48 protein-coding genes and 1 pseudogene (2 of these 49 cut by a window edge) are annotated in these 57,671 nt (G+C 50.7%); 23 read left to right on the top strand and 26 right to left on the bottom strand.

Annotated elements, in window-relative coordinates; genetic code table 11:
• The 3 genes from SH451x_RS14130 to SH451x_RS14120 all read left to right on the top strand — a co-directional run.
• Positions 1-449 carry the 3' end of a choice-of-anchor M domain-containing protein gene (locus tag SH451x_RS14130; protein WP_479357627.1) on the top strand. The gene continues 7,945 nt to the left of window position 1, outside the view, so only the last 449 of its 8,394 coding nucleotides appear in the window; its start codon lies off the left edge, out of view; the stop codon is at positions 447-449.
• 143 nt (positions 450-592) lie between these two features.
• On the top strand, positions 593-1,243 hold the full coding sequence (locus SH451x_RS14125) for a PEP-CTERM sorting domain-containing protein (RefSeq protein WP_479357626.1): 651 nt from the start codon (positions 593-595) through the stop codon (positions 1,241-1,243).
• A gap of 42 nt (positions 1,244-1,285) precedes the next feature.
• Complete coding sequence (locus SH451x_RS14120) at positions 1,286-1,966, top strand: PEP-CTERM sorting domain-containing protein (protein WP_479357625.1); 681 nt, start codon at positions 1,286-1,288, stop codon at positions 1,964-1,966.
• 350 nt (positions 1,967-2,316) lie between these two features.
• Here SH451x_RS14120 and SH451x_RS14115 read toward each other — a convergent pair whose 3' ends face one another.
• Positions 2,317-4,074, bottom strand: coding sequence for a family 43 glycosylhydrolase (locus tag SH451x_RS14115; RefSeq protein ID WP_479357624.1), 1,758 nt, complete (start codon positions 4,072-4,074; stop codon positions 2,317-2,319).
• 273 nt (positions 4,075-4,347) lie between these two features.
• Between SH451x_RS14115 and SH451x_RS14110 the strand changes: the two genes are divergently transcribed.
• From SH451x_RS14110 to SH451x_RS14100, 3 genes are all read left to right on the top strand, one after another.
• On the top strand, positions 4,348-4,773 hold the full coding sequence (locus SH451x_RS14110) for a DUF2946 family protein (RefSeq protein WP_479357623.1): 426 nt from the start codon (positions 4,348-4,350) through the stop codon (positions 4,771-4,773).
• Between the two features lie 273 nt (positions 4,774-5,046).
• Positions 5,047-6,162, top strand: coding sequence for a DUF1559 family PulG-like putative transporter (locus SH451x_RS14105; RefSeq protein ID WP_479357622.1), 1,116 nt, complete (start codon positions 5,047-5,049; stop codon positions 6,160-6,162).
• 36 nt (positions 6,163-6,198) lie between these two features.
• Positions 6,199-6,912 carry a choice-of-anchor M domain-containing protein gene (locus SH451x_RS14100; RefSeq protein ID WP_479357621.1) on the top strand — a complete coding sequence of 238 codons (714 nt, stop codon included), beginning with the start codon at positions 6,199-6,201 and terminating at the stop codon, positions 6,910-6,912.
• Positions 6,913-7,006: 94 nt separating this feature from the next.
• Here SH451x_RS14100 and SH451x_RS14095 read toward each other — a convergent pair whose 3' ends face one another.
• From SH451x_RS14095 to SH451x_RS14065, 7 genes are all read right to left on the bottom strand, one after another.
• Complete coding sequence (locus SH451x_RS14095) at positions 7,007-7,927, bottom strand: cation diffusion facilitator family transporter (protein ID WP_479357620.1); 921 nt, start codon at positions 7,925-7,927, stop codon at positions 7,007-7,009.
• A gap of 11 nt (positions 7,928-7,938) precedes the next feature.
• The gene (locus SH451x_RS14090) at positions 7,939-9,033 is read right to left on the bottom strand and encodes a hypothetical protein (RefSeq protein WP_479357619.1); all 1,095 of its coding nucleotides are present in this window, start codon (positions 9,031-9,033) and stop codon (positions 7,939-7,941) included.
• 31 nt (positions 9,034-9,064) lie between these two features.
• The gene (locus SH451x_RS14085) at positions 9,065-11,218 is read right to left on the bottom strand and encodes a Tex family protein (RefSeq protein WP_479357618.1); all 2,154 of its coding nucleotides are present in this window, start codon (positions 11,216-11,218) and stop codon (positions 9,065-9,067) included.
• A gap of 4 nt (positions 11,219-11,222) precedes the next feature.
• The gene (locus SH451x_RS14080) at positions 11,223-11,759 is read right to left on the bottom strand and encodes an ATP-dependent metallopeptidase FtsH/Yme1/Tma family protein (protein ID WP_479357617.1); all 537 of its coding nucleotides are present in this window, start codon (positions 11,757-11,759) and stop codon (positions 11,223-11,225) included.
• 81 nt (positions 11,760-11,840) lie between these two features.
• On the bottom strand, positions 11,841-12,218 hold the full coding sequence (locus tag SH451x_RS14075; protein WP_479357616.1) for a hypothetical protein: 378 nt from the start codon (positions 12,216-12,218) through the stop codon (positions 11,841-11,843).
• Positions 12,219-12,386: 168 nt separating this feature from the next.
• Positions 12,387-13,778 (bottom strand): DUF1501 domain-containing protein, encoded by a 1,392-nt coding sequence (locus SH451x_RS14070; RefSeq protein WP_479357615.1) that lies wholly within the window; start codon positions 13,776-13,778, stop codon positions 12,387-12,389.
• A gap of 15 nt (positions 13,779-13,793) precedes the next feature.
• Positions 13,794-16,724, bottom strand: coding sequence for a PSD1 and planctomycete cytochrome C domain-containing protein (locus SH451x_RS14065; protein ID WP_479357614.1), 2,931 nt, complete (start codon positions 16,722-16,724; stop codon positions 13,794-13,796).
• 227 nt (positions 16,725-16,951) lie between these two features.
• Between SH451x_RS14065 and SH451x_RS14060 the strand changes: the two genes are divergently transcribed.
• Positions 16,952-17,080: a hypothetical protein gene (locus tag SH451x_RS14060; RefSeq protein WP_479357613.1), complete on the top strand. Its 129-nt coding sequence runs from the start codon at positions 16,952-16,954 to the stop codon at positions 17,078-17,080.
• Between the two features lie 49 nt (positions 17,081-17,129).
• On the opposite strand, the gene SH451x_RS14055 is transcribed toward SH451x_RS14060, so the two are convergent.
• From SH451x_RS14055 to SH451x_RS14010, 10 genes are all read right to left on the bottom strand, one after another.
• Entirely contained in the window at positions 17,130-17,657 is a 528-nt protein-coding gene (locus SH451x_RS14055; RefSeq protein ID WP_479357612.1) for a hypothetical protein, read from the bottom strand.
• A gap of 280 nt (positions 17,658-17,937) precedes the next feature.
• Complete coding sequence (locus SH451x_RS14050; RefSeq protein ID WP_479357611.1) at positions 17,938-18,576, bottom strand: NUDIX hydrolase; 639 nt, start codon at positions 18,574-18,576, stop codon at positions 17,938-17,940.
• A 4-nt stretch (positions 18,577-18,580) separates the two neighbouring features.
• Entirely contained in the window at positions 18,581-20,302 is a 1,722-nt protein-coding gene (locus tag SH451x_RS14045; RefSeq protein ID WP_479357610.1) for a DUF6798 domain-containing protein, read from the bottom strand.
• Complete coding sequence (locus SH451x_RS14040; protein WP_479357609.1) at positions 20,303-21,634, bottom strand: replication-associated recombination protein A; 1,332 nt, start codon at positions 21,632-21,634, stop codon at positions 20,303-20,305. It abuts the gene before it with no gap.
• A complete protein-coding gene (locus SH451x_RS14035; RefSeq protein WP_479357608.1) occupies positions 21,631-23,334 on the bottom strand; it encodes an outer membrane protein assembly factor BamB family protein in 1,704 nt (567 codons plus the stop codon). Before SH451x_RS14035 ends, SH451x_RS14040 begins: the two co-directional genes overlap by 4 nt.
• A 138-nt stretch (positions 23,335-23,472) precedes the next feature.
• On the bottom strand, positions 23,473-24,807 hold the full coding sequence (locus SH451x_RS14030) for an outer membrane protein assembly factor BamB family protein (RefSeq protein ID WP_479357607.1): 1,335 nt from the start codon (positions 24,805-24,807) through the stop codon (positions 23,473-23,475).
• 274 nt (positions 24,808-25,081) lie between these two features.
• Positions 25,082-25,936, bottom strand: a complete 855-nt coding sequence (locus tag SH451x_RS14025) for a ParA family protein (RefSeq protein ID WP_479357606.1) — start codon at positions 25,934-25,936, stop codon at positions 25,082-25,084.
• A gap of 53 nt (positions 25,937-25,989) precedes the next feature.
• Complete coding sequence (locus SH451x_RS14020; RefSeq protein ID WP_479357605.1) at positions 25,990-26,595, bottom strand: DUF4254 domain-containing protein; 606 nt, start codon at positions 26,593-26,595, stop codon at positions 25,990-25,992.
• A gap of 434 nt (positions 26,596-27,029) precedes the next feature.
• Positions 27,030-30,428 (bottom strand): hypothetical protein, encoded by a 3,399-nt coding sequence (locus tag SH451x_RS14015; protein ID WP_479357604.1) that lies wholly within the window; start codon positions 30,426-30,428, stop codon positions 27,030-27,032.
• A 319-nt stretch (positions 30,429-30,747) separates the two neighbouring features.
• A complete protein-coding gene (locus SH451x_RS14010) occupies positions 30,748-32,337 on the bottom strand; it encodes an AMP-binding protein (protein WP_479357603.1) in 1,590 nt (529 codons plus the stop codon).
• Positions 32,338-32,884: 547 nt separating this feature from the next.
• On the opposite strand from SH451x_RS14010, the gene rsmH reads away from it, so the two are divergent.
• The 3 genes and pseudogenes from rsmH to SH451x_RS13995 all read left to right on the top strand — a co-directional run bounded on the left by rsmH (position 32,885) and on the right by SH451x_RS13995 (position 37,191).
• Positions 32,885-33,907, top strand: a complete 1,023-nt coding sequence (gene rsmH / locus SH451x_RS14005; protein ID WP_479357602.1) for a 16S rRNA (cytosine(1402)-N(4))-methyltransferase RsmH — start codon at positions 32,885-32,887, stop codon at positions 33,905-33,907.
• Between the two features lie 292 nt (positions 33,908-34,199).
• Positions 34,200-36,536: a catalase/peroxidase HPI gene (katG, locus tag SH451x_RS14000; RefSeq protein WP_479357601.1), complete on the top strand. Its 2,337-nt coding sequence runs from the start codon at positions 34,200-34,202 to the stop codon at positions 36,534-36,536.
• A 256-nt stretch (positions 36,537-36,792) separates the two neighbouring features.
• Positions 36,793-37,191: pseudogene (locus tag SH451x_RS13995) on the top strand (GxxExxY protein).
• An 815-nt stretch (positions 37,192-38,006) separates the two neighbouring features.
• On the opposite strand, the gene SH451x_RS13990 reads toward SH451x_RS13995, so the two are convergent.
• Both SH451x_RS13990 and SH451x_RS13985 read right to left on the bottom strand, forming a co-directional pair.
• The gene (locus SH451x_RS13990) at positions 38,007-38,861 is read right to left on the bottom strand and encodes a YciI family protein (protein ID WP_479357600.1); all 855 of its coding nucleotides are present in this window, start codon (positions 38,859-38,861) and stop codon (positions 38,007-38,009) included.
• Positions 38,862-38,908: 47 nt separating this feature from the next.
• Positions 38,909-39,388 carry a DUF1579 domain-containing protein gene (locus SH451x_RS13985; RefSeq protein WP_479357599.1) on the bottom strand — a complete coding sequence of 160 codons (480 nt, stop codon included), beginning with the start codon at positions 39,386-39,388 and terminating at the stop codon, positions 38,909-38,911.
• A 238-nt stretch (positions 39,389-39,626) separates the two neighbouring features.
• Here SH451x_RS13985 and SH451x_RS13980 point away from each other — a divergent pair, with 238 nt between their 5' ends.
• The 3 genes from SH451x_RS13980 to SH451x_RS13970 all read left to right on the top strand — a co-directional run bounded on the left by SH451x_RS13980 (position 39,627) and on the right by SH451x_RS13970 (position 42,046).
• A complete protein-coding gene (locus SH451x_RS13980) occupies positions 39,627-40,604 on the top strand; it encodes a methyl-accepting chemotaxis protein (protein ID WP_479357598.1) in 978 nt (325 codons plus the stop codon).
• 240 nt (positions 40,605-40,844) lie between these two features.
• Positions 40,845-41,630 carry a Crp/Fnr family transcriptional regulator gene (locus SH451x_RS13975; protein ID WP_479357597.1) on the top strand — a complete coding sequence of 262 codons (786 nt, stop codon included), beginning with the start codon at positions 40,845-40,847 and terminating at the stop codon, positions 41,628-41,630.
• Positions 41,631-41,659: 29 nt separating this feature from the next.
• A complete protein-coding gene (locus tag SH451x_RS13970; protein ID WP_479357596.1) occupies positions 41,660-42,046 on the top strand; it encodes a zf-HC2 domain-containing protein in 387 nt (128 codons plus the stop codon).
• 75 nt (positions 42,047-42,121) lie between these two features.
• Here the strand turns inward: SH451x_RS13970 and SH451x_RS13965 are convergent, their stop codons facing one another.
• A complete protein-coding gene (locus tag SH451x_RS13965) occupies positions 42,122-44,566 on the bottom strand; it encodes a TonB-dependent receptor (protein WP_479357595.1) in 2,445 nt (814 codons plus the stop codon).
• A 284-nt stretch (positions 44,567-44,850) separates the two neighbouring features.
• On the opposite strand from SH451x_RS13965, the gene SH451x_RS13960 reads away from it, so the two are divergent.
• The 9 genes from SH451x_RS13960 to SH451x_RS13920 all read left to right on the top strand — a co-directional run bounded on the left by SH451x_RS13960 (position 44,851) and on the right by SH451x_RS13920 (position 52,165).
• Positions 44,851-45,012, top strand: a complete 162-nt coding sequence (locus tag SH451x_RS13960) for a hypothetical protein (protein ID WP_479357594.1) — start codon at positions 44,851-44,853, stop codon at positions 45,010-45,012.
• On the top strand, positions 44,996-45,205 hold the full coding sequence (locus tag SH451x_RS13955) for a hemin uptake protein HemP (RefSeq protein WP_479357593.1): 210 nt from the start codon (positions 44,996-44,998) through the stop codon (positions 45,203-45,205). The genes SH451x_RS13960 and SH451x_RS13955 overlap by 17 nt, the downstream gene beginning before the upstream one ends.
• Positions 45,206-45,421: 216 nt before the next feature.
• Positions 45,422-46,048, top strand: coding sequence for an energy transducer TonB (locus SH451x_RS13950; protein WP_479357592.1), 627 nt, complete (start codon positions 45,422-45,424; stop codon positions 46,046-46,048).
• Between the two features lie 169 nt (positions 46,049-46,217).
• A complete protein-coding gene (locus tag SH451x_RS13945; protein WP_479357591.1) occupies positions 46,218-47,615 on the top strand; it encodes a UTP--glucose-1-phosphate uridylyltransferase in 1,398 nt (465 codons plus the stop codon).
• Positions 47,616-47,649: 34 nt separating this feature from the next.
• Positions 47,650-48,729 (top strand): mannose-1-phosphate guanylyltransferase, encoded by a 1,080-nt coding sequence (locus SH451x_RS13940; protein ID WP_479357590.1) that lies wholly within the window; start codon positions 47,650-47,652, stop codon positions 48,727-48,729.
• Between the two features lie 39 nt (positions 48,730-48,768).
• The gene (gene ruvX, locus SH451x_RS13935) at positions 48,769-49,314 is read left to right on the top strand and encodes a Holliday junction resolvase RuvX (RefSeq protein ID WP_479357589.1); all 546 of its coding nucleotides are present in this window, start codon (positions 48,769-48,771) and stop codon (positions 49,312-49,314) included.
• Between the two features lie 36 nt (positions 49,315-49,350).
• Positions 49,351-50,103, top strand: a complete 753-nt coding sequence (locus SH451x_RS13930) for a (Fe-S)-binding protein (RefSeq protein ID WP_479357588.1) — start codon at positions 49,351-49,353, stop codon at positions 50,101-50,103.
• Between the two features lie 2 nt (positions 50,104-50,105).
• On the top strand, positions 50,106-51,557 hold the full coding sequence (locus SH451x_RS13925; protein ID WP_479357587.1) for a lactate utilization protein B: 1,452 nt from the start codon (positions 50,106-50,108) through the stop codon (positions 51,555-51,557).
• A gap of 35 nt (positions 51,558-51,592) precedes the next feature.
• Entirely contained in the window at positions 51,593-52,165 is a 573-nt protein-coding gene (locus tag SH451x_RS13920) for a LutC/YkgG family protein (RefSeq protein ID WP_479357586.1), read from the top strand.
• Between the two features lie 16 nt (positions 52,166-52,181).
• On the opposite strand, the gene SH451x_RS13915 is transcribed toward SH451x_RS13920, so the two are convergent.
• Both SH451x_RS13915 and SH451x_RS13910 read right to left on the bottom strand, forming a co-directional pair.
• Entirely contained in the window at positions 52,182-54,026 is a 1,845-nt protein-coding gene (locus SH451x_RS13915) for a sensor histidine kinase (RefSeq protein ID WP_479357585.1), read from the bottom strand.
• A gap of 52 nt (positions 54,027-54,078) precedes the next feature.
• Positions 54,079-54,237, bottom strand: a complete 159-nt coding sequence (locus SH451x_RS13910) for a hypothetical protein (protein WP_479357583.1) — start codon at positions 54,235-54,237, stop codon at positions 54,079-54,081.
• Positions 54,238-54,557: 320 nt separating this feature from the next.
• Between SH451x_RS13910 and SH451x_RS13905 the strand changes: the two genes are divergently transcribed.
• On the top strand, positions 54,558-56,174 hold the full coding sequence (locus SH451x_RS13905) for an SHD1 domain-containing protein (RefSeq protein WP_479357581.1): 1,617 nt from the start codon (positions 54,558-54,560) through the stop codon (positions 56,172-56,174).
• Positions 56,175-56,329: 155 nt separating this feature from the next.
• Here the strand turns inward: SH451x_RS13905 and SH451x_RS13900 are convergent, their stop codons facing one another.
• From SH451x_RS13900 to SH451x_RS13890, 3 genes are all read right to left on the bottom strand, one after another.
• Positions 56,330-56,710 (bottom strand): hypothetical protein, encoded by a 381-nt coding sequence (locus SH451x_RS13900; RefSeq protein ID WP_479357579.1) that lies wholly within the window; start codon positions 56,708-56,710, stop codon positions 56,330-56,332.
• Positions 56,711-56,765: 55 nt separating this feature from the next.
• The gene (locus SH451x_RS13895; protein WP_479357578.1) at positions 56,766-57,056 is read right to left on the bottom strand and encodes a hypothetical protein; all 291 of its coding nucleotides are present in this window, start codon (positions 57,054-57,056) and stop codon (positions 56,766-56,768) included.
• A 305-nt stretch (positions 57,057-57,361) separates the two neighbouring features.
• Positions 57,362-57,671: the end of an NfeD family protein gene (locus SH451x_RS13890; RefSeq protein ID WP_479357576.1), read on the bottom strand. Its footprint extends 2,030 nt past the window's final position; the window shows 310 of its 2,340 coding nt (coding positions 2,031-2,340); the start codon falls outside the window, past its right edge; it ends in the stop codon at positions 57,362-57,364.

Below are 57,671 nucleotides of genomic sequence, written 5' to 3'. Positions count from 1 at the left end.
TCGGCCAAGAGGACGGATTAGCAGATCTGCTGCATGCAGGCCGCGTGCAGGTCACCAAGTTTAATCTGAATGGTGAAAACGGCGTTGCTTTGGCCTCGTCTGAGTACTCCGCAATTGTTGACGGCGATCGCTTGCGACTGGATTTCGGCATCCAGGGCATCGGTGGCAACCGGAACACCGTCGCCGGAGACGGGTATTACCGCATCGGCGTCGACATTGACGGTGACGGAACTATCGACACGTACAAGCACTTCTATCGATTGCTTGGCGATATGGATGGAAACCGTCGCGTCGATGGTCTTGATCGTTTGCGAGTCATGCGAGCTCAAGCAACCCAATCGCTTGACGGAGACGTCAACGGCGACGGAGTTGTCAATAGCGTGGACTTTGTGCTTTCATCAAGATCGCTCAATCGTCAGCTCGGAAGTAGCCTCTGGTTAGATGACTAACGCAGTGCCGCACAATGGTTCCTCTGGGCGTTGATTGAGCTCGCTCAGAACAACCGGGGAATTGGCCTCCCGATAAGTTTAGCTCAATTCGAACTCAATCTTCAAAAATAATTAATTCACAACATAGCAAAGGTAAATTTTATATGAGAACTCAAGTGTTCACAAAAATGGTAGCATCGTTCGCCGCGTTCGTATTCTTAGTTAGCGGAGCCGGTGAGATTCGAGCTGATCTCGTACTGAGTTTCGACGGCCCGCAAACTTTAGTGGCAGGGCAAAGTGCGACCTATAGTATTTATGGCTCCAGCGCTAGCGATCAATTGGATGGATTCTCACTGGTAATCGACACCGTTGGTTCGAGTGCTACTTTTGCAAACTCGCAAAGTAGTTCGTTTCTCTCTAATCCAGATTATATGTTCTTCGGTCGTAGCGGTAACGTCGCGACAAATCTGCCTGCAGTCACGTTTTCAGGCGCATCGTTAGTACTAGGAGATTTTTCGGACGATCAAAGCGGAATTCCGAATCCTGGTTTGAGCAATCCATTTCCATTTACGGGCACCCAACGCTTGCTTGGCCAGTTTGTGGTGGACGCTATTGCCGAAGGCGATTTTACGCTGCTCATTACACCATCGTTCACCAACGCAAACCTTGAAACGATCGCTGCTAGCCCGCTTTCCATCAGCGTTTCTGCCGTGCCCGAACCGTCAGCAATGTGCCTGATGGCAACTTGTGCAGGCGTCGTCGCGTGGAGAAGACGTCGAGCTCTTGGACGCTGTTGCAAAACGGTGGACGCCTAATTAATGTGATAACTCTGAATTTTATTCCCCAGGGATTTTATTGTGTGCATTTATTTGTTCTCACGATTGCAAAAGTCAATTGCATGCATGGTCTTCGCTTATTCACTATGTGGAGTTGTTCAGGGCGGAATAATCACATCGATCGAACCGTCGAGTGCAACGCTGCAAAGCGGATCATCGGCGACGTTAGATATCTTCATTTCGTCCAATGCGAATGACGCATTGGATTCGTTCTCGATTGTTCTTCGGATTGATGGTGGCGCTGGGCTGCGATTCTCCGCAAATCAGCAAGAGTCGCATCTGCTCGACAGCCGCTACGTATTCGCGAATCGAAGTTTTGCGACGTCGGTGTCGAACCCCACATCGACCGTCATAAATTCAAGCGAGCTTTTCTTATTCGATCTCACCGACAATGGGGCGGGGGGCCCGAACCCTCGAGATCTTGGGAGCAACACTTGGTTGTTGGGGACCGTTGACATCGACGCGGTTGGTGAAGGGTTTTTCCAAGTTTCCTTAGATGCCTTAACGCCTTCCTTTTTTGATGCGAGTACAGTCCCGATTTCGTTCTCGGGGGCATCAGCTTCAATTTCCGTTGCGGCCGTACCAGAGCCTGCCAGCGTCATGGTCCTAGGCGTCGGAGCTTTAGGAGTTGCAATAGTGCGACGGCGAAGAATGAAGCTCACGCGCTCTTCCCGTAGCTGCGTTCGCCTAGAACGCGGGTGAAGTTAAGACGACTTCCTGTAAAGGTGGTACGACTTCCTGAAAAGGTGGTACGACTTCCTGAAAAGGGTGCCACTGCTGGCTTGTCCAGCAGTGCTCGTGGCGCAACAGCAATGCTTTCAAACACGCCCCCGGCTTCTAGGCGAAGCCAGCTACGATGCGCTTGGTTGCGCGTGCTTCCGCCTGAAGGCGGTACTACGAACCGGTCCCTGAAAAGGGTGCCACTGCTGGCTTGTCCAGCAGTGCTCGTGGCGAAATGGCAAAGCTCTCAAACACGCTACCGGCTTCTAGGCGAAGCCAGCTACGACGCGCTTGTGCGTTGCGTCTGGATAGCTTTGCGCACGTCCCTACCTCTACCGGGCTTCGATCGGCCTATCCAATAACGGACCGATGCCTGCTTCGTTAAATGCTTCAATCTGAAAATAGTACGTCTCATCACGATCCAAAGTGCGGATGTACGTCTCGGACGCACCATAGATCATTTGGCTGCTGTATAACTTATCCGGCAAGACTCCCCAACGAACGGTATAGCCAGTAGCGTTAGGATCGACGGACCACTTTAGCCACGCATTGCGCTTCTCCGAATCGCCTCGCAGCACTACAAACCGCTCAACTTGCTTTGGCTTCGGCTTGTCGGCCAAACCGAAGATGCGTAGACCGCTGATAGCAAACTTACCGGTCGGCACATGTTCGTTTACCAATCGCACGAATCGCGCTTGCACCGGAGCTTCGAGCACTATCAGTGCATGCGGAGTGTCCTTGCGCCGAGTTGATTGGTCGCTGAGTACAGTCCAGGTGTGACCATCAATGGAGCTCATCAAACGAAACGCGTGGTAAAGTCCTGGCTGCTTGCCCATAATTTCAGCATCTTGGTCAGCATAGTTGATCTGCACTGCATAGACGTTTGAAATTTCGCCAAGATCACTTTCCAGCCATTCGTCGGACGCGTCTGATTCGGCAGACCAATACGTTTTGATGTCTTCATCGACTGCGAAATTCGCTTGAAATGCGCCGTACGTAGAAGATGCCTTTACCGGCTTGGCGTAGTTGAGCAACATCCAGCCAGTGCGACGAGTGTTCGGTAAAAGGCTGTCGACTCCTGTGAGCTTAGTGGGATAGTCGCCATACGCCGTGTCACTGTACATCGTTCCGTCGGAATCGAAGTAGGTCGGGAACAACGAAAGCCGGCGTTCAAAGTTGTTCTTGACGCAGATCGTTGACGTGGCAACATGCCACCAGTTCATGCTGTTATCTTGAAAAGTTGAACCATGGCCAGCCCCGTTGATAAAGCCACCTTGTTTGAGGCTGAATGGATTGTGCTGCTGATACTCAAAAGGGCCAGTCGGAGAACTACTTACGTAAACCCCATCGGCGTAGCCGCTAAACTCGGTCCCGGGCGCAGAATATTGTAAGTAATACTTGCCCGAATTCTTAGTCATCCAGGCGCCCTCGAGAAATGGCTTTAGGAAGGTATTATCGTGAGCTTCGCCAAAGCGTTCCCAGCCATGTCGATTATCTTGCAGCGTAAAGAGTTCGCGGAACCGCGTGTTTGGCAGAAGTGAGCTCGCGTCAATCTCTTGGCAATACAGCGGGAAAGTATTACTTGACCCGTGGTATAAGTATAACTTTCCATCGTCGTCGTGGAAGAAAGCTGGATCCCACGCGCCAACGGGAAATTCCGAAATCGCTTCAGTCCAATCATCAATTCGTGGATTCGTGCTTTTCCAAATCGGAAAGTCGGTTGTATAAGTGGAACCCAAAACGTACAGCGTATCATTCATGACCCAAGCCGCCGGAGCACACAATTCATCGTAGACTTTGTGGTGCGGCTTCAAGAATTTTCTAGGCACGAAGTTCCATTCGACTAAGTTTTCGCTCCACCAATATCCCCATTGGTTGGTAGAAAAAAGGTAGTAATCACCCCGAAAACTCACGATCACTGGATCTGCTGTCGTTCGATGCTTCCCTTGCAAAACGAAGTCCGGGATCGGACAGTAGCCATAATCAAGATCCATCGGGTTGCAGTAGATCTGATTTTGTCCATGCACGCTACAAGTTAAAGTGGCGAGCGTGCAAGCGGCAATCGCCAGGGACTTTATTATGGAATTCATCGTGCTGAGTACTAGTTCCGGGTGAAGTGGACATTTGGACGCGCGGGGTAATGCTTATGGGAAATTCTATTCTCGGGCTTCGACGCCGTTACGTCCGGCAGGTCAAAGTATGCGGAATTGCTTGAAAAACGACCTGGTGTTTACTTGTTTAACCAGCAGAATTGCATATTTTTTGCGATGGCAGTTGACATGAGCCCCTTAAATGCACAACATATGCAGAGAGTCCTTGGTCGGGCCAATTGTCATTTTTGAACGTCTTTGTACGAAACGGCTATGTTTCGCGTGGTTCGACCTGCAATCGTTTTGGTGCTAAGCGCTGTCCTGCTAACGGGACAGATGCCAGCGATGTTGCACGTCGCAACCTGCCATCAAGATGCTGAGGCGGAAGCGACCCAATCCACTCACGCGTGTTGTCACTGCGAACATACTGTCGGTGATACGTCGGATGGAGCGAAGAGCGATTCACGAGACGATTCGACACGTCCTCAACCGGAGCATGGCTCGCACGATGATTGTGCGGTATGCCATTCACTGGCGGCACCGAATGGCGTTGTAATAACGCTCGTTGTCATCCCGTCTGCGATACTTCGGACGTATGGTACTGCCGAAGTTCAAATCGACTTGCTCTCCGATGAGCGTTTTATTCTTCCGCATCTGCGCGGACCGCCATCTTCAAATTCTTCGTGCGGCGTTTCGTAGTTAACGAATCGCAGTTAACGAATCACAGGTTGCATTGGGCAGTCTAGATGATTCTGCGACTGCTAATGCCGCCTCTGTTGGAAAAGTTTAACGGTTGAGCTCTCCGGGTGAGTTGCTCTACCAATGCTTGCAGATTATTTGAGGATATGCTCCGCCATGCGCGGCGCTCCGGTTGAAGGTCCGACCAAACTGAATCGGTTCTTTCGAGTATGGCGGGGCTCCTCAATTTAATCCCCACTGACCAGTAATGTTTGCCATAAGGGATTTGTTCAGATGCGAACCACGATTATCAATCGACGAGCGTTCACTCTGGTGGAATTGTTGGTATGTATCGCCATTATTGGAATGCTCGCAGCACTGTTGCTTCCGGCAATCCAGCAAGCGCGTGAGGCGGCTCGCCGTGCAAATTGCACTAGCAATCTTCGCCAGATGGGCGTCGCGCTGCAAACATATCACGAAGCGTACAAATCGTTTCCCACTAACTATACAGGTTGCGGAGACGCGGAAGGAAATTCCGGAAGCGGTTTCTACAGCTGGATGGCTTTGCTACTTCCGTTTGTTGATCAGCGACCTCTGCACGACCAGATCGACTTTGATCTACCGTTAGCTGCAAAGGGACACTACTCGGCGACCGATGACTATTCGATTTATAGCCTTCCTCCGACGCATCCGAATGCGGCCGCAGCAAAGACATTAGTGCCAGTTTACCTTTGCCCTTCGGAGCCTGCGAAAAAGGTGCAACGTAATGGAGCCGAGCGATATGCACCGGCTAGTTATGTGGCAAACGTTGGATGGCCAAAGAATGCGTCGCTGCCTGGAAAGCGTGTTGCCCGCCAACAAAACGGGGCAATTGGCTTGAGCAATCCTGCTGTACAAAGTCAGTGGCAAACGCCGCTGGTAGGCTTTGAGGATTTCTTGGACGGTGCATCAAACACAGCGATTCTTTCCGAACGAGTGATTAATTCGGCCAAGCCAGTTACCACTTATTGGGGTGGAGAACTGATGCCCGAGGGAGTCCCGGAAAGTATGCAATCGTTTTGCGGTGGCTCCGTTACGACTCGTCCGCTTGATCGTTGGGTAGATGCATGCGCAGGAGTAACTCATGGTGATCCAAAGTATAGCATCAGGCAGGGGCATTCCTGGATTTCTGGGTGGACGTTCGTCAGCAACACTTACATGCACGTTATGCCGCCAGGAGCTCGAAGTTGCCATATTTATGGTGGCGAATTTGATGGAAACAATATCGTAACACCAAGCAGCCATCACATTGATGGTTTGAACGTTGCGATGGCCGACGGAAGCATTCGCTTTATTGCGAACTCTATTGACCTTCCAACGTGGTGGTCGATGGGAAGCCGAAACGATGGCGATGACGAAATTAGACAATAACTTTCCACGTACTCGTATTTAAATAAAGGTAATAGAATGAATAGACGGCTCTACTTTTTACTCGTGTGCTTCCTACTTACAGGTGTTACACAGTCGCCAGCTCTCTATGCGGACATTTTCGAATACACGTCCGGGCATGGTGATATTGGCCTCGAATTTCACGAGGGAGAATTTGAAATCCATTATCATTTTGGTGAAGATACGCATTTTGAACCTGACGAAGCCTACGTTCGCGTTTCCGACGCAGCAATCAACTCCTTTAACTTTGCACTGCCATTTTTAGGGCTGGGGGCGGATGAACAGTTTTGGCATCTGCCTCAGACCGGCGCTGACAGCCTAGGGATCCCAGATCTGGGTTTATCTCGAGCCGATTTGGTCGGTGCCAGCAACGTACGTTTCGCATTAAATGGATTTAGTGGGCCAGGAGAATTTTCGTTGTGGGAATGGGGAGCTACTCCAATCGCACGTTGGTCTACCGTTGACCCAAGTGTTTCTAACGAGTTTCAGCTTGTTGGCTCCCATTCACACTTTAACTGGGGCTTTACCGAAGCAGGGGTTTACGATCTGACAATTCAAGGGATGGCGACTATCGGTGGATTTGACTATAGCAGCGAAGGAACCTTCAGGTTCGCTGTCGGCTCTGCTACTGCGGTTCCGGAACCAGGCTCGATGGCCGTACTGAGCTTGGTTGCTGCATGTGGCTACGCTGTTAAACGCCGACGAGCTAAGCGAACGTTGCAGCAGCAATAGTTTTACTTTGCGAGTCAAATTTCAAGGGGGTGCGTGTCTACGCTCCCCTTTATTTTGCGCAGATAATTCTGAATTAGTCGGATGGCACGTGCTTCTATTCCGATGCGTTAAACGGTTCGAGATGCGTTAAGACGTCTCGCACCGTTGGGAATTGATGAACTAAGCGATTCCGGACTTCGTGTGCGATTACATGGCCTTCTTCGACACTGCTATGGCCGTCGACTTGAACATGAATATCGACAAAATACTCAATACCAGTCTTTCGTACCCAAAGCTTCTCAACTGCCCGGACCCCTTCTGTTTCCTCGGCGACCTTTCGCAATTGGCTAACATATTCAGGGTCAGCTTGTGGATCCAATAGTTCACTTGCACTGTTGCGGAAGAGCAGACTGCCTGACCAAAGTATCACGCCCGCTACTACGATTGCTGCGGCTTCGTCAGCCCAAATGAAGCTCGGACCAGCATAGCGAACGACTGCGAGACCTATGACAACGGCCATCGAACAAAGCGCGTCGCTCCGGTGATCCCATGCGTTCGCAATAATTACTGACGAACCTGTCTGCAATCCTATTCGTCGCGTGTAGTAGTAGAGCGACTCTTTGATAATGACATTGGCACCAGCGAGCCACAAAGTCCAAACAGGAGGTATTCCATGTGCGTTTTTGATATTCGAAATCGCTTCCCAGCCGACATACAATGCGGTCAATATAATCACGAGGGAAACGTGTGACGCAGCGACCGATTCAGCTCGAGTATGACCGTAAGGATGCAATTCATCAGGCGGACGCTGCGAATAAACCAATGCGACTAGTGTTGCGATCGATGTGAGGGCATCGCCCAGCGAGTTAACAGCGTCGGATATCAGCGCGATCGATCCACCAAGGATTCCGCCAACGAATTTGGCCGCACCAAGCGTCACATTGGTAACTAGACCAACAATGGTCGCCCGAATGGCGCTCCGGTAGATCGAATGAGGGGAGGTCGGCTGAATTGTTTGGTAGCGTCGTTCCGTCATTGCCAACTTTCCTATTCCACCGTCTCCATACTTGCGCCGCAGTGTTCACAAGATGGTAATAGTGAGTGACGGATCTTACCACACGTTGCGCAAGCCTGAAACAACGACGTGCTGCAAGCAGGGCACGTGTATGGCTCATCAGATGCGGCGGTAGTCGATGCAGCGATTGCACCCAAGTGTTTCCGCAAACTTCGACGTGTCCACGATCCAAACTTCAGTGGTCCCCGTTGAATTGGAAAATCACACTGGGGGCAAAGTAAGCTGGCATACGACTCTCGATATTGACTCTCTAGCGAACTGCGGTTCGGATGTGCCATCAGTCGAAGTAATTTAATCAAAACGGCAAGGCACACAGCAAGTGAGAGTAAAATCAGAACGTAGCGAAAGAATATCGCAGGAAAGTGGTCGTGCATCACCAAAATCACACGAAGCGAAACAGCGGCGCCGATAGCGTAGACTAGGGTCGCATAGCTACTGCGAGCTTTCTTTGCGAAAAGCCAGCCACAAGCGAGCAACAATGGTACTAAAATAGCCAGCTTGTAAGCAGCCAACCGCCACTGATGCGCGGCGTATTGACGGGAGTACAGTTGTAAGGTCGGTTCACTTGCAACGTTGATCCTACTTTCTAAATCGACTTGACCTTCTCTCAATGCAATTAATTGGTCATTCAGAATGCTAAGCTTCGAATTCAACTCTTGGGCATTGCGTTGCGTCTCTAAAAAAATTTGGAGATTCTCAGTCATCGCTTGTTGCTGTTCGTCGCTGAGCGGTTGCTTCGTCTCTGTTGCCACTCGCTGCAGTTCCAGTAACTGAGTGATCATCTGCTGCGAGTCGCTCACCGTTTGCATCAAGAGTCTTCGCTGTTCACCTACGGATGCAATTTGCTTTTGCAGATCGCTTTCGAGTTTGTAGTTCGCCGTACGCTGCGATTGAAGTTCAGCAGGTATCGCGAGTTGAAGCATCGTAGCGAGGTTGGGCCCTTCAATTCGGTCAACATCACGTAGAACGTAGCCTAACAACCAGAAGCTAAGAATCGAAACGGCAACACCAAATCCCCAGACCGTCAGACGAAGGAAGAACGAACCCTTGAGCTTTTTGGCTTGCATGGCAATTTCTCTGGTTAGTTTTGCGACGACTTTAGAAGCGGCGAGTTACGGAAATTCGCTTTCGGGCTACGTCGACTTCTAATACTTTGACTTTCACAATGTCGCCAACCGAAACTACCTCGCTCGCATCTTTAACAAACTGATTAGAAAGTTGCGAGATGTGCATGAGCGCGTCTTGATGAACCCCAATATCGACGAACGCTCCGAAGTGAGTCACATTGGTAATGACACCTTCCAGTATCATACCCGTTTTCACGTGCTCCATTTCGTTCACGTTTTCATCGAACTTTACAAAACGAAATTCGCTGCGAGGATCTCGCCCGGGTTTGGATAGTTCACTAATGATGTCAAGCAAAGTAAGCTTTCCGACGCTCGAATCGACGAAATCATCGGCGTTTAACTTGCTCGTCAAGGCGGCATTCCCGATTAGACCAGAAGCGTCACAATTCAGTTTTTCGGCCATTCGCTTAACCACGACGTAGCTCTCAGGATGCACCGCCGAATTGTCCAACGGCTGCCGTCCGCCTCGTATTCGCAAAAAGCCTGCGCTCTGCTCGAAGGCTTTTTTACCCAGCTTTGGAACTTTCAATAGTTCGCTACGATCAGTAAAACGCCCGTGTTCGTCTCGGAAAGCGACAATATTTTCAGCCAGTTTCGGACCGATACCTGCGACATGCGATAGCAACGGTACACTGGCCATATTCACGTCGACGCCCACACTGTTGACGCAGGATTCGACGATTCTATCTAAACACTTGCGCAGGAGTGTTTGATTCACGTCGTGTTGATACTGTCCAACTCCAATCGATTTAGGATCGGTCTTAACAAGCTCCGCAAGCGGATCCTGAAGTCTTCGAGCAATACTGATCGCACCTCGCACAGTGATATCAAGGTCAGGAAATTCTTTCACTGCAATTTCGCTGGCGGAATAGATTGACGCCCCTGATTCACTGACCGTGACTTTAATGACTTTGAGCTGATGCTTTTTCAGTACCATGCTCACAAACTCGTCCGTCTCCCGCGACGCGGTACCATTGCCAATCGCAATCATCTCGACGGCATATTTTTGGATTAGAGCCAACAACTCCTTTTCCGCAGAAGCAACATCGCTCTTCGGGGGAGTCGGATAGATGGCGGTGCTATGAAGGAATTTGCCGGTGCCGTCAACGACCGCTATTTTACAGCCTGTCCTAAATCCTGGATCGATTCCCAAAGTGACGCGTGGGCCTGCCGGTGCAGCCATTAGGAGTTCGTAAAGATTCTTGCCGAATACGGCGATCGCTTCTTCGTCGGCTTTTTCTTTCAACGATTGGAGAACCGTAGATTGAGCATGAGGCATCAGCAGCCGATCAAAACAGTCTCCAACCGTGTCGCTTAATGCCGTAAAAAACTCGAACCGGCGGTTGTGAAGCAGTTTTGCCTTCAAGTCAGCAACGCAAGCGTCACGATCTGGCTCAACGGCGACGCGCAGAATGCCCAAGGCTTCTCCACGCAAGATTGCGAGGACTCGGTGCGAGGGGATTCGACGCACTGGCTCTTTAAAATCCAAGTACTGTTCAAATTTCTCGGCTTCTTCTTTTTTGCCACGTTTGACTTGTGACGAGAGCATTCCTGAATCAAATGTTCGTTTGATCAGATGTTGCCGATTCTGAAGATCATCGGACCAGCTTTCTGCAACGATGTCCAATGCACCTTGCAGCACTGCATCGGTACTGACTAGCTCTTTGTTAGGATCAACATACCGCTGCAATAACGCGAGCTTGTCACAATTCAACGGTTGCTGCGCAAGTAAGATGTCTGCCAGCGGTTGTAAACCGCGCTCACGGGCGGCCATAGCTCGCGTTTTGCGCTTTGGCTTATACGGCAAGTAGATCGCTTCGAGTTCTTCGATGGTAGAACAAAGTTCGATCTGATTCTTGAGTTCCGTAGTTAACAGGTTCTGCTCTTCGATCGACTTGAGCACCGTTACTCGCCGCGCAGCCAGCGTTCGGGCCTTTTCCAATGCATCTTCGATAGCACGCAACTGAGTTTCATCCAGAGCCTGAGTTGCTTCCTTTCGGTATCGAGCGATAAACGGCACGGTGTTCCCCGCTTCGAACAGTTCGATCGCGACTTGGACTCGCTTCACATCGATCTTGAGGTCATGTGCAATCTGGTGAGATACCGTTTCGAAAAGTTTGGCCATCTTATTATTTCTTGCGCGATGCTTGTTCGATGAAATGTCGTACTGCTCTTCCACTGACAGTCGACTTAGCATACAGCTCTTGAGCAATCATTTGAATAGCCGTCGCAAGCGTTTCCTCGGCCAGTAGGTGAGTCGTTTTGTCTAAAAGCCGTTGTTCAAGGCGTTCAAGCTGCCGTTCAGAGCCGGCGCGATCGAGCATCAAACGCCGCACATTACGAAGGTCTTGCGCAGCGCCTTGCTCGCACAGATGGCCTGTTAATTGTGATTCTGCTACTAAGCCAGCCAGCAGAATCAATGCTTCATCTTCCAACCAATCTTTGGTCGCTTTTGATCGCCCCTTTTTGACTTCGCATTGCCCCAATCGCCGGCCTCCTGTAGCGAGGTAGCCCGCGTTGATAGTCACTTTGTGAACTGGTCGACCCAGAGTCACTGCCATCACCGCATGTCCAGCCTCGTGGTAGGCTGTCGCCATGCGTTCAGCGTCTATTTTTTCTGTTTCCAACGTACCGGAAAGTTGGACATTGGGTTTTTCGGATGACATAAGTTCTCGGAGGAGCAACGAAGTAGCTGGTTGCGGGCGTTGTTGCAACCAGCCTGAACTTAATATCATACCGCGAATCGATCAGCGAGGTAGCTTAGGATCGCTACAGTCATCTGTAAATTCAGGCAGGACTCGCCGATGTGCCAGACCTACATCGCTAAACATCTTGCTTAACCCTGTCATCAACTTGTGCCATTGGTCGATCAGCTCCGGTACTTCAAAGGTTCCTGCATCGGTTCGACCATGGCCACGTTCGCTAACAGAAACCGATGTTCCAAGATGAAGAAGTGCCTCCAGCACGAGATGATCACGTCGTTCCTGTTCCGTAAGTTGTTCGTCTTCGTAGATCCACACATGTGTACCAAACGCTTCGTCAATCAACCGCATGGCAGCATGTTGTGCGCACGAAGCAGTCGTCACGAGTGATTGAGACCCACATTCGACATAATACTTTGACATCGTATGACTTCCTTGATCTAACGGACTCGATAAGTGGCTAAAAGGCAGGCTTTTAAGCCGCACTGCCTTTCGATACCCATATCATCGCGAGCCCAGTGACACGTCTGGTCACTCATCGGTCGAATATTGTTTTTCTAGCAGAATTCTTCCGGCACGATCTTCAAAGCGTCAGCTCAGAATGTCTCGAACGATGTTGCCATGCACATCCGTCAAGCGATAATCGCGACCGGCATGCCGATAGGTTAATCGCGTGTGGTCCATACCCATCAAGTGCAGAATCGTTGCATGAAAATCGTGAACGTGAACTCGATTTTCCGCCACAGTCGCGGCCAATTCATCCGTCGCGCCAAAAGACATTCCGCCTCGCACGCCAGCTCCAGCCATCCACGATGAAAAACATGCGCTGTGGTGGCCGCGTCCATCCTTGCCATCAACGCCAGGGGTACGACCGAACTCCGTCGTCCACACGACCAAGGTATCTTCAAGCATTCCACGTTGCTTTAGGTCGGCAATCAGCGCGGCGATAGGCTGATCGATCGCCTTGGCATGTTGAGCATGTTCGCCCATATTGCTGTGCTGGTCCCAGTTGTGACTTGAGCTACCATCGATCAGCTCAATAAATCGAACTCCCCGCTCCGCCAGTCGCCTCGCCACCAAGCACTTCCAGGCGAAGGTCTCCGTCTCTTTTTGGTTAATGCCATACAAGTCCTGAGTAGCTTGCGTTTCTTGCTGAATATCGAACGCCTCCTGCGCTTCTGTTTGCATATGAAATGCTGTTTCGAAGGTTCGAATGCGGGCAGCAAGCTCTTGATCATTCTCGCGAGTTACCAAATGTTGCTTGTTCAAGGAATTGACCAAGCTCAACTCAAGCCGTTGGATCTCCTCCTCCGGCGTACGGCGTTCGAGGTCGACGATCGGCTCTTTGCCAGGAACAACTCGGACACCTTGATGATATGCCGGAAGAAAGTCATTGGCATACACTTGAGTACCCGCGTAAGGCATCTGTGCTGCCAGCACCACAAATGACGGCAAGTTGCTGTTCACTGTTCCTAAACCGTAGCTTACCCAAGAACCAATGCTTGGACGCGAGAAGAAGAATGACCCCGTGTGCATTGCCAAGGTCGCTTGGTAGTGTTCGTTGTCATCTGACTTCATCGATTTTATCAAGCAGATGTCGTCCATGCGGTCGCGGATGTGCGGAAACAAGTCGCTGACGAGGGTGCCGCATTTCCCTCCAGGCCGAAATTCCCACAGCGGTTTCAACAAGGTCCGCTGCTGGTTTGAGAGCCCGCCCCCAATTCCCGTCGTCTTACCATCAGCCTTGAAAAGTTCAGGCTTGTGGTCAAATGCATCCATATGCGAAACGCCTCCATTTGAAAAAATGAAGATGATGCGTTTTGCTTTTGCCCGAAAATGTGGCTCTTTCGGAGACAGGGGGTCGTTAGCGTTCTCTGAGTTCGAAATGCCGTCCGCCATCAACTGCGATAGCAGGCCAGGCATGAGCATTGAGCCTGCGACCATGCTATGAATCAAGTGTCGTCGATTTGGGACGATTGCCATATTTCAACTCTAGTGTTAATCGATGTAAACGAATTCGTTCGTACGAAAGAGGGATCGGATAACCGCTTCCCAGGCCAGTAGGTCAAGCTGATCTGACGCAACGTTCTGACCTTCGTAGACATGCCGGATATTGGCAAGATAATTTTGTGATTCGGTCTGTTCTTCGCTGTTGACGGTCCGGCAAAAGATGAGCTCCCAAGCCTTCTTGATACGAGCTTCGTCCGTCGCTTGGGTTTCCAATAACTGTTTCGCGAGGCCTGTCGCCTGCTCGTGGACGAATTTGTCGTTCAGCAAATAGAGCGCTTGCAATGGAGTTGTGCTGATTCCCCGCAGCGCCGTACTCGTAGCAGGATCAGGACCATCGAAAATCGCGAGATACGGATGCCGCTGGATTCGCTGCGTCATCAAATATACGCTTCGCCGATTAGACTCATAAACCGCCTTGAATGGATTATGTTGCGTAAATTTCCATTCCGATTGCGGTGGAAATGGATGCGCTTCGCCAGGAGTCAAGTCTAAGTTCCCACCTAACATTAGAAGCGTATCACGAATCGATTCCGCATCTAAACGATGGCGTGGATACGAGCTAAGCAGCGTGTTCGCAGGATCGATGTCGGCGAGCTTCGGATGTTTGATCGAACTAAGTCGGTAGGTTCGCGATAGCATGATAACGCGATGGAGGTGCTTTAATGACCAACCATGTTCCATTAGTTCGCTTGCGAGCAAATCAAGCAATTCTGGATGAGTCGCAGGTTTACCTTGCCTGCCAAAGTCGTTGGGGGTAGGCACAATACCACTTCCAAAATGGTACTGCCAAACGCGATTGGCGATGACTCTCGCTGTGAGCGGATTTTTACGATCAACAATCCATTCGGCAAGCTGCAAACGCCCACTCGACGTGTCTGCGACTGGCAGTTCTTCGCCACCGAGTACCGATAAGAATCGGCGTTGTACGATGTCGCCCGGTTTGCCTGGATCGCCTTTCAACTGAACAGCCACGTCTTCGATCGATTGACTTTCCGCAACAGCATAAATCGTTTGAAAAGGTAATGGTTTGGACTGGTGCTGGTTCAGCAATTCTTTCGCAGTCGTCAGCGCTTTTTCCAGTTCCTCTTTTACAACATCAGTGCTTGCATCATTCACATCCTTTTCAGCTTTCTTTACGGCCGATTTCAATCGCTCCGTTTCAGCTTTGTGTTGCTCTTCATAAGCGTTTAGTTCGTTCTCCGCGGCCAGAACGACAAAATTTCGCTGTTTCTGATCGAGTTCGATACCTGGCCATGGATACCGGGTACTGTGAAAGATTCCGTACAAGGCGTAGTAGTCTTCCGCGGTGACTGGGTCAAACTTGTGGTTATGACATCGCGCACAGTTGATGGTTGTCGCAAGAAAAGTCTTGCCTAGGTTGTCGAGCGTATCTTCTATGGTCAAGTGCTGGGGATAATCGTCGACTCGAGAACCAAATCGCCGCGCATTGGAAATATAACCGGTCGCGATTAAACGTTCGCGCCGCTGAGTTTCACTGTCGCTTTCAAGCAAATCACCGGCAAGTTGCTCACGTACGAACTGATCGTAAGGCAGGTCTCTATTGAAGGCATCGATTACCCAATTTCGATAGAGGTGCATTTGCGGTATCGGGAAATCGGAATTGTCTCCCGCCGTGTCACTGTAGCGAACTATATCTAACCAGTGACGTCCCCATCGTTCACCATAATGTTTCGAAGACAGTAACCGATCGATCAGCTTCTCATACGCATTTGCGGTATCGTCGGCTAAAAACGCGGCGACTTCTTCGGGCGTCGGCGGCAAACCTATCAAGTCGTAGGTGGCACGTCGAATCAGCTGCAGTTTTTCGGCGTCGGGCGCTGGCGCGAGTCCGGCCGCTTCAATTTTCGCCAAGATGAACTTATCAAGGTCGGCGGTCGCCCATTCTCCGTCTGCTACAGCGGGAGGTGGTGAAGTGCTCAAGGGCCGAAGCGACCAAAAATCGCGAGCCTGTTCCCAATCGATTTCCGATCGTGCCTTCAATACCGCGATCGTATCCTCCGTTCGAGGATCAGGCGCTCGCATTCTAACCCACTTCTCAAGATCAGCGATTTGTTCGATTGATAATTCTTCGTCAGGCGGCATCGCAAGATCCGGCAGTTTGCGACGCACCGCTTTAATGAGCAAGCTTTCCTCTGCATTGCCTGGTAGAATCGCGCGATCTGTATCACCACCCTTCATGATCCCAACGCGGGAGTCAAGCAAGAGCCCGCCATCAGGTTCGCCGGCTTCGATGCTATGGCAACTGTAGCATTTGTCGATTAGTAAAGGGCGAATTTTACTTTCAAAAAAGTGGAGCTGAGTGTCTGTCAACTCCGTTGCGAACTGTCGATCGTATGGATCGGGTACGTTACCATCACCGGACCAAATCTCAAGCCCTGAGAAATTGGCTGCACCACCAAATGCACCTACCTGAATTGTTCCATCACGCACAACAGTTCGCCAAGGTCCTAATCGCTTCCACTGCCCCGCACTTCCGCTGTTATGCTCGAGCACAACCGTGCGTTTATTTAAGTTAATTGCGAATTTTTCTGGATTGTTGTCTTCCCAGCAGTAGAGAAAAACCTGATACACCCCGGGCGGAACATTTTGCAGTTCGACTTTGAAGTCGGAGCCCCAACGGCTACTGCGAATCATCTTTGCTCGCTGCGGATCTGTCGCGGGGACTAGCTGAATCTCTTGGCTATCAAACGCACTCGATTTCGAAACCACATCTGGCGTATCGCCCGCTTCCCAGTTCTGATCGTCAATTGTGAGGGCCGGGCCATTTAAATTAATTGCACGAAAGAACGTCGCAGAACTGTCTCCCGACGACTCCCCAAGAGCTTCAGAATTGTTAAGCACACACTGGAATATACAGAACAATAGCGCAGCAAAATACGTCAGGCGGTAGGTGGGCATAACCTGATTCACAAGGTGGGAAGGGAATGTCGAACCTCCACATTGTAAATTGAGTGTCGTTGAATGACATCGTGGCAATCAAAATTTTGTCTTTCACATTGATCGTACGCAAAAAACACAGCCAAATCCCTGGCATGAAGATTGCTTTAACAAGCTTTCGAATCGACCAGCCTTGAAACCACAAGAACGTTTCCCTGGCGATAATTAACGGCATTAAGGAACAAATAATGAGTAAGGCTTTGCGAGGACTAGTGGCTGGCTTCGGTGCATGGAAACTGGGCGGTGGATGTTTCTCGACTATCTTGATTTTTATTTTGCTATGGTGGCTACTTGGGAATTTCGGAATGTTTCAATAGGCCAGTGATCTTCGCCGCTCGCCGACCTTTTCCAGTTGTCGCGGAGCGTCTAGGGATTTTCTTCGCCTACGTGTGCAAGAATCGCGTGGCCCTTTGTGAGCCACGCTGCAGCAAACGCCCACACTGCGATCCACTCCATCCAGAATAGAAAGTTCCACCGCGTCAGTGTCTCTTTCAATTCGCCATACACGATGAAGAGGTAAACACCCATGACGAACATGCTGCCCAGGATAGTTAACCCGCTCAGGCGATAGATTGCATCGCGTTTCTCTTCAAGCGATTTGATGCTCACTCCCAAATGAGTGCGTGGAAAATGGTATAGCGAGTAAATTGCAAGAGTCGTAAAGAACGTTCCTCCTGCTAGAGTGTGCACGTACCCGACCAGAGTTGATTGCCTCAGTGGATCGCTGTTGGCATCGAGTGGGAACAAAGCAACGCTTATTGCTGACGCGCACGCAAAGTTGCCAGTCCAGTTCTCGCCCGTGTCGTAGCCGCGATAACAAAATAGGAAGATTCCAATTGAGCACATTACCCCTACAAAGACATCGCGAAGCGCCGTGTGGTAGTAGCTGCTCATATTTTCTTGGATCTCAATTCCAAAAAACATCCACCCGACGGGCCCCAGAAGCACCGGCAGTGAAAAGCCTAGAACACCAAGCGCTCTCCGAATTCCGAGATATGAAAGAACTAAACTTCGCGTAGGTGAATCTGAATCAACTTGAGTTGAGGTAGACAATGGGAAACGCTCGCGGCAGGTAATTTAGAAACTAGGTTCAGTTGCGCACGCTCTAGCTCCAGAGACTTGAAACATACCAACTCAAGCGTCCGAAGGCATTTTTTGTGCCTTTTCTCTGAACTTAGCCGGCGGTGCTGAAAAGTGCTACAAATTCAGCCAAGATCATTGCCGTTGCGCCCCAAACGAATTGGTCGCCGACGCGAAAACCGGGCGCGTCATAGTAGCTTGTTCCGCGCTGCATCGTCGCGATATGATAGTTATCGATGTTCTTCAGCATGTCGAGCGATGTCCAGATGAGCCGTGCTACCTCGTCAGGATTAGGCGTAAAGGTCGGTTCTCCGGTGCAAACTGCGAGGAACGGTTGGACGCGGTGATTGCTTCCATAAACGTACAGAGGTGTGAGCGGCGCGAGTAACTCTATATCGGTCCCTTCCACTCCCAATTCCTCTCGAAACTCTCGAATCGCACCAAACCAAGGGTTCTCGTTTGTCTCCAGTCGTCCACCTGGAAGCGAAACTTGCCCCCGATGGTCTCCAACTGTTTCGCTTCGCAGTGTCAATGGAAGCGACCAGACTCCATCTCGAAGTACCAACGCAAGTATAACTGCGGCGTCGTGCGCGTTGGCGGGCACTGGACCATGATGTCGTCCATAAGCCATTTCAGGCGCAAATTTTCGATGAACAGCGACACCAGGAAGCGGATGGCGGCATCGTTGCCTAAGCAATTGCATGGATTCTTGTGGCATAACAATAAGTTGCATCTATCTAAAGTCTGATCATTTGAAAAACAGCGTATGTTTCGTTCTCATACAATATTGGCAACGTAAGTGGTGAGGGGTCTGTTCGCTTGTCTTGTAGTATATAGTCGAAATGATATGAACGAGATAAGTCGATGGCTCGCACCATGTTTAACTGCTTCGGTCCGCCACGATCATCGGTAGGAAAAACCGCGTGGATTCGATCGAACCATTCCAGCAAATCAGCCGCATTTTGTGGCGAATCCTTCCAACATACAACTTCGGAGCGATGCGCGTACCACTTGAACGTCTGTTGATTTCGAGGCGTCAACCACAGCGACGTGGCCGGGCTGCGGTTTTTTATCCAATTACAGACGGATCGCCAATCTTGATAAATAGACTGATTTTGCACGGGGCTTCGACCACTTATCAACAGCGACTTCTCGTCTGCCGGCGGAACAACCGCGTTCTTGGCCGAAACATACTGGAACCAAAGTAAGTAACTCCCGGGAACCAACAAGAATAGCCAACACGCGGATCGCAGCCAAAAAACAGAAGCAGCCGATTTTTCGCACAAAGCGATGGTGTTGAGCGTTGAAAGTGTGAAGATACAGATCAGCACCGGCCATGAGACATCGTTCCAGCGAAACCAGTAGTAGCGAAGCAAGTTCGCGGCCCAATTGGTAGCCCATTCACCGAGAGCTGCATCGATCGCAATCCCCGCTGCTGCTAAGACTGGTCCGATGAGACACGTTAAAATTAACAGGTTCGAATCGACGAAACGCTTTCCAGCCGCTGGCCTTGTATCAATATTCGTCACCACCAAGCGGCTTCGCAAAAAGTGGGACGCTGCACCAACCACACAAGTCAACGCAATCAAGATCAAATGTGACTGAACGCGAAAGTCCGAAAAGCCTCGGAAAGTTAAATGATGTGGTAACCGAGTGTAAACGTAAATGATTGCGGCCCTGTCTGCCATTGCCGGCTCAACTCCACGATTGAGCGCTAACGCCGGGACAAGTCCGACTAGCAGGAACGCCAGTCCTATTGAAATGCAGAGGATCAAACGCGCTTGGTCGAGCTTCGACGTTGGCTGCGATCTTGTCGTGGATTCCGAAGTTGTACGAACGCGAAGAAACCTGCGCAAGACTGCTCTTGAGACAAAAGCAAGGCCGAGCGAGATGGCTATCCAACCGCCTGTAACGACGTGAAACGCACAAGCGATGCCGAAACAAATGAATGTCCATGACCAATCATGACGCATTGCTTTTGCTAGGGCAAAGAAGGAAAAAGCGTAGGCCACCGTTTTAGACTCGCAACCGCCAACAATCCATTCGCCAGACAAATGTCCCCAGTGAGAGGCAGCTAGAAACAAAGGAGCGGACGCAGCGCCGGCCAATCGCAACGGGGATAGCGTTCTGGCCAATGAAGACCAGCTTGCCGCGAGAAGTGCCCAGCAGATGAATCTGCCGATCCAGGCTGCTATCGGCAACGAAAAGAACTTGGTCGCGATTCCAAAGGTGGCGAAGAAGAACCAGTGCGCATCGGCCGACGATAGGAACAAATCGTCGGGGCAGAAGCTTGGATCCCAAAAATTTTTCGCTTTGGTCAAATAGTGAGACTCGTTTACGTTTGGCGTAAGCGTGCCTCCGTAGATCAGAAACATGCAGAATACAATCCAGGCATCTAAGCATCGATTCCAGTATCGATGCTCGCTATCCGTTTCTAACCGCGCCTTCATCTTGAACATCTAACCACTTGCCCGATCTTCGTTTCTTCCCAATTGTTTCCTTATGGTGTCAAGTCGAGAAGCCAGTTCCGTTTCAAAGCCTCGGTCGGTCGGATGATAAAACCGTTTGTCAACGCCAAGATACTCTTGCGCTGCAACACCGCTCGCGGCATCGTGAGCATACTGGTAGCCTTCGCCGTGGCCGAATGTCTTGGAGCCTGCATAATGGCCATCGCGCAAGTGCTTTGGAACAGGTATCGTTGTACCGTCGCGAACTTCTTTGCGAGCTTGTGATATCGCAGTGGTCGCCGCATTGCTTTTCGGCGCCAGTGCAAGATAAATAACGCACTGCGACAACGTTAATTGGCACTCGGGCAAACCGATGAACTCGCAAGCCTGCATGGCCGCCACAGCAATTGGTAACGCTTGAGGGTCGGCATTTCCGATGTCTTCCGAGGCTAGGATCACTAGTCGTCGGCACAAGAACCGAATATCCTCACCGCTCTCCAAGGCGGTGGCCAGCCAGTAGAGCGACGCGTCGACGTCCGAGCCGCGTATGCTTTTAATTAAGGCACTCGCGAGATCGTAGTGCTCGTTGCCACTGCGATCAAAGCGGATTGCTTTCTGTTGTACCGATTCGCGTATCGTTTCTTCGTCGATCGTATGCTGGCTGGGAGGCAGCGACAGAACGGCGATCTCAATCGCTCCAAGAGCTCGTCGCGCGTCCCCGTCGACCAAAGTCGCCAAATAGTCGAGAGACGAATCGTCAATCTTAAGTCTTCGCTTGCCAAAACCCCGTTCACTGTCCGAGAGTGCCCGGGCGATTATTTCTTTGATGTCAGATGGCTGCAGCGACTGAAGTTCAAAAATTTGGGAGCGGCTCAGCAATGCATCATTAATCGCGAAGAATGGATTACTGGTGGTGGCTCCGATCAACGTAACGATGCCTGATTCAACATCGGGAAGTAATGCATCCTGTTGTGATCTGTTAAAGCGATGAATTTCGTCAAGGAACAGAATTGGTCGTCGCCCAGTCGCGGCGACACGATCGGCCGCCCAGGCCAACACTTCACGAACATCCTTAACCGACGCCGTAACGGCACTAAGCGAGCGAAACTCTCCGCTCGTTTCCTTTGCCAATATGCGAGCAAGCGTCGTTTTCCCCGTGCCAGGAGGCCCATACAAAATGATGGAACCAAGCCGGTCGCTTTGCACCAGCCTTCGTAATAATTTTCCTTCGGCGAGTATATGCTGCTGCCCGACGACTTCCTCTAGCGTTCGCGGTCGCATACGGCTAGCCAACGGTTCATTGGCCGCATAGTTCTTCTCTTCGAGCCCAGCAAAAAGGTTCATTCTTCTTCCGCTTGCTCCACGGGGAGTCGCAGGCAGACGGCCTCTTCAGGATTACGGATTATCAAAAGGTTGCCTGCGAGCGTCGGAATATTCCACGTCACACCGTCGACCACTTTTATCCTCGCAAGTTCCTGCATATTTTCAGGCTCCGTTGCTACCACAATCAGTTCACCATCTTCACTGGAGATTAGCAGTTTGTCTCCAGATAAGATAACTTGGCCATGCCCAAAACGTCCCTTCATCCACTTCCGCTTGCCTGTCTCAAGATCAACACATTCCAGCTTTCCATCATTTAAGCCGTATGCGAATCCTTCGTGAACGATCGCCGAAGTCAATTTCGTTTTTAGAGATTTAGAGTTCGACCATTTCACGGAAACCGTCCAAAATTCATTGTCCTGGCGAACTTCGATTCGCTCGCAACCGCGTAGGTAGCCCTTGCTCAAGAGCAGCGAAGTGTCATCGATTTGCGCTACTTGCGACGTACTCGCGTCCCCCGAACTCTTGCTGGCCCAGGGATGATTCCAAAGCAATGCTCCATTCTCGGGGGAATAGCCCGCCACGTGCATTTCGCTGACTTGTACAATCTGCAATACACCATCAGTGGTTAAGAGTTGCGGTGAAGAGTAGCTGATCTGATCGTTGCCGTTAGTCCAAGCGACTTCTCCAGTATTCACGTCAAATGCCGCCAAAGTTTTTAGATCTTGATTTGGATCGCCTCCTTGAGGCAAAACGACTCGATCCGACACAATAAGCGGAGAACCACTTCGCGCCCAGGAGACAAACTTTTCGAAATCGACTTGGTTTAGTTTCGTGTCTTTCAACAAATCGCGCTGCCACTTCACTTCGCCAGTTGTTAGATCAGCGGCGATTACTTTTCCGATGGAGCTGAGCCCAACGACAGTGCCATTGTGAATTACAGGTGTTGTGCGCGGACCATGACCACCCATTGGATGAAAATGGGTGCCTTGCGTCTGAGCGGCCCATAACGGCTTTCCACTATCCAATCGAATCGCTAACAGTTGCTCGATTTCGCTGCCTGCCGGTTGTTCCATCGTGACCGCGATACCGTCCTTAACAGCAAAACTGGACCAGCCATAGCCAATGGGAATCCGCCAAAGTTCTTCCGGTGGGTTCGACTGCCAGTCGGTTTTCAGTCCTATATCTGGGTGCTTGCCGTCACGACTGTCTCCGAAAAACTGAGATGAGCTGACCGAAGTGAACTCCGCTGCAATGTCTTGCAAGGGCTCCGTTTGTGAGGCAGGCGATGTACCCGGTTCAAGTTGCCCATCCTGAGCCGTTCCCGCTGGCCGACTGGCAATTTCAGAAGAGATCGATTGCGAGCGTACGGACGATCGCGAGCGAAACTGCGGAACGAGTTCTGCGTTGAAGCCCTCGAAGCGATACATTGCTACGAACACCAATGCGAAAACAAGCGGTGTCACAGCGATTAGAATTCTTGCAACGATCGGTATCGCCCGTCGGCGTAACAACCAAAAGTAAAAGATCGTCAGTGAAAAGAGCGTTCCGATAGCGAACGCAACATTGGAAGCTGAATTGTCATATGCTCCCAGGAACCGGCTGATAGTGTATCCGATCAAGAAGACGCAGGCGGCAAATATCGGGCCTAGCAGTCCCCAGAATGATCGTTGCTTGCCCCGACGCTTCCGCTGCGGTTCGCCGTTTGTCGCGTCTTCACTCATGAGTCACTCAAATTGCCGTTACGAAAAAGCCAGTCCTTTTATTAGGCCGAAGCGTTCAAGCTGAACAGCCACCGGCCTTAGCTTATCGTAACTCTGAGTCGCAATATCGAATAGGCTAATCGACCGCCGACGACTGCCCTATCGCAACGAATACCTATAAAGTTTCTTGTTCGAGCGGATATAGATCGAACCTCCGTCGATGGCTGGAGTCGCCGCAAAGGACTCGTCCGAACCGATTTGGGACACACCGAGCGATTCAAGTTCCGACTTGGCAGCGATCACGTGTAAAACACCCGCATTAGTGATGTAAAAAATCTTGCCATCAGCCGCAATCGGCGACGAGTAATCCGTGCCTCGTCCGCGGCCGCCGCCGCTTCCACCAGCGGCGGGAGGTGCCGGTAGGCGACCTTGGAAGACTTCTTTGCCAGTTGCCGCATCAATGCAACTCGCGATTCCACCACTGATGCTATAAATCTTTCCGTCGTACAGCAGTGGAGTTGCGAAGCGACCACTCTGGTTTCCCGTCCAGAGAATACTGTCTTTAGTAACGTCTCCCTTGCCGGTTGCTTTGATTGCGATCGCGCCAGCTCCGCGACCTTCGATTGCGTAGACCGTTTCATTACCTACAATAACGCTCGAGTTGAATTGGTCGCTTTCCACCGCTTCGGCGTACCATCTCAGCTTTCCGGTCTGAGCGTCAATCGACCATATCTCGTAGGGAGCTCCAATAATCACCTGGGATGTTTCGCCCGTTTTGCTGACCGTTGCAGGTGTCCCCCAGACATCACCGAACGAATCTGAAGCTGCCCGCCAAGCTTCTTCGCCGGTGCGTTTATCAAGGGCGACGATCGCTCGCGACTCCGGGCCAGCGGTGACGATTATCAAGTCGTCCACCATGATGGGACTTGAAGAAGAACCCCATTTTCGAGGATCCGACTGCGAGCCGACGGTCTTGTTCCATAATTGATTGCCGTTCAGGTCCCAAGCATAAACGCCCGACTTTCCAAAAAATGCATAGACATTCTCGCCGTCTGAAACTGGCGTGTGGGAGGCATAACCATGGGATGGAATTCCCATTCCATCGTAGGTATCTTCGGGTTGCGCCGCCAGAACGTCACGGTGCCAAAGCTCACGGCCACTCTCTGCTTCAAAACAGTAAATGGAACGCACTAGGTCCGCAATTGAACCGTCGCGCGACGGTTCCCCATAGCCGGAATACACCGTGAGTATAACTTTGTCCCCAACGATGATGGGCGACGACACGCCTGCGCCAGAAAGTTCGACCGACCACAAGAGATTGGACGCATCGAAGCTAGTTTTGGTGACAGATTCCGATTCAGCTACGCCACTGCCATTGGGACCTCGGAATCGATTCCAATCCGCTTGGGCAGACATCGTGCCGAGGCCAACGGCGGCAGCGGCCGTAAGAATTCCAGTTAACCACACGCGCTGACGTAGTTTGAAACCGATCATATTGGAACCTTTGTTAAGCGGATTTCTGGCGACATTCAGTCATGCCCCTTTTAGAAGTGAGGCAGAAAACAATGGGCATGCAAACACAATTGATGCGTAGAAGTTTCGCGTAGGCCCCACCAGAAAATAGGTGTTCAGCGACCAAGGCAATCATCGGCAACGCCCCAAAGTGGTTGTTGCCCAGAAGCACAACCCTCTGATTGGTCGGCCATGCTGCCAAATCGGATGCATTTGATGCATGCGAAACGGCGGAATTGCGTTGGAATGGAGCCGGCTACTGGGCGACGACTGCGGTCTTTTGTGTTGTTTTTGCTGATGCAATTCGCGAAATCTGAGCGCGATCTTCCGCTTGAGCCAGCACTTCGTACGCTAACGCGAGATAGTCTTCAGCGCCATGGGAATTCGGAGCATAATCGAAAATCGATTGACCAAAGCTTGGAGCTTCCGCAAGCCGGATGTTCCTGCGAATCTTGGTCTCAAAGAATCTGGCTCCACTCCACGTTGTTGTACTGGAAGATTGATGTTCTATAAAGTCGGCCACATCGCGGCTGACTTCTTGAGCAAGCCTAGTCGAGGTCTCATACATACAAAGCACAATGCCGCTCAACCGCAGTTCGTTATTCAAACGTTTGGCGACGATATCGATCGTCTTAAGCAGCTTGCTCAACCCGTGTAAGGCAAGGAAGTGAGGCTGTAGTGGCAGGAAGACTTCGTTAACCGCCGTGAGAGCGTTCAAGGTCAAAACACCCAAAGAAGGCGGGCAGTCTAACAGTAGATAATCGAAATCCTGCGAGGAACAAGCGAGTTTGTCTTTTAAGATAATCTCACGCCCAACTTCTCCGGCCAACTCAAGCTCAGCTCCGGCCAAATCGAGGCTCGCAGGAACGACGCTTAGTCTGTCATCGACGCGATAGGTCACAGAATCCACAGTCGCATCGCCGCACAGGACATCGTAAATCGATCCAGAGTTGTTCGCATTTACCCCAACATGCAGTGACGCATGAGCTTGAGGATCAAGGTCTAAAATGCAAACTCGTTTGCCACAATTGGCTAACGCCGCAGCCAAGTTGACAGAAGTTGTCGTTTTGCCGACGCCACCTTTTTGATTCAGTACAGCTATTTTTCTCATTTGCATCGTCCTGACTTGAGATTTTCGTCGTGTTATGTTCTTCGTATTAGCAGCTATGAAGCTTGCTTGAGTCGGTTTTTGTAGAGGTAAGGATTCATCGTCGGATCGTTATACATTTTGAATTGACGATAAGTACGATGTCGCTTACTTCCTGCTTGGATCGCAGCCAGCAGTTGTTCGAGGCAAGTTTGAAGGTCTGACCGTTGGAGCTTGCAAATCGCGAGTCGATTCGAAACTTTCTCCATGTGGGCAGGCTCAACGTCCGTACGCTGCAATTGTTCTTCCAAATGATAAATACGCAGCGCCATGATTGACATGCGATCGATAATTGAACCTGGCGTTTCTGAGTTCTGAGGAGCGTTTTCTTTGGGCTCAATCCCCTGTTGGGTTATCAAATCGGACAAGTGATCGTCCAGTTTTTCAATCCAGTCGTTTCGCTGTTGATTAAGGCGATCGATGTTGCGTTTTACCTGCGCGATCTGGGAATCGGATACGTCGACCGAGCGTGCAATGTCTTCTTCGTGCCACAAGTCATAGTTGTAGCGATGCTGTTGGCAAGCAATCGCAACCTCTAAGTCGAACTCGTTCGAAAACGGTTCACTGTGCCAGTCCGCGGTCGTTTGCGTTTGCATGATTGCGATCTGCTGGACGTTGAACATTGACGGAATCCACTTGGCTTATGGAAAATTGGATGTTTTTATGAAGTTCGGAACGAGTGGAGTTTTAGCTGAAAAGGGTCATTGCTTGCAATATTGATCTTGGTATTTAGCGATTCGAGATTCGACCGTTTGTAGCTGCATTTGCCAGAGACTGGTCAAGCATTAGGAAGCTTTGCTGTTACGCTACGAGCACTGCTGGACAAGTCAGCAGTGGCACCCGTTTTCAGGATCTGTATTCAATCGAGAACGCACTCAGCTTCCACCGCGTTCTTGGCGAACGCAGCTACGGGAAGAGAGCAAACGTACAAGCGCACCGTGGCTGGCTTCGCCAGAAGCCGGTCAAGCATTGGGAAGCTTTACTGTTACGCCACGAGCACTGCTGGACAAGCCAGCAGTGGCACCCGTTTTCAGTAATTGCCCAATGTCAGCTTGGCTCAATTCGCACGTGGCTGAAAGACGTTAAAGTCGCGTGGAGATTGCAAGGCGGGGGGCGGAGCGAAATTCGGTGGCTGCTGATTGCCAGTCGGCGCATTTTGCGGCTGATTTAAAACGGGACCGTTGCCATTGCGATACTTCGCTGGCATCGACCCAGTCACAATGCGGAGTTGCGCCTGCAGATCTCCGCTGCGAAGATTAAAAATCCCATCATCGAATTCTGCACGGATACCCTCAGGTGCTTGTGGTGTTGGGCCTTGCACAAAAATGGCAGGACGATTTGGTACGCTACTGATCTTCATGATTTCATTCAATGCGTCGTAGCGACCTTCCATCGCTTTGAGCGATAGTAGTCCTCGTTCAGAATTCGAGTTTACAATTAAATTTCCTCGAGCGACAATCTCCCAAGCAGAGTTCGTACTATTGGGAAAACGGCGTTCCATTTCACGAACCGTCGGACGATCGCGAGTGCTATAAATCGAGAGCTCGTCTGTCTCCAGCTTCGTTTGTCCCGCCGAGGGAAGATTGATCTTGTCGACGTCGATTTGCTGCTGCCAGTCGTTAATTGGCCCCATCACAGTAGCGACACTCTGCCGAAAAGTTACCCGGTTTTCGAGATAGGAACCGTCCATTTGACCATAATATGTTAGATGGATGCACTGTAATGAGTCTTGAGGGCCAGCCTCTGCGGCGGAAGGCTGCGCAGCAACGGTTGTATTACGGCTGAAGCGACGTGATCGCAAGCTGCCTGGACCGGCTCCAACGACTGTTTGCTGCTGCGGAAAAACGTTCAGCTCAGGGACCTGGAGATGTTCCAGCGATCGACGTTCGCCCGCCAAGTTGGTCTGAGCTGCTTTGATATCCACGTTCCCAAGCAGTTGTACGGTGTTTACCTTCGACGACTCTTGACTGTCCGACTTTTCAAAAGCAGACCGCGTCAGTTCGACGCGCAATTCTTCGCTGCTGGACGCCAAGTGCCATAACGTTTGCGGATCACTTTGGAACTTTCCTGTGATTTGCACGCCATCGTTCATCGTGACCAGCATTCCGTCAAAAGTCATCTCGCCATTCCAGGTAACACGAGGTGGCTCGATCCATCGTCCCTCTTCTGAAGGTGCCGCTTGTTGCGGGTTCATCAACGGCGGAGCTTGTAAAGTAGAATTTGCGAAGCGAGGGTCAAATGGAGTGCCGACCTTGGATTTCGCGACCACTTCTGGAGGAATCGTCATCTCGCCAGCTTCTTTCATAAAGAGCAGTTGGCGTTGCTGGTCAAAATGGATGCTGCGGCCAATGATGTTGCCGGTCCCGACAAGGACGGTCGCTGGTTCGCCGTAAATGTCGATGGACGCGTCCTCTCGTCCGCTTCCCCGAATCGTCACGTTCTCACCGGTAATGGTCACAGGCCACGCAAACGTGTCGGAAAGGCGATCCTTGGTCATTGTGACGCCACCGTTCAGTTGAAGGTCGTCAATGATCGGGTCTTGATTCGGGATAAGAATCAATCTAGCGTCGAGCGTAGCTCCAGTCACAACGATCGGATTTGTCAAAGCGGGTTTACTACTAACGGGGATACTCGCTCCCGTCTCCGCACGCGTCGCAATCATGGACACGGCCGGATTCGTCGGTGTAGTTTGAGTGGGTACTAGTGTGTTAGGGGCAGCAGGTTGCGTTATTTGAGCGATCTGCGGCGGGCTCGTTGCTTGGTTTTCAATATGAGTGAACCACATCCGCAACTCGGCGACTTGCGCTCGCAGCGAAGGGGAATTCACAATGACATCTGTGAGAGCATGCAGTCGCATCGGCAGGACGTCGCCCATCGAAGTTTGCGATTCCGATCCGTTCCCTGTCGCAGTAGCTTTCTCGGATTGCTTAAGCCAGACCAGAATTTTATCGGCAGTGAATCGGCCTTGCCTATCGCTGCGCACTTGAGCGGAGCCGTCCACTGTCAGGAGGTCTTCAATGTCGTCTGGTCGTAATGTTAACGCGTTGGCCCAGTTGACGTTCCATGTTTCTCCTCTGGTGGTCGTCATCGACGCTTCGCCAGGACCTTCCGCCCATAGAACGCCTAGATGTTTGACGTTGGCGGCAGCTGATTCGGCGGACGGAGGCTGTAGTTTGTACTCAAGCTTGGGTGCCCAAATTTGAAGCTGCTCGCGACGCAAGTATACGGGAGAAGTTTCAATGGCAGTATCGGTCGGCAGGCGATTGGCAAAAACGATCGAGCTTTCCTCGAGTAAGATCTGCATCCAGCGCGCTTTGCAAGAAGCATCAAAGTTTGGCGACTCGACTCCCAACCAGCGGCTCTCGTCATTAACATTGATTGTGTTTGTTCCAGAGGCTTCAAAGCGAGCAAGCTTAAGATAGCCATCGTCGACTTCGAATTTTGGTGGTCCAAGTGTGCCGTCGTCGATCGCCGGGAGCGTCTGACTGCCCGCCGCACTTTCAAAATCGAATTCGAGATCTATCTGGTTCGCAGTAAAATAGTCAGTTGGATAGCCCGGCAGAACGTGCTGCAGTTTTACCTGTTCGTGCAATGAAGCCACCATTGCTTGGAAGTCAAAATTAAACGACCCTTTGCAGTTTACGAGCATTTTCGCGTTAGGCAACGTGGCATTCGGTGTCGCTTTTGAGAGGGAGCTACCGACAAGGCCGCCGTTCTTCAACTCGAGTTCAACCCTGTTAACGTAGATAACTTCCATCTGATTGAATCCACTGAATGGCCCGTTTGTGCTTGACGGTGCTGCAGTACGCGATCCGCTCAGAAGATCGTTCGTCATGGAGATCGAAAAGTCACGTCCGGACACTATTGAGTTACCGAATTTGATATCGACGTCTTGAGCGCTCCAAATTCTGTGACCATCGATCTTTATATGACTTGATTCGGCCTCGAAATTAACTGTTTTGATGCGACCATTTTCTAGCGAAGCGGAGCGGATGCTGACGTTTCCGTTGAGGTGCACGCTGGATAGCGGCGGAGTCTTGCCGCCAGTCCAGTCGGGGTCTCCGGCAAACTGAATTTCAGCTCCCTCCGGATTCTCGATGATGATCACCGACGTCGGCTGACGTACGCTTGAAGCTACGGGGACGCTGTCGTCATACTGTGGAAGCAGAATCGTTAACGGTTTCAAGCTGTAGCGGCGCGGCGCAACACTTTCAAACGTCTGAAATAATAGATCGGCTCTTGTGGTCTGGAGTCGTTTCGGTTGACCTTGTTGCCATTGACCCTCGGCGAACAAATTTCCCCACCAGTTTTCAACTTGATCATTATTGATGAAGTTACTCGTGATCACGCGTCGGTTATCTGCTCGCCATTCGACCCAAGAATTGATTGTGAGATAGTAAGCCCCCATCGCAATCGCGATGATCAAGAACATTCGAATGTATTCGCGAATGAACATTCAGTCGAAATGGGGCACAATAATGGGAGTTTGATTCATTTAGTTTGGCTAGAAGTAGCAGCAGTACATTAGCAAAAAGTGTATCCAAGGCGAAATCCCGATTTCAACAATGCTTGCTTAATCATTCGCCTACCATTGCTGGCTCTTCCAGCCGTGCTGATGGCGAAATGGTGAAGTTCTCTACTGTGACACGGGCTTCTAGTCGAAGTCAGCACCGATGCGATTGTCCGATGCGCCTGCATTCTTTTCGTAGCTGGGTTCGCCAAGAACGCGGTTGAAATTCGGTAGGCCTGGTTGTGGAGGGAGCATTCCGCCTGAGTTAGAGGTAAATTAGTTCCGCAACTTTTTCTTCGACAAACCTCTCTAACTGTTTACGGTTCCAGTTACCCTTAAACGTTTTGAGCGTTGGCAAACGATGATCTTGTGCACTAACGTAGAGAAACGACGAAGGATGGCAGTGCCGCGGCAGGCCGATTAAATAGTCTTGCAGCCATTCTTTCTCAAGTGAGTCGCCTGGATCAGGAGCATTGAGCGTTATAAGCACGCAAGTAAGCTTCCCTTTAGATCTTACGATCGCACAGTCTTCGACTTTGGGATGCTGACGCAGGAGCACTTCAATTGGCAGTGGGTCGACTTTGTAACCGTTCGGCAGTGTTATCTGATCGTCCACACGCCCCACAATTTTCCAATCGCCGTTACTATTTTGCTCGGCAATATCCCCCGTTGCCAGCCAGCCATCGCGCATCCGTAATGCCGTTGCTGCCGGATCGTTCCAATATCCAAGCATCACGCCTGGACCGCTCACGAGTAGATGGTTTTCTTTATCCAGTGCCAGTTTGACGCCGGCGACAGGTCGCCCAATAGAATTCGATTTAACATGGCCAAAGCGATTTGAACAAACAACCGGTGATGTTTCGGTGAGCCCATAGCCTTGGTGAATTGGGTGGCTATGTTGGTGGAATAGCGTAAAGAGATTGTCGTTCAGCGCTGCTCCGCCACTCGCTAGCATGCGTAGCTTCCCGCCAAGCAGTGATTTAAAGCTCGACGCACTCTCAAGTCCAACATCGCGTACTAACCGTTCGTAGATGATAGGCACTGCGTTGACGAGTTGTGGCTGTAGTTCGTCACAGGATTCAACGAAACTGGAATAATTCGGTACGCACGCGAGGCGGCCGCCAGCGATGGCCCAGGTGGAAAGTTCGCACGTTCGCGCGTAGGCGTGTGAGAAAGGTAGCAAGTTGATTCTCAGATCCGATTCGAACTGTGGCATGGCGTCGAGTTTTGCGATTGCATTGCAAATCAAGTTGCCGTGGGACAGCGTAACTAGTTTCGGCAGCGTTGACGTCCCTGAGGTATGAAGTATTTGAGCAGGAGACGACAGAGCCATTCGCAGTTGATCAGTGCTGAGAAACTTCGTAGTGCAGCGCTTGATTTCAGCCAAGCAAAACTCGAGAAACTGAGTTCGGCTGTCGCTCAGAATGGATTCGGCCAGACCCAAAACATGGAGATCATCGAGGTGAACAGGATTGAGGGTTGCCGGAATATTTCGAATGCTGTCGGCATCACAAATAAATGGTGCAGTCGAATCGATTTTTGATTTCAACGCCTCAATCTGGTCGGAACTGCAGCGAGTGTCGACACATGCATGCAGTTTGTCGGCCGACGCGCATCCCATATCCAATGCCATCCAGGCAAGCCCGTTTGATTTGCAGCTGACGATAATGTTCGTGCATTCGCTTTCGCGGAACTGCAGCCATCGGATGACTGCAAAAATAGACGCGCCCAAAAGCTGATACGAAATCGCGCGCCAGCCCTGCTCCGTCCGAATCATCCAACCAATCTGGTTGGGCTGGTCGATGGCGCGCTGTAGCACGTAGGCGTGGAGGCGGTGGTAGCGTGGAGTAACCATCTTTAGCGACAATTTTAGCAGTGCTGCTGGTCTGTCAGAAACGGTAAACTTTATCGTTTGAGTAAACTGGGAAAAACCGCTGTTTGCATGCTAAAGCTGGCTCCATGCGATAATGCGGCGACTGCGCAAGTCTTTGAATGATAGCTATTTGCGCTCGCAGGCCGAAAGTGGAAGTCGGGATTATTTGGAAAAAACTCTTTGGTAGTCGCAAACCGTTGGCACGTCGAGACCTACGTCTTGTGGAACCCTCCGAGTTACGGTGCTGAGGGCGATTTCCAAGGTTGACTGGAGCGGCTGGTTGAGTATCCTTGTCGTGCAACACCACATCGGTCAAAGACAGATATTTCGCCGTGGTTGGGAGCACAGAAGTTCGCTTTTAAAAGTTGTCGAGAGCTTGCGGCCACGGGCTTTCACAACTGAACCAATCTGAGAAGCAGCAGTAATTGGTTCGTTCCGGATCTCTGTAACCCAACCACGGTTTTTTGTTGCTCTTTCGGATGTCGGTACTCTACTTCACATCCTCAATTTTCAGTACGGGCGATCTTGTATGTCGATTCCGACTACAGTCCATGTGCCCGTTTTGAGACAGCCTATCCTAGGCTATGCTAGCGAACTAAAACCGCGCATTATCTTTGATGGGACACTTGGTGGCGGCGGTCACGCGTTGGCTTTCTCCGAAGTTATTGCCGCTGGCGGGATAGTAATTGCCGCAGATCGCGACAGCAAAGCGGTTCAGGAGTTTCGCGACAATTTCGGTAACCTGGTGAGGCGGTCATCCCGCGCGCTTGCGCTTTCCGACGTGCCGCTTGGTGATGACAAAGGGGCCGAGGATCCGGTTCGGTATTCGGTCCATCATGCAAGCTATCATCAGCTGGGAGAGATTCTTACGAAGCTCGAGCTTCCAGCCGTGGACATGATTTTGCTGGATCTGGGCTTGTCGAGTGACCAGTTGGCCGATGACGCTCGCGGGTTCTCGTTTCGCGCCCAAGGAGAGCTAGACCTGCGTTTCGACACGAGCGAAGGGGAAGCGGCTTGGGAAGTGCTTCAAAGTCACGACGAGACCGATATTGCCAACATTCTGTACCGTTACGGTGACGAGCGGTTTAGTCGTCGCATTGCTGCGAAAGTATGTCAGCAGCGGAAGACGGAACCGATTCGCACTGCACAAGCGTTTCGTGACCTGATAATGTCCTGCGTCCCTGGCTCTCGGCATGGGCGAATCGACCCGGCAACTCGAAGTTTTCAGGCACTTCGGATCTATGTTAATGACGAGCTTCAAATCCTATCCGAAGCATTGGCAGAGCTGCCGAAGTTGCTGAGTATAGGCGGGCTCTTCCAAGTGATTAGCTTTCATTCTTTGGAGGATCGGCTCGTTAAGAATGCGTTTCGCGATACGATTGATTTAGAAGTCGTTACACGGAAACCGGTCGTGGCTGATGAAGCAGAAGTTGCAATGAATTCGCGGTCACGAAGTGCAAAATTGAGAGTTGCGCGACGAATTGAAGTCAGCGAGGAAGACCGTGCTCGAGTCCGCAGTCTGGCGGAGTATCAGCGACATTCGCACTTCTAATAGGCGATTGGTTCTCTACTCAAATTTTCTGGGAAACCTCACGCGACCCACAGCTCGCTCTACCCCAGCACAAGACTCCTTCAGAGTCTGACATGGTGCTTAATGGATGGCGTTAAATAACGCCTACTGTTCGCGCCTGCGTACTAGCCTACAAGCCCTGCGGAAAGCGGAATGCATAAAACGCATTGCTGGTATAACGAATATGCATTGGCGTTATCGATCGGAAGCCCGTAGAGTGTTGTCGTAAACCACACGCTTCTTCCCACCTTAACCCAGCTTCAGGGAGTTAAATATGACCAGAAAATTTGGTTTTACAGGCGTTCTAACCAGCCTCACAGTGCTCTGCGCTTCGGCTCCACTCATGGCCCAGTCACCGCCATCCAAGACGACGACCTCGGGCATTGCAGAGCCCGACATAACGCAGTGTCCGGTGATTGGCGGTGTGCAACGTCCGGCCGAGCAACGTAATACGGCGGCTGGTGGCATGGCTAATCGTGATTGGTGGCCAAACCAGTTGAACTTGAGCATCTTGCACCAGAACTCGCCGATGGGAAATCCCCTGGGAGCAGAATTCGACTATGCGGAGGAGTTTAAAACGCTCGACTTGGCCGCAGTCAAAAAAGACATTGAGGCGTTGATGACGTCGTCGCAGGAATGGTGGCCTGCCGACTATGGGCACTACGGACCGCTTTTCATCCGGATGGCGTGGCATAGCGCCGGAACGTACCGAGTTTCAGACGGTCGTGGCGGCGCAAGCTACGGTACTCAGCGATTTGCGCCTTTGAACAGTTGGCCCGATAACGCAAACCTCGATAAGGCTCGTCGCTTGCTTTGGCCGATCAAGCAAAAGTATGGACAGAAAATTTCTTGGGCTGATCTAATGGTGCTGACGGGTAATGTAGCACTGGAATCAATGGGCTTTAAAACGTTTGGCTTTGCTGGTGGTCGACCGGACGTGTGGGAACCCCAAGAGGATATTTACTGGGGGCCCGAGAGTGAATGGCTTGGTGACATGCGTTACACCGGAGAACGTTCGCTTGAAAATCCGCTAGCGGCGGTCCAAATGGGCTTGATCTATGTCAATCCAGAAGGCCCTAATGGCAAGCCGGATCCGCTTGCATCCGCTAAGGATATTCGCGAAACGTTTGCACGCATGGCAATGAACGACGAGGAAACCGTAGCCTTGATCGCTGGTGGTCATACCTTTGGCAAAGCTCATGGAGCAGCAAGCCCTGCAGGGAAGATTGGAGCAGAGCCTGAAGGTGCCGGCATCGAAGAACAAGGGCTTGGATGGAAAAATACTCATGGAACTGGAAACGCCAGCGATACAATTACCAGTGGTTTAGAAGGAGCCTGGACGACGACTCCCACGGAATGGTCCAATGGGTATTTCGACAATCTCTTTGGTTACGATTGGGAGTTGACCAAGAGTCCAGCGGGGGCTTGGCAATGGACGCCCAAAGACGCTGTGGCACAAGGGACAGTTCCGGATGCACATGATTCTGCCAAATCACATGCACCCATGATGTTCACAACCGACATGGCGCTAAAAATGGATCCTGAATACGGCAAGATCTCAAAGCGCTTTCATGAAAACCCACAACAGTTTGCAGATGCTTTTGCGAAGGCCTGGTACAAGCTAACGCATCGCGATATGGGACCGGTCTCTCGTTGTTTGGGCCCTGAAGTGCCAGAGCCTCAGATTTGGCAAGACCCTGTTCCGCCAGTTGATCATGAATTGATCGGAGCTGCAGAAATTGCACAGCTAAAGGGCAAGATCCGTTTCGCAGGACTGTCAGTGTCCCAATTGGTATCGACAGCGTGGGCTTCCGCTTCGACCTTTCGGGGGACAGATAAACGCGGCGGAGCCAACGGAGCTCGGCTGCAACTAGCTCCGCAGAAAGATTGGGAAGTCAACAAACCTGCTGAACTCGCGAAAGTACTGGCGACGCTCGAGAAAATCCAAAAAGAGTTCAACAGTTCGCGAAGTGACAACAAACGCGTCTCTCTTGCGGATTTGATTGTACTGGCTGGATGCACTGCCGTAGAAGCTGCCGCGCATCGGGGAGGTCACGACGTGAGCGTTCCCTTTACTCCAGGACGTACAGACGCGACTCAAGAGATGACAGACGTCGAATCTTTCGCGGTGCTTGAGCCTACGACGGACGGTTTCCGGAACTTCTTTGGTTCCGAACACGATCGTCCTGCGGAGGAACTGCTGGTCAACCGGGCTCATCTGCTCACCTTGTCTGCGCCCGAGATGACGGTGCTTGTTGGAGGCTTGCGTGTGTTGAACACTAATGTCGGCTTTCCACAGCTAGGCGTATTTACAAAACGACCTGAGGCGCTCACGAATGACTTTTTCGTCAACTTACTGGATATGAGTACCGAGTGGCAAAAATCACCTGTCTGCGATCACTTTTACGAAGGACGTGATCGAAAGACTGGCCAAGTTAAGTGGACTGGGGCACGCGTGGATTTAGTTTTTGGTTCAAACTCTCAGCTGCGTGCTATCGCAGAGACATATGCATCCGACGATGCACAGGAGAAGTTCGTCGAAGACTTTGTTGCAGTTTGGAACAAAGTCATGAACTTAGATCGATTCGACTTGAATCCAGAGCTGCGTTAAGGACTTGCGATTTGGAGACGGGGCGATTCCAAAAATAGTGTTGGAATCGCCCAAGTTGCAGCTGGAATCGGATCACACTATCCGGCGATCAAAACGGCGGATATTTGACCACACGCGGCATTACGATTTGAAATTGTATTTGCCCGCGAATATCGCCAATTCACGCGAATCGGAGTTCGATCTGCAATGTCTATGAGCAAATCTTGCTTGTGTATAATCGTATGATTTGGGGATCTTCTCTAACGGAGAAACTGAAATGGCAGATTTGATTTACAAGGAAGAATGCTTCAAGATTGTTGGAGCTTGCTTCGAAGTTTACAACGACAAGGGCTGTGGTTTCCTCGAGTCGGTGTACCAGGAATGCTTGGAAATTGAAAATGAGTATCAGCATATCCCGTTCGTGCCTCAAGAGGCTCTGCGTTTGTTTTACCGGGAGAAGGAACTCAAGCAGAAATTCATCCCAGACTTTATCTGTTAAGGAAAGATCATTGTCGAGATAAAGGCTGTCAGCAAATTAGTCGACGAACATCGCGCGCAAGTCATCAACTACCTCAACGCGACTGGCTACGAACTAGGGATCTTAGTCAACTTCGGGGGACATCCGAAGCTCGAGTGGGAACGCCTGGTCCATACAAAAAAGAATCGTTACAAATAGCACGAACTTTAACCGCACACGAATGACGCGAAGCAGGGCAAGAAGTTAGCGGCCTCTGTCTTTTTCGCCAAATTCTATCCGCTTCGACTAGCGGCAAAACTGGAATTTGGAAATCCATCGCACACCTAACTTAATTCTAACTTGAATCGAGGCTCTGATGCACGTCTATGTTGAGGAGGGGGACGCTTGATTACATTTTTGTGCTGCTGTTCTTGGAACGTCCGAGTGATGTTTGGCGTTAAGACGAAGCATTCGTAAGCCAGAGCAGACAGGAATTTCATCCAAAGTCGTAACCAACGAGATCGCGTTGCTAAGTCGCACGGTAATCGAAGACAGTCGTATTTGCCCGCGAAGGTCGCCAATACCCGCGAATAAGAGTTTGTTCTATAGTCGACATGAAGGATTGCTATTCGCGTACATTTGCGTGTTTAGCGGGCAAAATCGATTTTGGAGATTTATCGTGATATTTTGCGTCAAATCTAATGCACTCGGAAGATAAACGCGGGTAGGTACTCTCTTCAAAGACGAGGTCCACGAGATCGCCGCATTACGATTTGAAATAGTATTTGCCCGCCAAATTCCGCGAATAAGAGTTTGTACTGTAATGTACATAGCTGCATGTTACTCGTGGACATGCGCGTGCTTGGCGGGCAGTGGTTTTTAGGACAAATTGAAACGGCAGTCTTATAAGAATACATCACACGACAACGGGAGATCGCCAGGCAAGCGACCGTCGCACATTTCGACGGCTTGATTTCTTCGAAGAAGAGCGGTTTCACACGGATCTTCCAGCGGACACGCTGGGGGAACATTATCTAAGGATGCGATGGTGGATTTCCTGGAACCATGACCATCCAGCCAACGTTAAATTTATCTGTTACCATACCGTAAAGTGGTGACCAAAAAGTGGGTGTCAGAGGCATGTCAATCTTACCACCTACTGCCAGGGCGTCAAAGAAGCGAATCGCATCAGCTTCGCCCGGCACCGACAGGGCCAAACGGAAACCTTCAAATTTCGATTTGTCGTCGCAGCCGTCCGAAGCCAAAATCGTCATTTTTCCCACCGAAAAATCGGCATGCATTACCTTGCTTTCGAAACCCTCTTGAAGCATGCCAGCTGGAACTGCGTCGGGGCTTTGATTGAAACGCATCATCATTCCAATTTTGGCACCAATCGCTTGTTCATAAAACTTTAGTGCTTCTTCACAACGTCCTGAGAAGAAGAGGTAGGGTTGCACAACGCTCGCTTGTGCAGCCATCGAATTCATAAGAGCCTTTTCGCTCAACGCAACTTCGCCCGTCGGGTCGGCTTCCGCAAAGTCGGACATCTCGTAAAGTGGCCTGATCTCAATATCCGAGTCTTCCAACATCGGATTGGGACATTTCTTAACCCAGTCGACAGCCTCTTGAAGCGAACCTACTTCCCATAACCAATATCCGGCGACGAGTTCCTTTGTCTCTGCAAAAGGACCATCCGTCACAGTGCGTTTTGGTCCTGAAAAGTGAACGCGAACACCATTTGAACTCGGCTTAAGCCCGTCACCGGCCTTCATTATGCCAGCCTTAACGAGTTCTTCGTTGAACTGTCCCATGTCGGTTAACAGTTTTTCACTTGGCATCCTACCAGCTTCCGAACTCTCAGATGCTTTAACCAGTACCATTACTCTCATTGTCGATTTCCTATGCTTACAGTTGAAGGATTTTAGTTGAAAAAAGTTTAAGGATTGCTACGTGTGTGAACACCATCGAGGAACTTTTGCCATTGGCCGCTGTCAGTGAGCATCTCGCTGCAGAATAACCATTTGTCCGAGTCGACGATCTCAATTGTGTCTCGGTATTTACCAATGCCGGTGCCTTCAAACTTAGGCCCTTCGCTTTCCAGTGGAAGCTTTGTGCCTGTTTCATCCAACACGCCGTGGTATGGCCAAATGTTGTTCATCATCGAACCAATGAATGTGCCGACATAGCAGTTTTTCGAAGGATCATAACCAATCGTCATAATGGAAGACCATACTGCGCCATCTTCCGAACTCCCTTCACTTTCGCAAATCAGCCAAAGTCCTCCCAGTGAGCGACAAGTCATAGTTCCTGGCGTCGTCCCAGTTGTTCCGTCCGGCATCTGGCAACGGTGTTCGAAATTCCAGCTTCCGAGAAGCTGGTTGAGCCAATTGTGTTCTGCTTGTGGAGTTGCAAACATGATTACATCAGTTCCTGAATTTGTTTTATTCCCCAGTCGATTTGGAGAGTGAATTCTAAACCATTGTCGAACAAGTATTCTTCCGGTCGACAGCGGACCGAAAGTTTTTTCCTTGCGGCACTGACTAGCTTGCTGTCTGGTCGATTTTGAATCAGGAACCACCGACACAAAGCTCGATAGATAGGAATACCCACGTCCCGTTAATTTAAGACAATTGCGCAATTGAAATAGGCGATTCATGAGCACAAAAACGATAACTTCCAGCCCGGAACTGATTGACATTCTTAGATCTGAGCATCGCGAATTGATAAGCGGTTTGGAAAATGTACAAACAGATCTCGCGCATGCTGTGGACCGAAACAAGCAAAATCTTTCGCGATTTGAAAGTATTGAGAACGCTTGTCAGTCGATGTCCGATCGTTCGGAGCACCTTGCTAATGAGTCTGCTCGACTTCAAGAATCGATTTCTGTATCACGGCGCGAAATCGAAGATACCGATTCGAAGCTTGCTGCGATCAACAAGCTGGTTGGTCTTATAGAAGGAGTTGCCGATCAAACGAAGATGCTCGCACTCAATGCTACGATTGAAGCTGCCAGGGCTGGGGAAGCAGGGAAAGGCTTCTCCGTCGTTGCAACAGAAGTAAAACAACTGTCGGAGCAAGCGAGAAGTTCGGTCGTTAAAATTCGCGAGTCGGTGCAAGAAGTCCTTGATAGTTCGAATCGTTCTGCGGGAAGATTGCGTGACATTGAAAATGAAGCGCTTGCGATTGGAGCGAATATCATGGAGTACATTCAGCAGCTTGAAGCAACGAACGCTCAAAACCGTCAAGCGGCTGGTGATTCTAGGTCGTCAAATTCGCAGGTTTTTCTCTCGTTAGCAAAACTCGATCATATCTTGTGGAAGGTTCGAACGTATTCGAGTGTTATGGAAGGAAAACCGACTTTCTCGTTCGTCGATTCGCGCAATTGTCGACTCGGAAAGTGGTATCATGAAGGGGAAGGAAAAGCGGACTTTGCAAAGACTGCGATGTACAAAAGTTTGGAAACGCCGCATGCTATGGTTCACGACAAGACGTTAGAAGTATTCGCGTTGATCGAGTCGACTCAGAACGAAAACAGCCGGCAAGCGCTCTCGCAAGCGTTGGCCGAAATGGAGGCTGCCAGCAATAAAGTCTTCCATGCACTGGACGGTATGATGAAAAGTCAAACTAATTGAATTATACACGCGGCGCACGGAATGTGATGAAGCTCACAGATTTTCTGGTTTCGCTCTGCCAGACTGCAGTACGCTTTTGATAAGCTTGTGGCAGAAGTGTTATGTGCGATATGCGTGATTTGGAAAACTTTGCTTGACAGCCAATTCAGCCTTAACAAAGTTTCAGTTGAAGCGTAAGCAACCAAGGGCTATCGTGCCAGCACTTGAACCATTAAGCCAAAGAAGGACGATGTGATTTGCATGAATCAACACTACTGGTACATCCGAAACTGCTCACTCTTTCAAATGGCGAGTGTAGAGGATTTTGAGGTTTTGGAACGAAACGCCAGGCAGCGAAAGTTTGCCAAAGGCGAAACGATATACTTGCCTCATGATATTGACGAGCAAGCCTTTCTGCTGGCCAAGGGGCGGATTCAGATCGGAACATCCACGTCAGATGGAAAGCAAGCAACGATCGCGTTTATAGAGCCCGGCGAGCTTTTTGGTGAACTTGCGCTGCTTCACAAAGGACCGCGTGAGGAACGAGCGGAAGCGACAATAGAATCGGTCGTTATAGCGATTCCCAAACCGACGCTGGTTTCGCTGATGGAACGCTCGCCGCACTTGTGTTTAGGCGTTACAAAAATGATTGGCTTGAGGCGGCAAAGGATCGAGCGTCGCCTTCGCAGTTTGCTATTCCATAACAATCGCGAAAAACTCGTTCATTTGCTCTTGGAACTAGCACAGCAGTATGGGCAACCTTCGGCCACGGGTGTCAAGCTGTCCATTCGTTTAACGCATCAAGATCTGGCAAGTATTATCGGCATAACACGCGAGAGTGTAACAATTTTGTTAGGCGAAATGAGGGCTGCGGGGATTCTGATTCGCGATGGCCAGCGCATCGAAATAGTGAATATGGAACGTTTGGCGGGGACGTTGGATTCCAAGTCGCCAACTTCGACACCCGTCGGATCATTGATGTCCAAAGCAAGTCTTCGTACAGACTCACAACTTCATTCTATCGCCGTCGCTCGTTCAACAATCTAGCCGTTGTAATTTTGGAGATTAAAACGTTCATGACAACTGAAGATATACGCAGCACACAAAAAGTCGACGAGCAGTGGACGCCATGTCCCAAGGGTACGCTTGGACAAATTGCCAAAGCAGCTAAAGCCCAGTCTCGCCGTCAATTTGCATTGAAGGTTACATCGGCCGCGGCAGCGGCGTGTGGCGTGATTACTATTGGGTGGGTCGCATTAGATTACGATGCGGCAGGCAGTCGCGATGATGATGGTTTCCACACGAGCGATCCTAAGTACGCGGGGATTCGGTGCTCGGAAGTCCTTCCTCAACTCGCTTCGTACGTACGAAACGAAGTCGACATGCAGACACGCGAGAAAATCGATGCACATCTTAAAAAATGTTCGCATTGTCGACGTGAATATGAAAAACTAATTGCTTAGCTGTTCCCAATTTGCGTCGCCGCAGCGGCTTGGTTTCGCTGCAACGACGAAGTTCTCTCACCCGCGAGAGCGAAATCAGCGCGAGTATTGGTAGCCAAAAACTGCGTTAAAGCCGGTTCCGTCTACACCGCTGCCTAACACGCGATAGTACTTGTCGGTGATGTTCTCAAGCGACAAAGAAACTTGGTTCTGGTTTAGTTTGCCGAAAGTTCGGCCGGTCCGAGCGTTCAGCGTCGCGTAGCCAGGTGTGCCGCCTGGGATGAACCGCACGTCGCTCAGGTTAACGTCGTTGTAACGATCTGCCCGGTCAACCATCCAAGTATAGATATCTAGGTATGCCTTGCGAATTGGCTCGTTGAATCGTATGCCCAATGTTCCTTGTGTCGGTGGCATTCGACTGATTGGCTCGTCGCTGGAAGTCAATTGGCCGTATGTGTAATAAAAGTTACCGTATAGTGCGACGTCGGGATTCAACAAGTACTCGCCGTTCAATTCCGTGCCATTCAAGTATGCCGTTTGATTGGTCAAGAAGTCCACACCGCCGATTGATTCGCGTGAAAGAAAACTATCGAAATCGGTCCAATATTCGACGGCTTGAAAGCGGAAGCGATCGTGGTTGAATTTTAAACCTACTTCATAGGTCAGGCTTTGCTCCGGTTCGGCCGACAGGTTACCAATCATTGGAACTGACTGATTGTTTTGCAATGATGTTTTATTCGCAGTCAAATCATCAATAGTTGGAGCGCGGAAGCCCTCATACACACCGCCGATCAAACTGAACTCGTCGGTTAATTTGTAGTTCAGTCCAACGCTTCCAATCCAATCTTGATACGTGCGGTTGAACGCGAGCGGGCCAAGTGAGCTAAAGTTCGGAGTTGCTGATATGTTGATATTCTCGTATCGCACCGAAGTAGTAGCGCTCAAGCGTTCCGTCAGAGGTACGTACCAAGAAAGGAATGTACCAACGCGATCTGCCTGGGCATCGTCAGGATACTGCGGATCAGTGGTGGCAAAAGTCGGATTTGCTGATGCAGGATTGTTGATTCGAGTGCGCGTCGAATCAATATTCTCGTCGTAATAGTCCGCACCGTAAGTGAACTTGCCGAAATCGCCTACGTCTTTCACCGCTGAAAGTGTGGTACCCCAGCCCCAAACGTTGAATTCGCCGATTTCGCGACGAGTAGGAAGTGCATTGGGATCGTTGCTCGCGAAGCGATTTTCAATCGTGCCTTCTTTCGTGCGACTTCCCGACAAAGTTGCCGAATAAGCATCAGCGAACATAATGTCTTCGCCAACCAAGCCTTCGAATCGAATATATCCTAGATCGCGTTGTTGAGGATCGAAAAACGTCGGTCGCTGAAGTGGCACAGATCCGTTCGGCGCCGGTCCCAGTACGAACGGCAAAAAGCGATCGCTGCGCCCGAGATTTTGTTGTTCGAAATGCTGGAGCGCGACCGTCATCATATGGTCATCGGAGAGCATTCGTTGAAGCTTGACATCGGCCGCGTATTGCTCATAGTCAGTTCCTGGTTGTCGACCAAGCCCGCCACCTCGATCAATTCTGCCCATATCCAAATATGAGACGCCGCCCGTAACGCCTGTCTGACCATACCACGTCGAAAAGCCGGTGCGAGTATAACTCGATGCCTCTGCGGTGCTGTAAAATTGGCTGAAGGTTGGCGTGAGGTAGTCTCCGCGAAGAGGATCAGCGGACTTTGTGACGACGTTGATGACGCCGCCAATCGCATCACTGCCCCACAAGGCCGATTCTGCACCACGGATGATCTCAATTCGCTCGATAGAGCCCGGATCAATCGTGCCCGTATACTGGTTAGGGCCAGGGCGTAGGATGCTTGTATTCATTCGAATACCATCGACGAGTACCAAGATTTGCTGACCAGTTAGGCCGCGAACAAAGGGCGAAACTTGTCCATTTCCAGTTTGTTGCAACACCACACCGACTTCGTTTTGAAGCGCTCGGAACATCGTCGTAGCTTGACGGCGATCGAGATCCTCGCGACTTACGATCGTAGCCAACTGAGGCGAGTCGAACAGGTTGGACTCGCTACGTAGAATGCTATTCAGTCCGGTCGGATTACTTGCAATGCCGCCGAACGTTTGGTTCGAGAGCGACGGGAACGAACGGTTGAACTGGAGAGATTGGTCGGCTAAGGTTGTAGGAAAATTAGAAGAGTTCGGCTGCTCGTTTTGAAAGGGCGTCGGCACTTGATCAAATCGTAGTTCGTTCGGCTGCAGCGGTTGTCCTTGGATTGAATCCAGCTCATTTCCGCTTGGTTGAGCAGACTCGTTATCCAAACGCAATTCCGGCTGAGGTTGCGGGACGGCTGGCGTTTCGTCGACAACCGGCGGACGTACTTCGATCTCTGGTAGCGTTGGTCGCGTATCAGCGTCCGCTTGATTGAGGACTGTCAGCTTTGTTTTTACTGCTGGTGGTGCCGCGTGCAAGTTGGCAGCAGCTAGCTGCAATGCGATAACTGCGAGGGGGAGCGTCTTTCTCAAGGTGATAATCCTTACTAACGAACGAACACGTGGTCGTTGCGGCTGAGCTAGACGGTGCGGTCGTTACATGTGATACGTTCTGTATTTTCGGCATCGCCAACCCGCTCCAGACTCTAAAAAAGACATCGTCGTTAAAGTTCGCCTGAACCGTACTAAGGACGTCGCGAGGCCTGTTGAAGCGGCCGAGAAACTGCCGCTTGCGACGGAATTCTCGTCGTCAGCGCAGTGCCCATCACGCACTAATGAAGCAATTCCTAGGGATTTGCTCGCTAAAACAGGTCGGAATGCGACTTGCTAATCAATTGCTGGCTGTGATTGAGACTTCGTACCCGGAGCGTTGCAAGGCAGCTCTGATGCGGGCCGTCGAGCAGTTTCTGGATTTAGCGAAGCAACTGAAGACAAGAATGGATATCTTTGCCGGAGCGATGAGTGCCAGTGGTGAGTGATGATGAACAACAAGACGCCGAACAACTTGAAAACAGGAAAACAGACAATGCCCCCAAGGGAGATAATGAGCGTCCCCTGATAGTTCAGTCAAAAGACTTATTCCAGGGCCGTCGCGAGATTTGGATTGAGCACGAGCAGAGCATGTATCGACTACGTTTAACATCGTCCGGACGAATTTATCTTACGAAGTAACTCGCCCGAGGGGTGCGATGAATAGTCCATCATAAGGCTTTCGCCTAACATATGCTCAGGGCCACGCCAATTAATTGACGCTTTAACAACGACATTCTGCTGAAACCGAATTCCTTGCCCAGCTTTTTCCGATCTGCCGCCTTTTCCATTTTTGCGCATGCGACAACCTTCGCAGTGCTGTGCGCAATACCTTCAGCGATAGATCAGCGGTTCAAGATGACTGGGGAGCAGAGCGTTATTACGATTGAGCTAAGTCTAGCAAGCGAGCCGAGTGCTGCGGCTGTCGAAATTGTGAGTCCGTCGGAGCTTGAAAGCGAGCCTCTGCCGGAGAAGCTACAGTCGCAGACGACTGATCTACAGCGCGATCCAGAAACGACAATGCGTGAAGTACCAGTCACGCTGGCAACGGCTCCGATCAAATTCGAGCCGCGACCGATAGCCATGGATATTCAGTCGGCTCAGCCCTCCCCGCCGCCCGAACCAACGGCTCGTCAGTTGGAGAAACAACTTGCGACATCATTCAATCCGGAAGTGTCGTTCGTTCAGCCGGAAGAACATTCCGCAGGTGCCGATCAAGAAACGGAAGTTGATCTGTCAGCCAATGCGCCGCCCCCCTACCCGGCTCAAGCAATCAGAGCACGTGTTGAAGGAACCGTCGTACTGCAAATTCAGGTTAGTGAAAATGGTTCGGTTACTCGAGTTACGGTGCTAGAATCAAGCGGATCGGCTGATCTTGATGACGCCGCGGTCCAGGCGGTAAGCAAATGGAGGGGCCAGCCAGCGACGCGTTTCGGTCGCCCGGTCGCGTCGACTGAGGTCCTACCCGTTAAATTTCGGTTATAGAAATTGCTCTATACCACACAAAAGTAGGGCACGCGCGCTACACTCTCGTGGGGATGGCTTTCGAATTATTCAATAAGCCTTTATGCTGTGAGCCTTTAGCGGGCGATCCTTGGTGGCGCTTGCATTCTCCTTTGCCTCGAGACGAACCGTAAACCTGCGGGCTGATTTGATGACAACCACAAGCTGGATAGAAGCATTGCGGCAGCACGATCAAGAACACTTGATCCAATACTGGGACCAACTGACTTCGAAACAGCAAGAATCGCTATCTGCGCAACTGGCGGAGATTGATTTTTCGCAGCTAAAATCGCTGTATTCAGGCAATGAAGATGCCCCCGATTGGAGCGACCTTGCGACCAAGGCAGATCAACCGCCCGCAATACGGTTGGGCCATGAACCAATCGAATTTTCAATGGCGGATGCGACTTCGGCAGGCGAAAAAGCAATTTCGCAAGGCAAGGTCGCTATGGTGCTCGCGGCTGGTGGACAAGGCACTCGGCTGGGTTTTGATCAGCCGAAAGGCATGTTTCAGATTGGGCCCCTATCGAACCGCACGCTCTTCGAAATGCATGTCGACAGGTTACGTGCGTTGATGAGTCGATACGGAGCGTCGATTCCGCTGTATATCATGACCAGTCCAGCGACTGACGCGGAAACACGTGCTTACTTCGAAAGTAACAATCGACTCGGTTTGTCCGAAAACGAGTTGCGAATTTTCTGCCAAGGCACCATGCCGGCTGTTGATGACAAGACTGGCAAAGTCCTGCTAGCTTCCCAGCACGAGATTGCTCTCAGCCCGAATGGACATGGCGGTTTGCTGGCTGCACTCGATCGCTGCGGCTGTTTAAAGGAAGCGGACGATCGCGGTATCGAGCAACTCTTTTACTTGCAGATCGACAACCCGTTGGTGCCAGTGTGCGATCCAACGATGATTGGTATTCAGATTTTGTCGAAGTCGCAGGTGTTAACACAAGTCGTCAAGAAGCGATTTCCGCTTGAGAAGGTTGGTAACGTCGTCTCCATCGACGGCCGCACTCAAATCATCGAATACAGCGATCTGCCAGCATCGGCCGCCGAGCAGAAGGCGCCTGATGGAAGTCTAAAGCTGTGGGCAGGAAACATCGCGGTGCATGTGTTTGAACGCGAGTTCTTGAAAGCAATGCGGACCAACAAAGACGCATTGCCCTTCCACCGCGCTCATAAAGCGGTTCCCTTTGTGGACGCCAATGGACAGACCATCAAGCCCAGTTCGCCGAATGCCTACAAGTTCGAGCGATTTATCTTTGACTTGCTGCCAATGGCAGAGCGGTCGATCGTGGTCGAAGGCGATGCTACCAAAGTATTTGCGCCTGTTAAGAACGCCGATGGTGCTCCAACGGATACACCGGAGGCATCGCGAAATGCAATCAGTAACCTCCATAAGTCATGGCTGGAAGAAGCAGGTGCTATCGTTGACGACGGCATCGTTGTAGAAATCCACCCAGCTTGGGCTATGGATGTGAATGACGTAAAAGCAAAAATTGAGCCTGGTCTTAAAGTTCAAAAACCTACTTACTTTCACAACTAATTTGGACAAAGCGTTCTAGGAAGTTCATCGGACTATGTTGCATGCAGTGATAATGGCTGGCGGATCAGGTACACGTTTCTGGCCCGCCTCGCGACAGTTCAAACCCAAACAATTGTTGCGAATGACCGGCGAGCGAACGATGCTACAGTCGACCTTTGATCGCCTGCAGAATCTTGTTTCACCGGAGCATGTTCTGGTTTTGACGAACGCTCAAATCTCTGAAGCGATCGCCCAGCAGATTCCAGACCTACCAGTTGAACATATTGTTGGCGAACCCTGCAAACGCGATACAGCGCCCTGTATCGGAATTGCTGCGTCGCTGATCGCGTCGGCGGACCCTGATGGCTATATGATTGTGATGCCCTCGGATCATGTCATCGAACCGCGAGAAGAATTTCATCGAACAGTTCGAGCCGGTTTAGCCTTAGTGCAACAAGATCCCAGTCGCATTGTGACATTCGGAATTAAGCCGAATTATCCAGCTGAATCTTTCGGCTATATCCAGCGCGGTGCGACGCTCGAGTCGATCGAAGAGACGTCTGCTTTCCAGGTCGAACGTTTTAGGGAGAAGCCTGACCGTGAAACAGCGCAGCAGTACGTCAACAGCGGCGATTTCTACTGGAACAGCGGCATCTTTTTGTGGAAGGCCAGCACAATCTTGGAAGCCATCCAAGCGAACGAACCGGAGATGTACGCTCACATACAGAACATCGCGAGCGCGATTGGGACCAACAATTTTACTGCGACCTTTGAACAAGAGTATGAAGCGATCAAAGGCAAATCGATCGACTTTGCCGTGATGGAACACTATAAAAACGTAGTCGTGGTCGAAACAACTTTCCGCTGGGACGATGTTGGATCGTGGCAAGCGATGGCGCGCTTGACAACTCCAGATGAAAATGGAAATGCGGTCGAGGGGCCTTATCTGCCGATCGATTCATCCGGGATGATTGTTCGCACCGAAGCCGATCATTTAATAGTGACGATAGGAACTAAAGAAATGATTGTCGTTCATACGCACGATGCCACTTTAGTCGCACCGAAGAGCGAAGAGGAACGCGTACGGGAAGTGGTACAACAATTAAATGCACTTGGGCAGCGTCGTTACCTTTAAGAATCTGATGGTGCATTGCCATTCTAAAAGAGGTGCTGGTTGTCAAACGATCCGAATTCCGACAAAAAAATGCGGGTGTTTGCCGACGACGATTCGTTGTTGCAACATCCTATCGATCAGCAGATCGGGATTACGTGGCCAGCGGAAGGTCGCATCGTCGGAATCGACTATGGCACTGTTCGGATCGGACTTTCCATTTGCGATCCTACTCGAACGTGGATCAGCCCGCTAACCACTTACAACCGCCGCAATGAACGGCTTGATGCAAAATTTTTCGTTGACCTGGTCACACTGGAAAATATCAGCGCCTGGGTCGTTGGTCTGCCGATCCACTGCGACGGGAATGAAAGTCAGAAGAGTCGGGAGGTTCGGTCGTTTGCGGATTGGTTGTACGAGCTCACTGGGAAACCGATTCGGTTTTTTGATGAGAGGTATACGACGCGGCAGGCGACAAGTATGCTGACCGAAGCAGAATTAACTAAAAAGCAACGCAAGAAACGGATCGACCGTGTCGCTGCCCACCTGATCCTTGAACACTTTTTAGAATATGATAAAGCGATGCGTGAGCGAATCTCACGGCAATAATCCCACCTCACGTTTTGACAATCTGTCACTCTCAGCATGCAAGTCGGTCTATTTATTCCGTGCTACATCGATCAGCTATATCCTGATGTAGGTCTCGCAACTGTCGAAGTTTTAGAACGCTTCGGTTGCGAATGTGACTATCCAGTCAATCAGACGTGTTGCGGCCAACCAATGGCTAACAGTGGCTGCAATGATCAAGTGGCTCCACTGGCTAAATTGTTTGTACGGAATTTTGAGAAGTACGATTATATCGTTGCACCAAGCGGTTCATGTGTGTCGATGATTCGCAATCATTACGATGAGTATTTCAAAAACGACGCGGCATTTGATCGGGTTCGTGATAATACTTACGAGTTGACCGAGTTCCTGTGCAAAATATTGAAAGTGAATTCGATTGGCGGTAATTTCAATCACAGCGTCGCGTTGCACCCTAGTTGCCATGGGTTGCGTGAACTGAGATTGGGAAAGTGTAGTGAATTGCAGGTAAAGTCGTCCGATACAGTGCGGCAACTGCTGCAATCGATCCAAGGTCTTACTTTGACGACGCTGCGGCGTGCAGACGAGTGTTGTGGTTTCGGCGGTACCTTCGCCGTTACCGAAGGCGGAGTGTCAGCGATGATGGGTAAAGATCGATTGGCAGATTTTGCCGACTCCGGAGCAACTGTGGTAACCGCCACCGATGTTAGCTGTCTTATGCATTTGCAAGGCTTATCGGCAAGGCAAAAATCCCCGCTTAAGTTCATGCATATTGCCCAGATCTTTGCTGGCCGAAACCCGGAGATGGTTTAACGATGAGCATTACGGAATCGACCGAGATCGGTTTGGATGTTAAGGCTGATCGCCTCAGAGATCTACCCATTCTACAAGGCAGAGCAGAACATCCGGAGCTTGCAGACCGCTTTGTAGAAGATGAAGATCGAGCGCACTGGCATGATGCTGCGCTGTGGTTTGTCAGGGAAAAACGCGACCGCCAGGCATCGTCAGTGCCAGAGTGGGAGACACTGCGGGGGCTGGCTGCAGAGATTAAGCAATACACGATAGCCAATTTGCCTGACTTGCTTGAACAGTTTGAGGCGAACGCTACGGCGATGGGGGCCGTGGTGCACTGGGCGAGTGACGCGGCAGAGCACAATCGTATTGTGCTTGATATTCTGCGTGCGAATTCCGTGCAACGCGTTGTTAAAAGTAAGTCGATGTTGACTGAAGAATGTCACCTCAACCCGTATCTCGAGAAAAACGGCATCGAAGTCGTCGATACTGATTTGGGTGAGTGGATTGTGCAGCTGCGTCAGGAATCGCCAAGCCATATTGTGCTTCCAGCAATTCACATCAAAAAAGAAGAAGTTGGCGAGACGTTCCACAAACACATTAATACGCCAGAGGGAAATTCAGACCCTGATTTTTTGACCAAAGCTGCTAGGAAAGAACTTCGATCGGAATTTCTAGGCGGCCAAGCTGGCATAAGCGGTGTCAACTTTGGAATTGCAGAAACAGGTGGGTTTGTTATTTGTACCAATGAGGGTAACGCCGACTTGGGTGTTTCCCTCCCGGACGTACATATCGCTTGCATGGGGATTGAAAAGCTTATACCCCGCGTCGAAGATCTTTCGGTCTTCATCCGGCTCTTGGCTAGAAGTGCGACGGGGCAGCCGATTACAACCTACACTTCACATTTCCATGGTCCACGCCCCGGTGCACAGTTACATATTGTGCTGGTCGATAATGGCCGGTCCGCGATCCGCGCTGACGAGCATTTTCGGCGATCACTCTCGTGCATCCGGTGCGGAGCCTGCATGAATACTTGCCCGGTCTACCGCCGCAGTGGCGGACACTCCTATCAATCGGCTGTTCCCGGTCCAATCGGAAGCATCCTGAATCCTGTCAGCGAACCAGAACGTTATCGATCACTCCCATTTGCATGTACGTTGTGTGGATCATGCACCGACGTTTGCCCAGTCAAAATCGACCTTCATCATCAACTGTTGCTGTTGCGTGGCAATTTGGGGAAAGCCAAAATACTTCCATGGAGCAAACGTTTCTCAATGGCGATTGCCAGTCAGTTAATGCGGCGTCCTCGACTGTTCCGAACTGTCGGCGCGATTGGTCGTTTTGTGCTTCGAAGCTCTCCTCGCTTGTTGATTTACCATCGTTGGAACCCGTGGGGGAAATCTAGGGAAATGCCGCCGTCCAGCAAGACGACTTTTCATGAACAGTTTGCCAAGCGAAAGGGCGGCAGAAGATGAAGTTGTCTGCCAGCGTAAAGTCCAAGTCTGACATCATGGCGCGCTTGCGCGAAACCAGCGTGCCCGACAGCGAGCTTCCGGAAGTTCTAGTCGGCGATTGGCTTCGCTTTGACGATCCGATTGCTAAGATTGGCGAAATAGTACGAATGGTTGGGGGCGAGTGCAAAGTTGTGTCGTCACTATCGGAGATTCATAACGATCTGCTCACCTACGACAACTTTCGCGATGCAAAATCTATTTGGTCCAATACAGATGCGATACCCAGCGATGTGCGGCTTGATTCAATCGCCCGCCCTCATGATTTGGACACGGTCGATTTTGCGATTTATAAATCAACCTTGGGTGTTGCAGAAAACGCAGCAGTTTGGGTAACAGACGAAGACATAAAGCACCGCGTCGTCTTTTTCATCGCTCAGCATCTAATCTTGATTTTGAACCGATCCTCAATCGTGCATAACTTGCATGAAGCGTATGCACAATTAAAAGTGCGCAAGCCAGGGTTTGGCTGTTTCATTTCTGGGCCCAGCAAAACCGCCGATATCGAACAGTCGCTAGTCATAGGCGCGCACGGTTGCCGCAGCATGCAAATGTACATTGTTGAAGATTAAGTTGCGCCGACTAACTTTAGCTAAGATCTTCTCGCGATTCACGCGTTGTTTCGTAGTTACGCGGCAAAGTAACAATAAAGGTGCTCCCCTTTCCAAGTTCGCTTTGGACTTCGATTTCACCTCCCAAAAGTCGACACAGTTCTTTCGTAATCGACAGTCCCAGTCCCGTGCCAGTAACTTCTCTCGTCAAAGCGTCGCCCATTTCTTTTGCGCGTAACTGACGGAATTTTTCGAAAATTGTCTCGCAATCAGATTCTGCGATACCGACTCCGGTATCTTGCACCGCGATGGTGAACATCTCAGAATCGGAAAGATCCATTGAAACCGAAATCAGTCCACCTTCGGGGGTAAACTTGATCGCGTTCGAAAGTAGATTGTTCAGGATTTGCTGCAATTTGCCTTTGTCCTGAAACATTCTCAACCGATCATCGTCATAATCGGTCGACATGATTTTCAAGTCGATATTCTTCTCGTCGGATAATGGTCGAATCAGTTCGCATTGACCCGTAACGACATTTGCTAAGTCAAATTCGGTGCAACGCAACTGCATTTTTCCGGCTTCGATTTTCGCTAGGTCCAAGATGTCGTTGATCATATCGAGCAAAACGCGCCCGCTCCGCTGGATATTTGCGGCATAACGTTTTTGCTTTTCATTAAGTGCGTCGATGTTTTGAAGCACATCGCTGAACCCGAGAATGCTATTGAGTGGCGTCCTCAATTCATGGCTCATGTTCGCAAGGAATTCATTCTTCATTCGGTTCGCTTCAAACAGTTCGAGGTTCACTCGCGCCAGATCGTCGATTCTTTCATCCAACTGCTTGTTTGCGCCCTGCAAGTCAGTTTGAGTGTCAACCAAATGCCGAAGCATGTCGTTGAATGAATTCGACAAGGACTGGAATTCATCGCGTGTATCGATTTCCGAGCGAATCGCAAGCTCGCCTCCCGCCACACGGTCAGCAATGTCGCGCAAGTATTTGAGAGGCCGAATGACCAATCGCTTAAGAATACGGTGCTCAAGAAACAGAGCGATGGAAAGCGTTGCGACAGCGACGGCGATCATGAGCGAGTATGTCCATATCGTCCAAATTCGAGTGTCTTCGTAAGGACGTTTAATTCGCATCACACGGAAGGGTGTTGAAGCGCTTTGTCGAGTATTTGAACTTTGAGAAGTCGCCGCATGGCACGTCATGCAATCTTGCGTGAAACGGATAGGGTGATAGTAGTAGTAATAGCCGTTCACTGGTCCGAACTCTTCGAACACGGCATTGCTGAGACTGGGGCCAGATAGTTGAATCGACAGTGCCTCGGCCTTTTCCTCGCCTGGTTCTACTGGGGTTGATGGAGATGCTTCTGTTTCATCGACGTCTTGGTCATCACTCGCATTGGGGGCTGTACTATCTTGGTTGAAGCCAAGTTTCGACTCCAAGCTGTAAAGTGCTTCGAGATCGATTTCACTTTCCGACAACATCCCGCCAAGGTTTTTCCATTCAAGATTGTCGTCGAGGCGCATTAGCTCGAACGAGTTCCCGCTTAAGTTCATCTCCTTGCGAAGACTTCTCAGCAACGCCGAATTCTTTTTGGAGTCTACCGATTCGGCTCCAGGCGCACCGTCCGACGCCGAATCTGAAACCGTGTCCGATTCGCCTTGATACGCAAGTGCGTCGATATGTTGGCTGATAATTGACGAGAGGGCAAAGTCTCGCGCTTCCAGCCGAGTGGTCTCAAGCACGAGTCGCTCGGCAATCCATTGCATCAGCACCATCGCAAAGATAAAGGAAATTGCCAGGGCCGCGCCAAGTGCGACCAAGCATTTGGCCTCCAACGACCAGCCGCGTAGCAGATTTCTTCGTTTTCGTTCCAATGTGTTTCTCCGAGCAAATTAATCTGCTGGAATCTTACCGGAGCCTTGGGAATCAGTCATCAACGCTGATTGAACTTACCACGTGTACAGTACCGTTTAATGCGGCGACGGAAAAATCGGCAAATATCGCGTACCCTCCCCATTTTGTGCTGATTCGGGCGGCCAAATTACCCAATTGGTGCAGCTTTACAGACAAAAACGCCGAATCCATTCATAGCCTCCAACCGTGTGAAAATCCACGCCGTAGTCGCGAATTGCTTGCGATCGGCAGCGCGGGAAATTAGGATGACGCCTTTGCTATCCAATTTGACGGATATTAAATGGATTCGGACAGGTCAACTTGCCCACCAATTGCACAAGGATGTCAGTAGCACGGAATAAGCGTTGCTGTCAGCACCATTATGCTGGCGGTTTAAATCAGTTCACCGGTTTTCATTAGACTTCATGAATTGGCTCGACGCCCAGTACGCTTATACAACTAACAGTTCAATTCCTTCCTAGAGCTAGCAGCTGACACACTCGGAGACTTAAATGTCAAAGCCTTTCCGTTATTGGACGCGACTTTCGATCGTCGCTTCTTTAACCGCCACGCTAATTGTTTCGCCCGCATGGGCTGGCCGCCTTTTGAAGTTCCGCGCACATAACAACAAGTCCAACGTTTGTTGCCCGCCCGCTCCATCGGCTTGTTGTGAAGTTGTGGCAGAATGTTGCGTTGTCGAATCACCATGTGCTGAGATCGTTGTAGAGCAGCCGGTCAACGATTGTGGCTGTGGCGCAGTCACGTCGGAAGCGCCGATCATGGAAAGCTCGGTACCGCCGGTAGTTGAAAACGCCGCTCCAGCGCTCGAGTCTTTTACTCCTCCCGCGGATGTCGCGCCACCAGTAGAAAATCCACCGGCACTGTCCGAAGAAACTGCACCCGAGTCAGAAGCGCCTTTGACTGAATCACCGAGTGACGAGACGGAAATGCCTCCAGCGGTAATTGAATCGACCCCGGCCGACGATACGTCCAGTCCGTTCAGCGCGACTCCAGAAGAAGAAACTGCACCTGAAGCAGATGCTACGCCCGAAGCAGATGCTGCCGCCGAGCTTGATCCGCCGTCCGTCGACGAACCAGCGGTTGAGCCCGAAGCGGCATCCGCAGACGAAGCAGCTCCAGCCGACATTTTTGGTGATACACCTATAGAGCCAGAAGCGTCCGATGATGCTCCCTTGAATCTGTTCGAATCGGACGATGCTCCGGCTGACGCAACCGATGCTCCTGAAGCCGACATTTTCGGAAACCCATCTGCAAGCGAAGAGGCCGCTCCAGCCGATGCTAGTGAAAGTCTTTTTGACACACCTGCGGCACCTGAAGAAACAGAAGCTCCTGCCGACAACAGCATCGAAAGCTTATTCGGTGACGAACCAGCGACCGATGCTTCCGCCGACGAAAACCTGTTTGGTACTCCAGATGCCGCACCTGCAACCGAAACGCCTGCACCAGCTGACGACAGCTTAAACAATCTGTTTGGCGAGCCAGCGGCAGATGCCGATGCTTCCAGCGGCAGTCTGTTCGGGGAAAGTGATGCGACGGATGCCGCCGATGCACCAGCCGACGACGACACCCTAGAAGGCCTTTTCAATTCTGCACCCGCACCCGCAACGGACGAGGTTGCCGAACCTGATATAAACAGCCTTTTCAATTCCAGTTCTATAGACTCCAACGAATCCAACAGCATGCCAGTAAGTGCTTCGGAACCAATGGACTTTAGCGAACTGTTTGGCGAACCTGCTGCAGAACAAGTTGAACAACCGGCATCCCTCGACACCAGCGTTCCAGTGCAAAAAGAGCAGCTGGACCTGGAACTCGACGAACTCTTCAAGACCACTCAGCGCAACTCGCAAGAAGGTTTTGAAGGAGCAGAGGTTCGAGTATGGGTCGACAACACAGGTAACTTTACCGTGAAGGGCCGATTGCTGACCGTTTACCCAAGTGAAGTTCGGTTGTTGAAAGAGAACGGGAAAACCTCAACCGTTCCGATGCGACGGCTTAGCCCGCTCGATCGCGAATATGTTCAGGACGTTGTGGCTAAATTGAATAGCAGCGGTGACGCTAACCACTATGTTCGCAATCAAGTAAGCAAGACAGATGGCATGACACGATAGCAACTGAAGCAAAGCGAAGTTTATCGTTGAATCATATTGAAAAGCCGAGGTTGAACTGCCTCGGCTTTTCTTTTGTCATCGCAATTGCAACAAACTGACACCTTATCGACGGGTCGCGCATTACACGCTTACCGATGACTGATATGGTTGCAACTCTATTCAACACGTTGGGCCGCACGCAAAATTAGGTAGTTCCCGCCCTGATATTCAGTGAACTCACCTGAGATAGTCCACTCCGCATACTCTTGATCCTGCAATATCACAGTTGCAACTCTCTGCAGCATCAGATTCTCAAGACATACAAATGCGTTCTTGGAATTGTTGCGCGGCACAAACGAGATACGCCCCGAAGCTTGTCGGAATGTCCCTGTCAACTTGGTGACTTTTGTGCCTTCCGCTTGCAGTTTATCATCGGCTGCGTCGCTAGTAGCGGTAGCGCTCAGTTTCGTATCAGCAGGACTTACATTAACAACAAATCCGACGAGAAGAATCGACGCGAAAACCCATGTTGCTGGCGCGCGAAAATTTTGGCCCATGTTTTTAACGAACTTCGCGCCCACGTCGCCACCCTACCGATCTTATAAAAGAAAACTACTGATCTTTTGGCAGAATCAGGGCGTGTAAACTTATCACGCCGCCAACTGTCAACAAAATCCACCCAAGCCAATCGGGGGGCGTTACGGTTTTTTTCGGCGAAGTTGCGACTTGCATGTAGGCGTCGGTCAGGGGATCGCTTGATACCATCTGGCTATTCTGTGCCATTTTGTGCAATGTCCGTGTACTGGACTCCGTTAGCACGAACGAATCAACCATGCGGAACTGAATTCCCAGCAGGAACAGAATCATTCCTAACGTAAAGTAGCGCTGTCGATTCCAATGCATATGCACACCAAGGCTTAAAAATGCTGTCAAGCAACGACAACAACGAAAGATTCTTCATGAATCAAGCCGCCGCAGGTTAGCTTACTTTAAGAGGCAAAACTCAAGCGGCAGTAAGCTACATCGACTGGTGCAGGCTCTAATTTGAGCAGATCGCAGAACTTCACGGCTGCGAAAATTCGGTAATCTATTTGGGTTAGGAAACCGCGGTAATATGCGGCCCACCTACTATTCAAATTTTCAGGTATTCACCAGTCGAGATTTCGCTGGCCACTGTCAGCCGGATCTGCCGCATGCCGATTCCGACTCTAGACGCGTTCTATCTTCAGAACTCGACCTCTTGTTTCGATGACGCGAACTAAGGTCGATTCTTCTATGTAAGCGTCTTCAGCGACCACTTCATAGGTTGTGCCTTCGAAAGTGGCGCGACCGTAAGGAGCGCACCGCGTTATTGTGCGTCCGGTCTTCCCTGCCATATTGGTTGGCTCGACTTGAACCTCAGGTTTCGATGAGCTTTGAGGCGGTGCCAGTTCCAGCACTCGGAAGAACGGCGACTTCTGTAGCTGGTCAGAGAAAACAAGCAATATCACGAGAGAAATGAGGCACGCGGCAGAAACC

This window comes from Njordella aestuarii, assembly GCF_056494165.1.
Note: the sequence above shows the minus strand (reverse complement) of the source record. Positions and strands in the feature narration are given on the sequence as shown.

What these genes read in the sequence shown, in the direction of transcription:
- SH451x_RS14125 (WP_479357626.1), top strand. Translation starts at nt 593, where the DNA reads ATGAGAACTCAAGTGTTCACAAAAATGGTAGCATCGTTCGCCGCGTTC.
- SH451x_RS14115 (WP_479357624.1), bottom strand. Translation starts at nt 4,074, where the DNA reads ATGAATTCCATAATAAAGTCCCTGGCGATTGCCGCTTGCACGCTCGCC.
- SH451x_RS14110 (WP_479357623.1), top strand. Translation starts at nt 4,348, where the DNA reads ATGTTTCGCGTGGTTCGACCTGCAATCGTTTTGGTGCTAAGCGCTGTC.
- SH451x_RS14105 (WP_479357622.1), top strand. Translation starts at nt 5,047, where the DNA reads ATGCGAACCACGATTATCAATCGACGAGCGTTCACTCTGGTGGAATTG.
- SH451x_RS14100 (WP_479357621.1), top strand. Translation starts at nt 6,199, where the DNA reads ATGAATAGACGGCTCTACTTTTTACTCGTGTGCTTCCTACTTACAGGT.
- SH451x_RS14095 (WP_479357620.1), bottom strand. Translation starts at nt 7,927, where the DNA reads ATGACGGAACGACGCTACCAAACAATTCAGCCGACCTCCCCTCATTCG.
- SH451x_RS14090 (WP_479357619.1), bottom strand. Translation starts at nt 9,033, where the DNA reads ATGCAAGCCAAAAAGCTCAAGGGTTCGTTCTTCCTTCGTCTGACGGTC.
- SH451x_RS14085 (WP_479357618.1), bottom strand. Translation starts at nt 11,218, where the DNA reads ATGGCCAAACTTTTCGAAACGGTATCTCACCAGATTGCACATGACCTC.
- SH451x_RS14080 (WP_479357617.1), bottom strand. Translation starts at nt 11,759, where the DNA reads ATGTCATCCGAAAAACCCAATGTCCAACTTTCCGGTACGTTGGAAACA.
- SH451x_RS14075 (WP_479357616.1), bottom strand. Translation starts at nt 12,218, where the DNA reads ATGTCAAAGTATTATGTCGAATGTGGGTCTCAATCACTCGTGACGACT.
- SH451x_RS14070 (WP_479357615.1), bottom strand. Translation starts at nt 13,778, where the DNA reads ATGGCAATCGTCCCAAATCGACGACACTTGATTCATAGCATGGTCGCA.
- SH451x_RS14065 (WP_479357614.1), bottom strand. Translation starts at nt 16,724, where the DNA reads ATGCCCACCTACCGCCTGACGTATTTTGCTGCGCTATTGTTCTGTATA.
- SH451x_RS14060 (WP_479357613.1), top strand. Translation starts at nt 16,952, where the DNA reads ATGAGTAAGGCTTTGCGAGGACTAGTGGCTGGCTTCGGTGCATGGAAA.
- SH451x_RS14055 (WP_479357612.1), bottom strand. Translation starts at nt 17,657, where the DNA reads ATGAGCAGCTACTACCACACGGCGCTTCGCGATGTCTTTGTAGGGGTA.
- SH451x_RS14050 (WP_479357611.1), bottom strand. Translation starts at nt 18,576, where the DNA reads ATGCAACTTATTGTTATGCCACAAGAATCCATGCAATTGCTTAGGCAA.
- SH451x_RS14045 (WP_479357610.1), bottom strand. Translation starts at nt 20,302, where the DNA reads ATGTTCAAGATGAAGGCGCGGTTAGAAACGGATAGCGAGCATCGATAC.
- SH451x_RS14040 (WP_479357609.1), bottom strand. Translation starts at nt 21,634, where the DNA reads ATGAACCTTTTTGCTGGGCTCGAAGAGAAGAACTATGCGGCCAATGAA.
- SH451x_RS14035 (WP_479357608.1), bottom strand. Translation starts at nt 23,334, where the DNA reads ATGAGTGAAGACGCGACAAACGGCGAACCGCAGCGGAAGCGTCGGGGC.
- SH451x_RS14030 (WP_479357607.1), bottom strand. Translation starts at nt 24,807, where the DNA reads ATGATCGGTTTCAAACTACGTCAGCGCGTGTGGTTAACTGGAATTCTT.
- SH451x_RS14025 (WP_479357606.1), bottom strand. Translation starts at nt 25,936, where the DNA reads ATGAGAAAAATAGCTGTACTGAATCAAAAAGGTGGCGTCGGCAAAACG.
- SH451x_RS14020 (WP_479357605.1), bottom strand. Translation starts at nt 26,595, where the DNA reads ATGTTCAACGTCCAGCAGATCGCAATCATGCAAACGCAAACGACCGCG.
- SH451x_RS14015 (WP_479357604.1), bottom strand. Translation starts at nt 30,428, where the DNA reads ATGTTCATTCGCGAATACATTCGAATGTTCTTGATCATCGCGATTGCG.
- SH451x_RS14010 (WP_479357603.1), bottom strand. Translation starts at nt 32,337, where the DNA reads ATGGTTACTCCACGCTACCACCGCCTCCACGCCTACGTGCTACAGCGC.
- rsmH (WP_479357602.1), top strand. Translation starts at nt 32,885, where the DNA reads ATGTCGATTCCGACTACAGTCCATGTGCCCGTTTTGAGACAGCCTATC.
- katG (WP_479357601.1), top strand. Translation starts at nt 34,200, where the DNA reads ATGACCAGAAAATTTGGTTTTACAGGCGTTCTAACCAGCCTCACAGTG.
- SH451x_RS13990 (WP_479357600.1), bottom strand. Translation starts at nt 38,861, where the DNA reads ATGAGAGTAATGGTACTGGTTAAAGCATCTGAGAGTTCGGAAGCTGGT.
- SH451x_RS13985 (WP_479357599.1), bottom strand. Translation starts at nt 39,388, where the DNA reads ATGTTTGCAACTCCACAAGCAGAACACAATTGGCTCAACCAGCTTCTC.
- SH451x_RS13980 (WP_479357598.1), top strand. Translation starts at nt 39,627, where the DNA reads ATGAGCACAAAAACGATAACTTCCAGCCCGGAACTGATTGACATTCTT.
- SH451x_RS13975 (WP_479357597.1), top strand. Translation starts at nt 40,845, where the DNA reads ATGAATCAACACTACTGGTACATCCGAAACTGCTCACTCTTTCAAATG.
- SH451x_RS13970 (WP_479357596.1), top strand. Translation starts at nt 41,660, where the DNA reads ATGACAACTGAAGATATACGCAGCACACAAAAAGTCGACGAGCAGTGG.
- SH451x_RS13960 (WP_479357594.1), top strand. Translation starts at nt 44,851, where the DNA reads ATGCGACTTGCTAATCAATTGCTGGCTGTGATTGAGACTTCGTACCCG.
- SH451x_RS13950 (WP_479357592.1), top strand. Translation starts at nt 45,422, where the DNA reads ATGACTGGGGAGCAGAGCGTTATTACGATTGAGCTAAGTCTAGCAAGC.
- SH451x_RS13945 (WP_479357591.1), top strand. Translation starts at nt 46,218, where the DNA reads ATGACAACCACAAGCTGGATAGAAGCATTGCGGCAGCACGATCAAGAA.
- SH451x_RS13940 (WP_479357590.1), top strand. Translation starts at nt 47,650, where the DNA reads ATGTTGCATGCAGTGATAATGGCTGGCGGATCAGGTACACGTTTCTGG.
- SH451x_RS13930 (WP_479357588.1), top strand. Translation starts at nt 49,351, where the DNA reads ATGCAAGTCGGTCTATTTATTCCGTGCTACATCGATCAGCTATATCCT.
- SH451x_RS13925 (WP_479357587.1), top strand. Translation starts at nt 50,106, where the DNA reads ATGAGCATTACGGAATCGACCGAGATCGGTTTGGATGTTAAGGCTGAT.
- SH451x_RS13920 (WP_479357586.1), top strand. Translation starts at nt 51,593, where the DNA reads ATGGCGCGCTTGCGCGAAACCAGCGTGCCCGACAGCGAGCTTCCGGAA.
- SH451x_RS13910 (WP_479357583.1), bottom strand. Translation starts at nt 54,237, where the DNA reads ATGGATTCGGCGTTTTTGTCTGTAAAGCTGCACCAATTGGGTAATTTG.
- SH451x_RS13905 (WP_479357581.1), top strand. Translation starts at nt 54,558, where the DNA reads ATGTCAAAGCCTTTCCGTTATTGGACGCGACTTTCGATCGTCGCTTCT.
- SH451x_RS13900 (WP_479357579.1), bottom strand. Translation starts at nt 56,710, where the DNA reads ATGGGCCAAAATTTTCGCGCGCCAGCAACATGGGTTTTCGCGTCGATT.
- SH451x_RS13895 (WP_479357578.1), bottom strand. Translation starts at nt 57,056, where the DNA reads ATGCATTGGAATCGACAGCGCTACTTTACGTTAGGAATGATTCTGTTC.